Origin of the sequence: Pseudomonas gingeri (assembly GCF_013386165.1) — a bacterium.
Classification (GTDB): Bacteria; Pseudomonadota; Gammaproteobacteria; order Pseudomonadales; family Pseudomonadaceae; genus Aquipseudomonas; species Aquipseudomonas gingeri_C.
This window is the reverse complement of record NZ_JACAOS010000018.1, coordinates 229,038-285,659: the sequence shown is the minus strand read 5'-3', so window position 1 is coordinate 285,659 and position 56,622 is coordinate 229,038. Positions and strand designations below refer to the sequence as shown.

General features: G+C 62.4%; 54 protein-coding genes and 1 tRNA gene (2 of these 55 running past the window's edge). 24 read left to right on the top strand and 31 right to left on the bottom strand.

Annotated features, from left to right (window positions below; genetic code table 11):
* The 3 genes from HX866_RS22960 to HX866_RS22950 all read right to left on the bottom strand — a co-directional run.
* Positions 1-15, bottom strand: partial view of a hypothetical protein gene (locus tag HX866_RS22960; protein WP_177094817.1) — the 5' end (the start) only. It extends 354 nt beyond the left edge of the window; only the first 15 of its 369 coding nucleotides appear in the window; it begins with the start codon at positions 13-15; its stop codon lies off the left edge, out of view.
* Positions 16-25: 10 nt separating this feature from the next.
* A complete protein-coding gene (locus HX866_RS22955; RefSeq protein WP_177094815.1) occupies positions 26-655 on the bottom strand; it encodes a DNA/RNA non-specific endonuclease in 630 nt (209 codons plus the stop codon).
* A 323-nt stretch (positions 656-978) separates the two neighbouring features.
* Positions 979-1,068, bottom strand: a tRNA-Ser gene (locus tag HX866_RS22950).
* Between the two features lie 320 nt (positions 1,069-1,388).
* Between HX866_RS22950 and HX866_RS22945 the strand changes: the two genes are divergently transcribed.
* The 3 genes from HX866_RS22945 (at position 1,389) to HX866_RS22935 (ending at position 4,162) form a co-directional block, all read left to right on the top strand.
* Positions 1,389-2,078, top strand: a complete 690-nt coding sequence (locus HX866_RS22945) for a crotonase/enoyl-CoA hydratase family protein (RefSeq protein WP_177094813.1) — start codon at positions 1,389-1,391, stop codon at positions 2,076-2,078.
* A gap of 305 nt (positions 2,079-2,383) precedes the next feature.
* Positions 2,384-3,121, top strand: a complete 738-nt coding sequence (locus HX866_RS22940) for a lysophospholipid acyltransferase family protein (RefSeq protein WP_177126333.1) — start codon at positions 2,384-2,386, stop codon at positions 3,119-3,121.
* Positions 3,122-3,190: 69 nt separating this feature from the next.
* The gene (locus tag HX866_RS22935; RefSeq protein ID WP_177126331.1) at positions 3,191-4,162 is read left to right on the top strand and encodes a magnesium and cobalt transport protein CorA; all 972 of its coding nucleotides are present in this window, start codon (positions 3,191-3,193) and stop codon (positions 4,160-4,162) included.
* Between the two features lie 183 nt (positions 4,163-4,345).
* On the opposite strand, the gene HX866_RS22930 is transcribed toward HX866_RS22935, so the two are convergent.
* Entirely contained in the window at positions 4,346-5,074 is a 729-nt protein-coding gene (locus HX866_RS22930; protein WP_177094807.1) for an amidotransferase, read from the bottom strand.
* 375 nt (positions 5,075-5,449) lie between these two features.
* The gene (locus HX866_RS22925) at positions 5,450-5,596 is read right to left on the bottom strand and encodes a hypothetical protein (protein WP_177094384.1); all 147 of its coding nucleotides are present in this window, start codon (positions 5,594-5,596) and stop codon (positions 5,450-5,452) included.
* Between the two features lie 100 nt (positions 5,597-5,696).
* Between HX866_RS22925 and HX866_RS22920 the strand changes: the two genes are divergently transcribed.
* Positions 5,697-6,161: a rhodanese-like domain-containing protein gene (locus HX866_RS22920; RefSeq protein ID WP_177094805.1), complete on the top strand. Its 465-nt coding sequence runs from the start codon at positions 5,697-5,699 to the stop codon at positions 6,159-6,161.
* Positions 6,158-6,958: a cytochrome c gene (locus HX866_RS22915; RefSeq protein ID WP_177094803.1), complete on the top strand. Its 801-nt coding sequence runs from the start codon at positions 6,158-6,160 to the stop codon at positions 6,956-6,958. The genes HX866_RS22920 and HX866_RS22915 overlap by 4 nt, the downstream gene beginning before the upstream one ends.
* 10 nt (positions 6,959-6,968) lie before the next feature.
* On the opposite strand, the gene HX866_RS22910 is transcribed toward HX866_RS22915, so the two are convergent.
* From HX866_RS22910 to HX866_RS22845, 14 genes are all read right to left on the bottom strand, one after another.
* On the bottom strand, positions 6,969-7,781 hold the full coding sequence (locus HX866_RS22910) for a transglutaminase family protein (RefSeq protein WP_177094801.1): 813 nt from the start codon (positions 7,779-7,781) through the stop codon (positions 6,969-6,971).
* Positions 7,778-8,728 carry an alpha-E domain-containing protein gene (locus HX866_RS22905; RefSeq protein WP_177094799.1) on the bottom strand — a complete coding sequence of 317 codons (951 nt, stop codon included), beginning with the start codon at positions 8,726-8,728 and terminating at the stop codon, positions 7,778-7,780. Before HX866_RS22905 ends, HX866_RS22910 begins: the two co-directional genes overlap by 4 nt.
* Before the next feature lie 11 nt (positions 8,729-8,739).
* On the bottom strand, positions 8,740-10,149 hold the full coding sequence (locus HX866_RS22900; protein ID WP_177094797.1) for a circularly permuted type 2 ATP-grasp protein: 1,410 nt from the start codon (positions 10,147-10,149) through the stop codon (positions 8,740-8,742).
* Positions 10,150-10,428: 279 nt separating this feature from the next.
* Positions 10,429-10,767: a ribonuclease E inhibitor RraB gene (locus tag HX866_RS22895; protein ID WP_100940701.1), complete on the bottom strand. Its 339-nt coding sequence runs from the start codon at positions 10,765-10,767 to the stop codon at positions 10,429-10,431.
* 200 nt (positions 10,768-10,967) lie between these two features.
* Positions 10,968-11,204, bottom strand: coding sequence for a hypothetical protein (locus HX866_RS22890; protein ID WP_256261577.1), 237 nt, complete (start codon positions 11,202-11,204; stop codon positions 10,968-10,970).
* Between the two features lie 112 nt (positions 11,205-11,316).
* Complete coding sequence (locus HX866_RS22885; protein ID WP_177094793.1) at positions 11,317-11,922, bottom strand: START domain-containing protein; 606 nt, start codon at positions 11,920-11,922, stop codon at positions 11,317-11,319.
* 43 nt (positions 11,923-11,965) lie between these two features.
* Positions 11,966-12,220, bottom strand: a complete 255-nt coding sequence (locus HX866_RS22880) for a YkgJ family cysteine cluster protein (protein WP_177094791.1) — start codon at positions 12,218-12,220, stop codon at positions 11,966-11,968.
* A gap of 149 nt (positions 12,221-12,369) precedes the next feature.
* The gene (locus HX866_RS22875; protein ID WP_177094789.1) at positions 12,370-12,888 is read right to left on the bottom strand and encodes a hypothetical protein; all 519 of its coding nucleotides are present in this window, start codon (positions 12,886-12,888) and stop codon (positions 12,370-12,372) included.
* Between the two features lie 105 nt (positions 12,889-12,993).
* Entirely contained in the window at positions 12,994-14,436 is a 1,443-nt protein-coding gene (locus HX866_RS22870) for an aminotransferase-like domain-containing protein (protein ID WP_177094787.1), read from the bottom strand.
* A 208-nt stretch (positions 14,437-14,644) separates the two neighbouring features.
* Positions 14,645-15,460: an OmpA family protein gene (locus HX866_RS22865; protein ID WP_177140459.1), complete on the bottom strand. Its 816-nt coding sequence runs from the start codon at positions 15,458-15,460 to the stop codon at positions 14,645-14,647.
* The gene (locus tag HX866_RS22860) at positions 15,457-15,813 is read right to left on the bottom strand and encodes a DUF4398 domain-containing protein (protein WP_177094783.1); all 357 of its coding nucleotides are present in this window, start codon (positions 15,811-15,813) and stop codon (positions 15,457-15,459) included. Before HX866_RS22860 ends, HX866_RS22865 begins: the two co-directional genes overlap by 4 nt.
* An 11-nt stretch (positions 15,814-15,824) precedes the next feature.
* Entirely contained in the window at positions 15,825-16,646 is an 822-nt protein-coding gene (locus tag HX866_RS22855; RefSeq protein WP_177140458.1) for a substrate-binding periplasmic protein, read from the bottom strand.
* 98 nt (positions 16,647-16,744) lie between these two features.
* Positions 16,745-17,674, bottom strand: a complete 930-nt coding sequence (locus HX866_RS22850) for an electron transfer flavoprotein subunit alpha/FixB family protein (RefSeq protein WP_177094779.1) — start codon at positions 17,672-17,674, stop codon at positions 16,745-16,747.
* Positions 17,675-17,676: 2 nt separating this feature from the next.
* Positions 17,677-18,426: an electron transfer flavoprotein subunit beta/FixA family protein gene (locus HX866_RS22845; protein ID WP_177094777.1), complete on the bottom strand. Its 750-nt coding sequence runs from the start codon at positions 18,424-18,426 to the stop codon at positions 17,677-17,679.
* 541 nt (positions 18,427-18,967) lie between these two features.
* On the opposite strand from HX866_RS22845, the gene HX866_RS22840 reads away from it, so the two are divergent.
* A complete protein-coding gene (locus HX866_RS22840) occupies positions 18,968-20,632 on the top strand; it encodes an electron transfer flavoprotein-ubiquinone oxidoreductase (protein ID WP_177094775.1) in 1,665 nt (554 codons plus the stop codon).
* Positions 20,633-20,695: 63 nt separating this feature from the next.
* Here the strand turns inward: HX866_RS22840 and nirD are convergent, their stop codons facing one another.
* Together nirD and nirB are read right to left on the bottom strand one after the other, a co-directional pair.
* Complete coding sequence (nirD, locus tag HX866_RS22835; RefSeq protein WP_177140457.1) at positions 20,696-21,067, bottom strand: nitrite reductase small subunit NirD; 372 nt, start codon at positions 21,065-21,067, stop codon at positions 20,696-20,698.
* Positions 21,067-23,628 (bottom strand): nitrite reductase large subunit NirB, encoded by a 2,562-nt coding sequence (gene nirB, locus HX866_RS22830; RefSeq protein ID WP_177140456.1) that lies wholly within the window; start codon positions 23,626-23,628, stop codon positions 21,067-21,069. Before nirB ends, nirD begins: the two co-directional genes overlap by 1 nt.
* Before the next feature lie 855 nt (positions 23,629-24,483).
* Between nirB and HX866_RS22825 the strand changes: the two genes are divergently transcribed.
* The 5 genes from HX866_RS22825 to HX866_RS22805 all read left to right on the top strand — a co-directional run bounded on the left by HX866_RS22825 (position 24,484) and on the right by HX866_RS22805 (position 33,733).
* A complete protein-coding gene (locus HX866_RS22825; RefSeq protein WP_177140542.1) occupies positions 24,484-28,629 on the top strand; it encodes a sulfite reductase subunit alpha in 4,146 nt (1,381 codons plus the stop codon).
* Between the two features lie 87 nt (positions 28,630-28,716).
* Positions 28,717-29,910 carry a CmpA/NrtA family ABC transporter substrate-binding protein gene (locus tag HX866_RS22820; protein ID WP_177140455.1) on the top strand — a complete coding sequence of 398 codons (1,194 nt, stop codon included), beginning with the start codon at positions 28,717-28,719 and terminating at the stop codon, positions 29,908-29,910.
* Positions 29,911-29,925: 15 nt separating this feature from the next.
* Positions 29,926-30,501 carry an ANTAR domain-containing response regulator gene (locus tag HX866_RS22815; protein ID WP_177094768.1) on the top strand — a complete coding sequence of 192 codons (576 nt, stop codon included), beginning with the start codon at positions 29,926-29,928 and terminating at the stop codon, positions 30,499-30,501.
* Positions 30,502-30,844: 343 nt separating this feature from the next.
* On the top strand, positions 30,845-32,056 hold the full coding sequence (locus tag HX866_RS22810; RefSeq protein WP_177140454.1) for a nitrate/nitrite transporter: 1,212 nt from the start codon (positions 30,845-30,847) through the stop codon (positions 32,054-32,056).
* A gap of 9 nt (positions 32,057-32,065) precedes the next feature.
* Positions 32,066-33,733, top strand: coding sequence for a bifunctional protein-serine/threonine kinase/phosphatase (locus HX866_RS22805; RefSeq protein ID WP_177140453.1), 1,668 nt, complete (start codon positions 32,066-32,068; stop codon positions 33,731-33,733).
* Between the two features lie 182 nt (positions 33,734-33,915).
* Here HX866_RS22805 and HX866_RS22800 read toward each other — a convergent pair whose 3' ends face one another.
* Positions 33,916-34,863, bottom strand: a complete 948-nt coding sequence (locus HX866_RS22800) for an AraC family transcriptional regulator (protein WP_177094763.1) — start codon at positions 34,861-34,863, stop codon at positions 33,916-33,918.
* 179 nt (positions 34,864-35,042) lie between these two features.
* Between HX866_RS22800 and HX866_RS22795 the strand changes: the two genes are divergently transcribed.
* Positions 35,043-36,095, top strand: coding sequence for an NAD(P)-dependent alcohol dehydrogenase (locus HX866_RS22795; protein WP_177094761.1), 1,053 nt, complete (start codon positions 35,043-35,045; stop codon positions 36,093-36,095).
* A gap of 239 nt (positions 36,096-36,334) precedes the next feature.
* On the top strand, positions 36,335-36,976 hold the full coding sequence (locus tag HX866_RS22790) for a TetR family transcriptional regulator (RefSeq protein WP_177140452.1): 642 nt from the start codon (positions 36,335-36,337) through the stop codon (positions 36,974-36,976).
* A 218-nt stretch (positions 36,977-37,194) separates the two neighbouring features.
* On the opposite strand, the gene HX866_RS22785 is transcribed toward HX866_RS22790, so the two are convergent.
* The 4 genes from HX866_RS22785 to HX866_RS22770 form a co-directional block, all read right to left on the bottom strand.
* Positions 37,195-40,779 carry a molybdopterin cofactor-binding domain-containing protein gene (locus tag HX866_RS22785; protein ID WP_177140451.1) on the bottom strand — a complete coding sequence of 1,195 codons (3,585 nt, stop codon included), beginning with the start codon at positions 40,777-40,779 and terminating at the stop codon, positions 37,195-37,197.
* A gap of 16 nt (positions 40,780-40,795) precedes the next feature.
* Entirely contained in the window at positions 40,796-41,272 is a 477-nt protein-coding gene (locus tag HX866_RS22780; protein WP_177094755.1) for a (2Fe-2S)-binding protein, read from the bottom strand.
* Between the two features lie 393 nt (positions 41,273-41,665).
* The gene (locus HX866_RS22775) at positions 41,666-42,106 is read right to left on the bottom strand and encodes a MarR family winged helix-turn-helix transcriptional regulator (protein ID WP_177105751.1); all 441 of its coding nucleotides are present in this window, start codon (positions 42,104-42,106) and stop codon (positions 41,666-41,668) included.
* A gap of 307 nt (positions 42,107-42,413) precedes the next feature.
* Entirely contained in the window at positions 42,414-43,466 is a 1,053-nt protein-coding gene (locus tag HX866_RS22770) for a 2,5-dihydroxypyridine 5,6-dioxygenase (protein ID WP_177140450.1), read from the bottom strand.
* A gap of 311 nt (positions 43,467-43,777) precedes the next feature.
* Between HX866_RS22770 and HX866_RS22765 the strand changes: the two genes are divergently transcribed.
* The 5 genes from HX866_RS22765 (at position 43,778) to HX866_RS22745 (ending at position 49,249) form a co-directional block, all read left to right on the top strand.
* Complete coding sequence (locus tag HX866_RS22765; RefSeq protein ID WP_177094751.1) at positions 43,778-44,926, top strand: FAD-dependent monooxygenase; 1,149 nt, start codon at positions 43,778-43,780, stop codon at positions 44,924-44,926.
* On the top strand, positions 44,923-45,729 hold the full coding sequence (locus HX866_RS22760) for an alpha/beta fold hydrolase (RefSeq protein ID WP_177140449.1): 807 nt from the start codon (positions 44,923-44,925) through the stop codon (positions 45,727-45,729). The genes HX866_RS22765 and HX866_RS22760 overlap by 4 nt, the downstream gene beginning before the upstream one ends.
* A gap of 43 nt (positions 45,730-45,772) precedes the next feature.
* The gene (locus HX866_RS22755) at positions 45,773-46,405 is read left to right on the top strand and encodes an N-carbamoylsarcosine amidohydrolase (RefSeq protein ID WP_177105640.1); all 633 of its coding nucleotides are present in this window, start codon (positions 45,773-45,775) and stop codon (positions 46,403-46,405) included.
* 303 nt (positions 46,406-46,708) lie between these two features.
* Positions 46,709-48,019, top strand: coding sequence for an MFS transporter (locus tag HX866_RS22750; RefSeq protein ID WP_177140448.1), 1,311 nt, complete (start codon positions 46,709-46,711; stop codon positions 48,017-48,019).
* A gap of 150 nt (positions 48,020-48,169) precedes the next feature.
* Positions 48,170-49,249, top strand: coding sequence for a nucleoside hydrolase (locus HX866_RS22745; protein ID WP_177105642.1), 1,080 nt, complete (start codon positions 48,170-48,172; stop codon positions 49,247-49,249).
* Positions 49,250-49,386: 137 nt separating this feature from the next.
* Here the strand turns inward: HX866_RS22745 and HX866_RS22740 are convergent, their stop codons facing one another.
* Complete coding sequence (locus HX866_RS22740; protein ID WP_177140447.1) at positions 49,387-49,929, bottom strand: cysteine hydrolase family protein; 543 nt, start codon at positions 49,927-49,929, stop codon at positions 49,387-49,389.
* 237 nt (positions 49,930-50,166) lie between these two features.
* Entirely contained in the window at positions 50,167-50,712 is a 546-nt protein-coding gene (locus HX866_RS22735) for a histidine phosphatase family protein (protein ID WP_177105644.1), read from the bottom strand.
* Positions 50,713-50,876: 164 nt separating this feature from the next.
* Between HX866_RS22735 and copC the strand changes: the two genes are divergently transcribed.
* The 3 genes from copC (at position 50,877) to HX866_RS22720 (ending at position 53,630) form a co-directional block, all read left to right on the top strand.
* A complete protein-coding gene (copC, locus tag HX866_RS22730; protein ID WP_177094737.1) occupies positions 50,877-51,251 on the top strand; it encodes a copper homeostasis periplasmic binding protein CopC in 375 nt (124 codons plus the stop codon).
* Between the two features lie 4 nt (positions 51,252-51,255).
* Complete coding sequence (copD, locus tag HX866_RS22725; RefSeq protein WP_177140446.1) at positions 51,256-52,107, top strand: copper homeostasis membrane protein CopD; 852 nt, start codon at positions 51,256-51,258, stop codon at positions 52,105-52,107.
* A gap of 152 nt (positions 52,108-52,259) precedes the next feature.
* Positions 52,260-53,630 (top strand): GntT/GntP/DsdX family permease, encoded by a 1,371-nt coding sequence (locus tag HX866_RS22720; RefSeq protein WP_177140445.1) that lies wholly within the window; start codon positions 52,260-52,262, stop codon positions 53,628-53,630.
* Between the two features lie 174 nt (positions 53,631-53,804).
* On the opposite strand, the gene HX866_RS22715 is transcribed toward HX866_RS22720, so the two are convergent.
* From HX866_RS22715 to HX866_RS22710, 3 genes are all read right to left on the bottom strand, one after another.
* Positions 53,805-54,290 (bottom strand): GNAT family N-acetyltransferase, encoded by a 486-nt coding sequence (locus HX866_RS22715; RefSeq protein ID WP_177094731.1) that lies wholly within the window; start codon positions 54,288-54,290, stop codon positions 53,805-53,807.
* A 63-nt stretch (positions 54,291-54,353) separates the two neighbouring features.
* The gene (locus HX866_RS34430; RefSeq protein ID WP_256344979.1) at positions 54,354-54,485 is read right to left on the bottom strand and encodes a hypothetical protein; all 132 of its coding nucleotides are present in this window, start codon (positions 54,483-54,485) and stop codon (positions 54,354-54,356) included.
* Positions 54,475-55,050, bottom strand: coding sequence for a DUF4865 family protein (locus tag HX866_RS22710; RefSeq protein WP_177140444.1), 576 nt, complete (start codon positions 55,048-55,050; stop codon positions 54,475-54,477). The genes HX866_RS34430 and HX866_RS22710 overlap by 11 nt, the downstream gene beginning before the upstream one ends.
* Before the next feature lie 106 nt (positions 55,051-55,156).
* Between HX866_RS22710 and HX866_RS22705 the strand changes: the two genes are divergently transcribed.
* The 3 genes from HX866_RS22705 to HX866_RS22695 form a co-directional block, all read left to right on the top strand.
* Positions 55,157-56,023 (top strand): LysR family transcriptional regulator, encoded by an 867-nt coding sequence (locus HX866_RS22705; protein ID WP_177140443.1) that lies wholly within the window; start codon positions 55,157-55,159, stop codon positions 56,021-56,023.
* Between the two features lie 114 nt (positions 56,024-56,137).
* The gene (locus HX866_RS22700; RefSeq protein WP_177094726.1) at positions 56,138-56,452 is read left to right on the top strand and encodes a type II toxin-antitoxin system RelE/ParE family toxin; all 315 of its coding nucleotides are present in this window, start codon (positions 56,138-56,140) and stop codon (positions 56,450-56,452) included.
* Between the two features lie 2 nt (positions 56,453-56,454).
* On the top strand, positions 56,455-56,622 hold the 5' portion of the coding sequence (locus HX866_RS22695) for a helix-turn-helix domain-containing protein (protein WP_177094723.1). 120 nt of this gene lie beyond the right edge of the window; only the first 168 of its 288 coding nucleotides appear in the window; its start codon is at positions 56,455-56,457; its stop codon lies beyond the right edge, outside the window.

Sequence of the window (56,622 nt, the reverse complement as noted above, 5' to 3'; positions counted from 1 at the left end):
CACAGCTAATTTCATGGAACCTCGCTCAAGTGGCCCAGCAATTGTTCTTGATGTGGGTGAGGCTACCTTCATGAAACTTGTAGCCACCGTTCTGGACAGTCACCGGTCCGCAGTAGGCCGAGTTGAACCCTGTCGGGGTCATGGCGTTCACCGGTATCGGGTAGGTCTTCGCGCCGTTGCCGTCGGTGGAGAAGAACTCGATGGTCAGCGATTCGGGGCAGGGCAGCGGACAATAAGGGTTGGACATTGCCCCTGAGGCTGCGCCGCCGGGCGCGGCAGGTGCCACATAGTACTTGGTCGTGTCGTAGTTGGCCGTCACCAGGTAGGTAAACTTGCTGCCGGAATGACCCTTCACGTAGTCGTAGACCAGCTTTTCATACTCGTACATAAACGGATGGTTCGAGCCTTCGGTGAGGGTCACCAGGTTATTCGGATCGGTACCGCTGCCCCCTAACTGATTACCGATCAGATGACCGCGCTGATGATGGTTCGGGCACCCGCCGGTCACAAAACCTGGCGGTCTGATGCTGGCGCTGGGACCTGAACCGCCGCTCATGTTGGTGGAGTCCAATATGGCCTGTGCGGTGGATGGGACGGTCGTGGAGACACCGCCGATGAGAACCGTGGTCGAGGTATAAGTTGGCGTGATTGGCATGTTATCGATTGTTCCGCTATGAGCCTGCTTATTGCATCAGCACCTGTATTACCGGCTTGCTGCTGGCAGAATGCCCCAACACGCTAGTTCAAGGGCTCGAACAACGCAAACAACACGCCAATGCTGGCCGCCACCCTCTGTATCATGGCGGGTTGCATTCAGATCCGAGTCAGAGTGAAGCCTGTCCAGGCCGACAAAACAGACCTCAACGCACCAGTCCCATGACGGTCCCATGACGGTCCCATGGGGACATTTTGGGGACGCCAAAAACCAAAAACCCCCGACTTTCTCTAGGAAAATCAGGGGTTTTTGTTTGCAGAATGTGGCGGTGAAGGAGAGATTCGAACTCTCGATACAGTTTCCTGTATACACACTTTCCAGGCGTGCTCCTTAAGCCACTCGGACACTTCACCGTATCTCTTCAAACTCATTCAGTCTGTCGAGGCGCGCTAATGTAGTCGAAAGCTTTTCCGATGGCAAAGGTTTTTTTCAGAATTTTCATGTGGTTAAGTCAATCGACTGCACTCCCCCACCTCCCCGGCCCGTGGATCAGGGCAAAACCGCCAATCTCCGACCCGGCGCGCAGCGCTCTATTCTCTCCACAGCAGCCCCGCAACACGCCGTCAGCCCGGCGGTTAGGCGGAAAAGGCTGACTCACCAGTCAGTCACGGCGCTTTACCTGACCCCGGCGGCTGGGTAACGTCTGCCTCACTTCTATATAAGGAATTGCGTCATGAGTGAATTGATCTCTTACCACCTCGACGACGGTATCGCGACCCTGACCTTGAGCAATGGCAAGGTCAATGCCATTTCCCCGGACGTGATTACCGCGTTCAACGCCGCGCTGGACCAGGCCACCGCCGACCGCGCCATCGTGATCATCACCGGCCAGCCAGGCATTCTCTCCGGCGGCTACGACTTGAAGGTCATGACCGCCGGTCCCAAGGAAGCCGTGAGCCTGGTAACCGCCGGCTCCACCCTCGCCCGTCGCCTTTTGGCACATCCCTTCCCGGTTATCGTCGCCTGCCCGGGGCATGCGGTGGCCAAAGGCGCCTTCCTGCTGCTCTCGGCCGATTACCGTATCGGCGTCGAGGGACCGTTCAGCATCGGCCTGAATGAAGTGCAGATCGGTATGACCATGCACCACGCCGGGATCGAGCTGGCCCGGGATCGCCTCGGCAACTCGGCGTTCCAGCGCTCGGTGATCAATGGCGAGATGTTCAACCCGCAGGACGCCGTGGGCGCGGGGTTCCTCGACAAGGTGGTGGCTGCCGATGCCTTGCAAGACACCGCACTGGCCGCCGCCCATGCGCTGAAGAAGATCAATATGAACGCCCACAAGAACACCAAGTTGAAAGTGCGCAAGGCACTGCTGGAAACCCTGGATAACGCGATCATTCTTGATCAGGCACATATGGGTTAAAGCCCTGCCGGTCAGTTAAGCGAATACGAACCCTTGTAGGAGCAGTCGGTCAATGCCCGATTGCTTGCGATGGATTTGAGAGCGCCGCATTTACCCTGCAAACGCGCGTTATCGTTAACGTCCATCGCGAGCAAGCTCGCTCCTACAAGGGTCTTGTCGGACGCGCAACCGCTCTAATCCGCACCTGCCGCCATCAAGCGGAAACATACGCTAAAACATCACCATCTCCCGGCTACAGACGGCAATTGCCGAAAACAGTGCACATCCGTACACTGCGCCACTTTTTGTCCGGGCGGGTTCTGTAGATGCTGTTTCTGCTACGTATGTTATTGATGGCGCTGCATTTTGTGCTGGCCGGTGTGCTCGGCGTATTGCTCGGGCTGTGTCGTCCGTTCAATCCGGACAACAGCCGCCTCTGTGCCCGCCTTTATGCGCTGCCGGCGATGTGCATCCTGCGCCTGCGGGTCAAGGCCGAGGTCGGCGCGTTGATGAACAAGCCGCAAAGCTGCGTGATCGTCGCCAATCATCAGTCCAACTACGACCTGTTCGTCTTCGGCAATGTGGTCCCCCGCCGTACTGTGTGCATCGGCAAGAAAAGCCTGAAGTGGGTGCCGCTGTTCGGCCAGTTGTTCTGGCTGGCCGGCAATGTGCTGATCGATCGCGGCAACACCCACAAGGCCCGGCGCTCCATGCTGACCACCACCGAAACCTTGCAGCACAAGGACACCTCGATCTGGGTCTTCCCGGAAGGCACGCGCAATCTGGGCGAAGACCTGCTGCCGTTCAAGAAAGGCGCCTTTCAGATGGCCATCGCCGCCGGTGTACCGATCGTGCCGGTGTGTGTCAGCAGCTACATCAAGCACATGCGCCTGAACCGCTGGCGCAGCGGCAAGATCCTGATCCGCTCGCTGCCGGCGATTCCTACCGCCGGACTGACCCTGGACGACATGCCCCTGCTGATCGCCGAATGCCGCGAGCAGATGCGCGCCTGCATCGAGGCCATGGATCAACAACTTTTCCCCGAACTCCCACGGGTTTGCTGACTCTGATCAGGCAGGGCAGGATAAGCTGCACCGCGCCCCTCCCTCCAAAAAGAAGAAGTGATCAGCACTATGGGTAGAGTTGTTGCCTCGGCGGTTTACAGCGCCGGCAGGAAAGTCCGGGATATCACCCTCGATGAAGGCAGTGCCTGGGCGGCCAAACCGGACCATTTTGTCTGGATCGGTCTGGAAGAGCCCAACGCTGCGGAACTGGCCAGCCTGCAAAAGCAGTTCAATCTCCACGAACTGGCCATTGAAGACGCCCTGGAAAAACACAGCCGACCCAAGCTGGAAAGCTTCGGCGATGCGTTGTTTATCGTCACCTATTCGCCGATCCGCAACGAAGGCAAGCTGGAGTTCATCGAAACCCACATCTTTGCCGGCAATGGCTACATCATCACCTGCCGTAACGGCCACTCGAAATCCTACGCCCACGTCAGGCAGCGCTGCGAAGCGCGACCACTGCTGCTGGAGCACGGTGAGGACTTTGTGCTGTATGCCCTGCTGGACTTCGTCACCGAGAGCTATCAGCCCGTCACCGAAGCCATCCATGCCGAAATCGACGAGCTGGAAAAGAATGTGCTCACCAGCTCGCTGAACGAGGGCGATATCCAGCGCATCCACTACCTGCGTCGCGATGTGCTGCGCCTGCGCCGCTACGTGGCGCCGATGGTGGAGATCAGTGAGGAAGTGTCGCGCCTGGACTTCCCGTTCATCGACAAGAACATGCGCCCGTATTTCCGCGATGTGCAGATCCATGTCACCCGGCAGATGGAAGACCTGGCGACGCTGCGCGATATCGCCAGCCAGACCATCGAGATCGGTGTGCTGCTGGAGGCCGCGCGCCAGAGCGTGGTGCAGCGCAAGTTCGCCGCCTGGGCGGCGATCCTGGCGTTTCCGACGGCGGTGGCCGGGATCTACGGGATGAACTTCCAGAACATGCCGGAGCTGAGCTGGCACTACGGTTATTTCACCGTATTGGGCTTTATTGCCGTGGGCTGCACAGGGTTGTGGGCCAGTTTCAAGCGATCCGGCTGGCTGTAAAGAGCACCGCCAGGCTCAAGGGCCTCATCGCGAGCAAGCTCGCTCCTACAGGGGGCTCGGCAACACGATATTTTTGTGGTGAGACACGGTCCTGTGGGAGCCGGCTTGCCGGCGACTCAGACGGCGCGGTATCTCTGCTATACCGCGTTATCGTTCATCGCCAGCAAGCCGGCTCCTACAAGGTCACGCCGATGCAGTCTCTGGCTTATGCGCGACGAAACGCATCATCCATTCAGCCACCGTGGTGCCGTGGTGCTCGTGCACCAGGCTGGCCACGCCACTGGAATAGATCTGCTCGCCGAGAAATTCCTGGCGAATATCCAGCAGCGCCCGGGAGTAATCGTGGATGAATTCCGGATGCCCCTGGAAGCACAGCACCTGATCGTTGATGTGGTAGGCCGCAAAAGGGCAGAAATCGCTGGAGGCGATCACTGTGGCGTTTGCCGGCAATGCGGTGACCTGGTCCTGGTGGCTGATCAGCAAGGTCAGCTCTTCGCGCACCGGGCTCATCCATGGCGCCTTGGCGGCCATCTTGTATTGATGGATGCCCACGCCCCAGCCCTGGGTCGCCCGCTCGGTCTTGCCACCCAGCAGCAGCGCCAGCAACTGATGGCCAAAGCAGATGCCCAGCAGCTTGTCGCCGCGTTCGTAGCGGTTGAGCAGGTAAGCCTTGAGGGTCTGGATCCACGGATCGCTGCCGAAGGAGTCCGCCTTGCTGCCGGTCACCAGGTACGCGTCAAAGCTCAGCTCGTCACTCGGGTAGGTACCCTGCATCACATTAAAGACGCTGAACTGCGCCGCGATCGGTTGACGGGAAAAGAGGCGCTCGAACATCTGCCCATAGCCCTGATATTGATCGACCAGTTCTGGGCGCAGGACATCGGTTTCCAAAATGCAGATGCGTAACGACATAAAAGTACCTGACACAAAAGACAAGAAGTGAAACCCGAGCCTGCCTTGAAACCCTCGCTCAAGGCAAGTACAGAACGCGCTGCCGAAAGCTCCGGTTCAGCTTGGCGGCACACTGGCAAACCAACGGCTGAACGGCCCTGATCAGCACACTCGGACGAACGGTAGTCTGCTAAGGGATGGCCGTGTTTCACCTTTGCAGGTGTCTAGCAAAAGGCCCGCTAGGCGGTTGGCAATATGCCTCATGCCTTTTTGAAAATATTTCCTGGTTAGTTGATACGAAATGGTTCTAAGTCAAGTGAGACGCGGGCTCTAAGGTTAAGCCTGTAGCGATGGCCGTCGGGTTTTGCCGAGGCACCGTCTGCATCAGCATTGTTGTCAGTAGTCGTCGTCAGGAATAACAACAAAAGGCAGTCCGCCATGTTCAAACATTCGAAAATCCGTCAAGCCGGTCTCATCGTCATCGCCACCACGCTGCTGTTGATCTTGCCGAACCTCACCAAAGTGATCGGCTAGGCGCTCCATGGCGTGTTTCCAGGCAACTGTGCCGCAACCTTCATGGGTTCACTACCGAAGTGCGGTTTTGTGTGCCAATCTTGAGCTATGACTCGAGGGAGGGAGACTCATGCGCCACTGGATCGTCATTACCGGGTTACTCATCAGCTCTTGCGCCCAGGCGGGCATCATCGATGTGAATCGCGCGGTGGACGAAATCCGTGACGGTGCGCTGATCCTCGATTTGCGTAATAACGCCGATTTTGCCGCCGGCAATGTGCACAACTCGCTGCAAGTGGACCTGACACTGGAGGACGGCACCGGCAGTAACGCCGAGGGCCTGGCCTACCAGTTGCGCCAGGTGGTGCTCGACCCCAGCGCCGTAGTCGTGATCTACAGCGACACCAACCAACACGCCCTCGACGCCGAAGACACGCTGATCAAGCATGGCTACCTCGGCATCGTCAACGGCGGTAACTACGATGAATTGCGCGACGCGATCTTCGACCATGTCGAGGACACCCCTGGCTGGGTCTTCGAAGACGACAACGCAACCGCCGACGAAGCCGCCCCATCAGGTCCTCCCGCCGAATGAAACCACTGATACTGTTCACCGCCCTGCTGTTCTGCCCGACCCTTTACGCTGCGCAGCTGGAACTGCCCCAGGGCACCGGCAGCCGGACCTGGCAAACCGAGGAGCTGCTGGGCCAGGCCCAGACCATCACGATCAAGGATGATGTCTCCTACAAGCGCGACATGAGCTATCGCGCCGTGCCGATGGCGACATTACTCCAAGGCATCAAGGCCGACGATCACCTGCAAGCGGTGGCACTGGATGGATTTGCCGCCGAGATGAGTGCCGGCCCACTGTTGAGTCGCCAAGGCGCGCAGGCCTGGCTGGCGGTGGAGGACCCGAGCAAGCCCTGGCCGCCACTGGCTGACGGCAAACCCAGTGCCGGACCGTTTTACCTGGTCTGGACCGACCCGCAGGCAGGCCATATCAGCCCTGAGCAATGGCCTTATCAGATGGCGAGCATCAAGCGCCTGGCAACGGTGGCCGAACGTTTCCCCGCCCTGCGCCCGGACCCGAAATTGGCGGCGAATGATCCGGTGAACAAAGGCTTCGCGCTGTTTCAGAAAAACTGCATGGCCTGCCACCGACTCAACGGTGCCGGGGATGCCCAGGTCGGACCGGACCTGAACGTGCCCTACAACCCCACCGAATATTTCGCCGCAGGTTATCTCAAGCGCTATATCCGTGATCCGCAGAGCCTGCGGCACTGGCCGCAGGCGAAGATGCCAGCGTTCGCCCCGGCGGTACTGCCGGATAGCGAACTGGATCAACTGCTGGCGTACTTGAAGCACATGGCCAAACGCAAGCAGCCGATCTAGGGCGTCAGCGTTATTGCTGCTGCACCGACAGGATCGGCAAGACCGGCGCCGGCGACACCAGCACCTTGGCGTGCATCTGCTCACAACCGCCGCCCCGGCGCATGCCCCGTACCGGACAGGCGTCGAGGTAGTCCAGGCCCACCGCCAGCTTCAGATGGCGCTCCGGACGGGACAGCTGATTGGTCACATCGAAGCTGTACCAGGCGTCATCCAGCCAGGCTTCGGCCCAGGCATGGCTGGCCAGGTGCTCGCTGTTCTCGCTGTACAGATACCCTGACACATAACGCGCTGGAATCCCCAGGCTGCGGGCGCAGGCCAGGAACGCATGGGTATGGTCCTGGCACACCCCGGCGCGCCGGGCAAAGGCCTGGGCGGCGCTGGTGTCGACTTCGGTGGCACCCGGCGTGTAGGCCATATGCTGGTTAAGCGCCTGCATCAGGTCGATCAACGCACTGCGATCGCGCCGCTTGCGGCATTGCTTGTCGGCAAAACCGCGCAGGGCATCGTCCGGCTCGGTCAGGCGGGTCATGCGCAGGAACGGCAAGGCCGACTGGCTCTCGTGCTCGGCCTCGCGCTGTTCGTCGATGTCGACCTGGCCCCGGGCGCCGATGATGATGGCCTCATGGGGCTCGTCCAGGGTCAACACGTGCAGGATATTGCCAAACGGATCGAGCTGCGCCCGCACCGGACGCGGCAGGGTCAGTTGCCAGCTGAGCACGTGCTGGCGCTCGCTGTCGTGGGGAGTCAGACGCAAATACTGGATGCTCGCCCGCACCTGATCCTCATAGTGATAGGTGGTCTCGTGGCTAATGGAAAGTCTCATGCAGCCTCCAGGTAGGAACTGTGTATGGCGTTGCCCAGTTCGGCAACCAGCGGAATGAACTCGGTCAGCCAGGTGTGCAGGCCTTCGTCGAGGATTTCATCGATACCGGTGTAGCGCAGTCGCGCGTCCATCTCGGCGGCCAATCGCTGGGCCGGCCGGCCATTGATACCGGGCAGGCTGGCAAGGATCTGGTCGATTTCTTCGGTGCAGGCACGCAACGAGCGTGGCACGTCGGCACGTAACAACAGCAGTTCGGCAACCTGCCGCGCGCCCGGGGCATCACGGTAGATCTCGGTGTAGGCCTCGAACGACGACAGCGCCCGCAACAATGCACTCCACTGGTAGTAGGCGTGGGCCGTACCGTCGCTGACCGCGTCGGCCTGGTCGCCAGCCATGTCGTAGCGGGCATCCAGCAGGCGCAAGGTGTTGTCGGCCCTTTCGATAAAGGTCCCCAGGCGAATAAAACGAAACGCATCGTTACGCATGATGGTGCCGTAGGACGCGCCACGAAACAGGTGGGAACGCTCCTTGATCCACTCGCAGAAACGACTCATGCCATAACGCCCCAGGCCCTGGTCGGCAATGCCGCGAATCTCCAACCAGGTGGCGTTGATGTTTTCCCACATGTCCGCGGTAATCCGCCCACGCACCGCATGGGCACTGGCCCGTGCCGCCCGCAGGCAACTGAAGATGCTCGCCGGGTTGGCCGCGTCCAGGGCGAAGAAATGCAGCAGCCGGTCGGCATGCAGCTCGCCATGGCGCTCCAGGTAATCGTCCAGGGTGCCGGTGATCAACAGCGGCATGGCCATTTCATGCAGACCGTCGCCGCGACCGTCCTGGGGCATCAACGACAGCGAATAACTGACGTCGAGCATCCGCGCGAGATTTTCCACGCGCTCCAGATAACGCGACATCCAATACAAATCCGAGGCAGTTCTACTTAGCATGTCAGTCTTCCTTAATCCTCGACCACCCAGGTGTCCTTGGTGCCGCCGCCCTGGGACGAGTTCACCACCAGGGAGCCTTCGCGCAGTGCGACGCGGGTCAGCCCGCCCGGCACGACACGGGTCTCACGACCGGAGAGGACAAATGGGCGCAGATCGATATGGCGCGGAGCGATGCCGCTCTCGACAAAGGTCGGGCAGGTCGACAAGGACAACGTCGGCTGGGCGATATAGGCATGGGGCTTGGCCTTGAGCCGGGCGCGGAAATTCTCGATTTCCGCGGCGCTCGCCGCCGGCCCCACCAGCATGCCGTAGCCGCCCGAGCCCTGGGTTTCCTTGACCACCAATTCAGGTAGATGCGCCAGCACGTGGGAGAGTTCCTCGGGCTTGCGACACTGCCAGGTCGGCACGTTCTTCAGAATCGGCTCTTCGTCCAGGTAAAAACGGATCATGTCGGTGACGAATGGGTACACCGACTTGTCGTCCGCCACCCCAGTGCCGATGGCGTTTGCCAGGACCACATTGCCGGACCGGTAGGACGACAAGAGGCCAGGCACGCCGAGCATCGAGTCGGGGTTGAACGCCAAAGGATCGAGGAAAGCGTCGTCGAGGCGGCGATAGATCACATCCACCTGTTTCGGGCCGTCGGTGGTGCGCATGAAGACCTTGTCGTCACGCACGAACAGGTCGGCGCCTTCCACCAGTTCCACACCCATTTCCCGAGCCAGGAACGCATGCTCGAAGAAGGCACTGTTGAAGCGCCCGGGCGTCAGTACCACCACGCTCGGGTTGTCCAGCGGGCTGGAGCTTTTCAGCGTGTCGAGCAACAGGTTGGGGTAATGGTCGATCGGGGCGATGCGCTGGGCGGCGAACAGTTCAGGAAACAGTCGCATCATCATCTTGCGGTCTTCGAGCATGTAGCTCACGCCGCTGGGAGTGCGCAGGTTGTCTTCCAGGACGTAGTAGCTGCCGTCGCCATCACGGACCAGATCGACCCCGGAAATATGCGAGTAGATATCGCGGTGCAGGTTCAGGCCCTGCATGGCCAACTGGTACTGCTCGTTGGCCAGGACCTGTTCGGCGGGAATGATCCCGGCCTTGATGATTCGTTGTTCATGGTAGAGGTCGGCGAGAAACATGTTCAGCGCCTTGACCCGCTGGATGCAGCCGCGTTCCACGACGCGCCATTCACTGGCGGGAATACTGCGGGGAATGGTGTCGAACGGAATCAGGCGTTCGGTGCCCTGATCGTCGCCATAGAGGGTGAAGGTAATCCCGGCGCGATGAAACAGCAGATCGGCCTCACGTCGCCGTTGCGCCAACAACTCCTCGGGAGTATCGGCCAGCCAACGAGCAAATTCCCGGTAATGCGGGCGAACCTGGCCGCCTGCATCGTACATCTCGTCAAAATAGGTGCGGATCATGCCGTGCTCCTTGTCACCCGGTCACAAGAGCCTTCGCAAGGCTCGTGCCATCGGCATAAACGCTTAAATATCAAAGAGTTGGATAATCATCCAACCTGCGCCGCACCATAGATGTGCAGTAAACGCCCCAATGCGATCAGCCGCGCCTCATTGCGAAGCAGGCCTGACCTATCTCCAGCATAGTCAGAGTTCTATCGGCTGCCCGAGTGGCCCTTTTTTGTGCGCGTATGCGAAAACGGCCGACCCTGGGGTCAGCCGCTGCTGCTGGAAAGAAGTCGCTCAATTAAGCGCCCGTACCGGGTGCTTGACGCCCCAGCCTTCGATGGTGCCGCCCAGGGGCTCGACCACCGCCCCGAAGTTCTGCTCGAAGTCACCGATGCCGCCATAGGTGGCGTACATCACCTTGCTCAGCTCCAGATACCAGGCACCGTCGTCGCGGACACTGACCTGGGCATTCAAGGATTCACCGCGAAATTTACCTGCCGCCCTGCGCGCCCGCTCCTCGTCCGGGAAAACGGCATAGAACTCGATGGGATGGATGCGTGCGAAATCAAAACCGCCTTCTTTCATGCGGCGCAGCACGTTGCTGCTGATGTCTTCTTGATAGGCTGTGCTCATGAAACGTCCTCCTCAGCAAGCGTTGGATAGACTTTCCGTACTCCCGAACCAGGCACCGAACAGCGCTGGCGTTACAACAATCGGGAAACAAGCATGTAGCTGACAAGACCAGACCTATAGCGAATCACTCGCTGATCTCCCTTGCAGAGTAGCGCGATGACATCGCCTCTGCCAGGGGGGGCGCAGAGGAAAAAATCCGTTCAGGGTGAGGGCGTGATACTGAGGATCTGGATGCTATTCTGATCCTTCAGGCTTTTGACCGTCGGCTCCGGCGTACGGCCGTCCAGGTCATTGAGATCCAGCGCGGCGGGCACCGGCAACAGCTTGGCGCGAATCAATCGCGCGGCCTGTTCCAGGTCCGGTTGGCTGGCACATTCGAAGTGCTCCGTGTCCCGCACGCCATGATCGTCGACGAAGGTAACTGCCCACTTGCTCATCGGTGCCTCCTCGATAAAGCCCATGAAGGGGCTTACAGCATCTGGACTGCGGGGAGCGGCGGATCGTTCAAACGACTTTGCACGACCCGCCCCTGACAGATTCACCTTCAGATCACTTCTCGGCGCGTTCCTTCAGGGCCTTGAGGGTATTGAACGGTGCCTCAACCACAAATTTGTTGGCCAGCCACGAAGGCACGCTGCCGCCCGGCTCGGTGTGCACCTGGTAGGTGACTTCGGTCATGCCGCCGTCCTTGGGCACCAGCTTCCAGAAGCCGTCCACCTGGGCAACACGGACATAGCCTTTCTCTTCCGGCAGGTAGGTCGGCACTTCCTTGAGCGTACGGGTCAGGCTGCCATCAGCGCCTGTCGTGGTGGTGATCTGCAGGATCGAGTCGCGATCGGTGACCGGGAACGGCGCCTTGAACTGGGTGTAGGTCCAGCTCAGGTCACCGTCCTTTTTCAGCAGCTTCTGGGTCTTGCACTCATGAATCCAGGCACAGGCGCCGGCCACGTCTTCCTGCAAGGCCTGGATCTTCGCCACCGGCGCCTTGATCAGGGTCACGCCCCGGTAGGCTTTGTAGTTGGAGTTGGCCACTTCACTCAGGGACACCTTGATGCCGTCCTGATCCTTGGCCGTTTCCCAGGTCTGCGCGTACGCGGTACCACTCAGCAGGACAGTCAAACCACACACAACAGCCATTCGATGCAGCGAACTCATTGTTTTATTCCTTATTGTTGAAGTTCCGGTCATTGAACACACCTCACGCCGCGGTCATTTGCTCCCACCAGCCGATCAGCCGAATCGCCTCTTCGCGGCTGTCACCACAGACCTCGGGATCAGCCTGGAACGCCCCGCACACAAGCGGCCGTTCAGGTTGGCCGAACAGACCGCACAGACCTTCGACCGAGAGTTGCACGCAACGTTCTCCCGCCGGCTTGCCGTTGGGCATACCCGGAATCGGCGTACTGATGGAAGGGGCGATGCAACAAGCGCCACAGCCCTCACGGCACTTCATGACGACACGCTCCTGATAAGGGAAAAGGTGTGTGGAAGACAGAGTAACCGCTAAAACGGCTGTTTAAAATTGGTCGCACAATTGTTTTTCACGGATAAGGTCCATGACCGGGCAGTCACCGACGAAGTGTCGTAAGGGTAGCCGCGATTTTACTGTTTGAATTCAAAATCCAGGGCCGCGCCGTCAACTTCCTTGCGGTTCTCGTTGCGCAACTGCAGATCCATTTCATTCTTGAGCAAACGCCCGTTGAGCTGGAAAGGCGTCTGGTCAGGCGTTTTCTCGAACAGCTGCGGTAACAACGGCCGGCTTTTCGACAACGGCACCGTGCCCACCGGCTCAAGGTGCTTGACCATGTCCTGGGGCAGGCTCAGATCCAGCTTGGCCGGTGGCAGCGTGGTTTTCAGCGCCTCGCTGGCCGGTACCGCCTTGGCGGCGATCGGCGCACGCCGTCTGGACTTGCCAGAGGCAGCCTTGTGGGTTGTTGCCCGCTTGGTCGGCAGCGGCTTTTTCTTCACCAGCTTGACAGTGGTGGCCGGGGCCCCGAGCGGTTTCTTCGCCGCCGTCGCCGGTACGCTTGTGTCCTGGGCCTGCGCCATCGCGGCAACACCCGCACCCATGCCTGTCAGTACGATCATCAACAGCAAACGAATGGAAAAAGTCGCTTTCATAGGCTCTACGACAAGGACGACAGAGGGCCCATATGCTCGCTTGTTGAGCGCCTCCTGACAAGCGGGTCGATCATCAAGACCGCCCCTGCCTGTCCCCCCGTGCCGTCACAGCAGTCCGGCCGCCGTCTCCTGGCACAGTTGGCTGGCCAGCATGCCGAGGGTCATCAACGCCCGCTCGGCCTCGCGATTCCAGGGAATCCCGCAGTTGAGCCGGATGCAGTGGTTGAACTGCTCGGTGTTACTGAAGATCAGCCCCGGGGCGATACTGATGCCTTGCTGCAGCGCCCGCACGTGCAACTCCTGGGTATTGACCCTGCCCGGCAGGCTCACCCACAGGATGAAACCGCCCGTGGGCCGGGTCATCTGCGTCCCCTCCGGGAAGAACTGCTGCACCGCCAGCTGGAAGGCACTGAGGTTCTTGCGATACTCCTGGCGGATATAACGCAGGTGCCGGTCGTAGCCGCCGTTCTCCAGGTAAGCCGCCACCGCCATCTGCGTCACGCTGCACGCCGAGTGGGTGCTGAAGGTCTGCAAGCGCTGGATTTCCTGCTGGAACTTTCCGGCGATCATCCAGCCGATCCGCACGCCGGGCGACAGGGTCTTGGAAAAGCTCGAGCAGTAGATCACCCGGTCCAGGCGGTCATAGGCCTTGAGGGCCTTGGTCCGACCGACTTCGAACATCAGCTCGCCATAGATATCGTCTTCGACGATCTGGATATCGAAGTCCGAGGCCAGGCGCAGCAACTGCTTCTGCCGCTCTTCCGGCATGGTACCGCCCAGGGGATTGCTCAGCCGGGTGGTCAACACCAGGGCCTTGATCGACCATTGGTTGGCCGCCAGTTGCAGGGCCTCCAGGCTCATGCCGATGGACGGGTCACTGGGAATCTCGATGACTTTCAGGCCCAGCAGGTCGGCCAGTTGCAGCAGCCCGTAATAGGTCGGCGACTCGGCGGCGATCAGGTCGCCCGGACGGGTCAGCACCCGCAGCGACATTTGCAGGGCATCCACGCAACCGTGGGTAATCACCACTTCCGAGGGATCGATCACCACCCCGGCATCGCGCATGCGAATCGCCACCTGGCGGCGCAACGGCTCGAAACCGGGACTGAACATGTAGCTGAACGCCCGCGGGCTGTGGAAGCGCGTGACCTTGGCCAATTGCTGGTGCAGGGCCCGCACCGGCAGATAATCCACCGACGGCACTGCCGCGCCGAAGGGAAACACACCTTCACGGCGGGACTCGACCAACACTTGCTGGATGATGCTGCTGCGGGTGACCAGCCCCGGCCGTTCGACCCGGGCGATGTCCGGCGTGGGTGCGGTCAGGGCCGGGGTCTGGTGAACGTAGTAGCCCGATTGCGGACGTGCGCGGATCAGCCCCTGGTCTTCCAGGTTGGCATAGGCCTGCAACACCGTGGCGTGGCTGACATTGAGCTGCGAGCTCATCTTGCGCACCGACGGCACGCGCTCACCCGGCTGATAGACGCCCCGCCGGATATCCTCGGCGAGCTGCTGCGCAATACGTTGGTAGAGCAATAGGTTGGTCATGAAGCAGCACTCGGTTTCAACGGCATTTTTATTCTTGGCGGCAACAATACCGGAACAGTTTCAAAGTGTACTGGCACAGTTTCTACAATAGTCGACAATACAGTGCCAAGAGAAGTAAAACTGTACGGGCACAGCAATCCGCCGATCTGCGGGCATAAAAAAACCCGGCGCCTCGCGGCTGCCGGGTTTTTCAACAGATGGTCCACCGTCAGCGCGCCGCGCCCAGCTGGCCCTTCTCGTCGGAAAAGACAATCTCGACCCGACGGTTCTGCGCGCGTCCGCGCTCGCTGGCATTGACGTCCACCGGGTACTGCTCACCATAACCCTCGACCTGGATGCGCTTCTCGTCGATCCCCAGGTCCACCAGCATATCGGCCACCGACTGCGCCCGTTCACGGGACAGCTTCAGGTTGCCGTCGGTTTCGCCGGTGTTGTCGGTATAACCCTCGATGCGCACGATGCGCCGCGGGTTGAGCTGGAGAAACTGCACCAGCTTGAGCACCGTGCGATTGGCCGAGTTCTTCAGCTCCGCCTCACCGGTGTCGAACAGCACATCACCGAGGGTCATCACCAGGCCGCGATCTTTCTGCAGACGGGTCAGGCTGGCGATCTGTTCCTCGACCCACTTGCCCTGCTGCTGCACGCTGAGCAACTTGCTTTCCCGCAAGGCCAGTTGCAGGCGCTGACGCTCCAGTTCCAGCTTGGCCGCGCGCTCCTGGTTCAGGGCGGTTTCGGTGTGCTCGCGGGCAATGTCGGCGTAGCGCTCGCTCAGGTAGGCGTAGTGCTCGACGTCTCCGGCGCTGCCCAGATAACCGGACAGGCGCTCGGCCCGGGCCAGGGACTCACCGGCGCGGATCACGTCCTTGGGCGCGTAACGCAGCACATTGGCGTCTTCCTTGACCTTCTGGAAACTCGCCGACGCCGCCTGCAAGGCCGCCTCGCTGTCGTTCTGGCCGGCGCAACCGTACAAGCCGACACAGGCCAGCAACAACACACCGCCTGCCCTTGCGCTCGAATAGATCATTGAGCCGTCTCCAGTTGCTTGTGCAGGCGCGTAATGCGGGTGTTGAGCAACGTGACCTGCTCCTGGCTCTTCTCGGTCAGCACCCGGGCTTCGGCCAGGCGCGCATCCAGCTCGGCCTGTTCAGATTTGCGCCGGGCACCGCGGTAAGCCTGTTCGGCCATATTGGCCTTGGCCCGACGGAACTTGTCCTCGGCCTCTTTCAGCTCCGGGACATCATTGGCGTTGGCCCCGACGGCATGGGCCTGCGCGATGGCGCGCTCGGTCAGGCGCATCTGCTCATTCGGCGCCGGGTCGTTGGCGCAGCCCGCCAGCGCCAGCACGGCCAAGGCCGCAAATAGAGGTCGAATACTCACAAAAAAAATCCCTACGGTTTTGAGGCGCTGACCGGCTGCAACTGCGCCTTCCAACGCTCCAGATTGCGCTGCAGCGCGGCTTCGGTCAGGCCGGAGGCGGGCAATTCTGTCATCTTTTTCGCCAACTGTCCGCGCAACCAGGGGTCATTGCAGGCCGAGTTGTGGGAAACGGCGAGAAACAGCCCCGGCTGGTCGACCGGTTGTGGATAAGCCTTGAGATCGTTGGCCATGCCCAGGGCTTCGCTCGTGACCATGCCGGCATAACGCCCGGCCAGCACGTAGTCGACCTCGCCCAGCAGCAGTTTGTGCAAGGCCGGGGTCAGGCTCGGCGTACGCTGGAGGGTCAGGCGCTCCTTGATGAAGGTGCTGAAAGGCTGGGTCATCCGGGCCTTTTCCGAGACGGCCCCGGGATGTCCGTGCAGGTCTTCGGCGCTGTTGTAGGCCAGCGGTGAATCCCTGCGGGTCCAGACCAGGAAATCGTTGTGCAGCAGCGCCGGATGGATGTAGTCCAGGGTGTCCAGTTCGTCGAGGGCGATGGGCGCATCCACCAGCAGGTCCATGCGCCCGCTGCGCACTTCGTCCTGGGCCTGGGCGCGTTTGCCGCCGTAGAGCACTTCGACCTTGAGGCCCAACTCCCCCGCCACCTGGCGCAGCAGGTCGGCGCTGGCGCCGATCAGGTGCGTCGGGTCCTGCGGATCGCGCCACAGGTACGGCGGCGCATCCGGGCTGCCGGTGACGATCAGACGCTCGCATTTGCCCAGTGCCAGGGCGTCGGGGGCCAATACGGGCAAGCCCAGCAGCAGCGACAGCGCAACGGCGCGAAGCCTGTCCATGAGGTAAATCTCCAATCCTGCAAAAGGCGTCCAGCTCATCATTTCGCAAAAAAAACCCGGCCAAAAGGCCGGGTTCTTTTATAAGCGAAGACGCTGGATCAGACCAGCTTCTCCAACTCAGGCACGGCTTCGAACAAGTCCGCCACCAGGCCGTAATCGGCCACCTGGAAGATCGGTGCTTCTTCGTCCTTGTTGATCGCAACGATCACCTTGGAGTCTTTCATACCGGCCAGGTGCTGGATCGCGCCGGAGATACCGACGGCGATGTACAGCTGTGGCGCAACGATCTTGCCGGTCTGGCCGACCTGCATGTCGTTGGGTACGAAACCTGCGTCGACGGCCGCGCGGGAAGCGCCGACTGCCGCGCCGAGCTTGTCGGCCAGGGCGTACAGGTGCTTGAAGTTGTCGCCGTTCTGCATGCCACGGCCGCCGGAAACGACGATCTTGGCAGCGGTCAGCTCAGGACGGTCGGACTTGGCCAGCTCTTCGCCGACGAACGACGATTTGCCTGCATCGTGAGCTGCGGCAACAGCTTCAACCGCAGCCGAACCACCATCAGCGGCAACCGGGTCGAAACCGGTGGAACGCACGGTGATGACCTTGACGGCCGCAGTCGATTGCACGGTGGCAATGGCGTTACCGGCATAGATCGGACGCTTGAAGGTGTCAGCGCTTTCCACCGAGATGATCTCGGAGATCTGGTCGACATCCAACTGCGCGGCAACCCGTGGCAGGATGTTTTTACCGTTGGAAGTAGCGGCAGCCAGGATGTGGCTGTAGCCCTTGCCCAGCTCGGCGACCAGCGGAGCAACGTTTTCCGGCAGTTGATGGGCGTAGGCGGCGTTGTCGGCCACCAGCACTTTCGACACACCAGCGATTTTCGCAGCGGCTTCAGCCACGGCACCAACGCCCTGGCCTGCAACCAGCACGTGCACGTCACCACCGATTTTCGCGGCGGCAGCCACGGTGTTCAGGGTGGCAGGTGCCACGGTTTTGTTATCGTGTTCGGCGATTACCAAGATAGTCATGATCAGATTACCTTCGCTTCGTTTTTCAGTTTCTCGACCAGTTCAGCCACCGACTTGACCTTGATGCCCGCGCTGCGAGCAGCCGGTGCTTCGACTTTCAGGGTCTTGTTGGTGGAGGCGGTGGAAACGCCCAAAGCATCCGGAGTCAGCGTTTCAAGCGGCTTCTTCTTGGCTTTCATGATGTTTGGCAGGGACGCATAACGCGGCTCGTTCAAACGCAGGTCAGTGGTGACGATGGCCGGCAGGCTCAACGATACGGTCTGCAGGCCGCCGTCGATTTCGCGGGTCACGGCAACCTTGTCGCCCGACACTTCGACTTTCGAAGCGAAGGTGCCTTGAGGGTAACCGCTCAGGGCCGCCAGCATCTGGCCGGTCTGGTTGTTGTCGCTGTCGATCGCCTGTTTGCCAAGGATCACCAGTTGTGGCTGTTCCTTGTCGACAACGGCTTTCAGCAGCTTGGCCACGGCCAGGGAGGTCAGCTCTTCAGCCGATTCAACCAGGATCGCGCGGTCGGCACCCAGGGCCAGCGCGGTGCGCAGTTGCTCCTGAGCGGTGGACGGGCCGACGGAGACGACGACGATTTCAGTCGCTACGCCTTTTTCCTTCAGGCGTACCGCTTCTTCCACGGCGATTTCACAGAACGGGTTCATCGACATCTTGACGTTGGCGAGGTCGACGCCGGAATTGTCCGCCTTGACGCGAACCTTGACGTTGTAATCGACAACGCGTTTGACAGCTACAAGAACCTTCATGGATTCCTCACTCTCCGGTGAAAAGAAAGTCGCCTAGGCGAACCTGGCGGTTGATGCTCATTGGCCCAGGAGGACCTCGAAAAACGCCGACACGCTGAAAAGCGTCTGCCTTTTCCCCCGATAACCACCGTTCGTCCGACGTGACTGTACAGTCACGGGTCGCCGGGACGTGTAAACTTCGCGCCGAATCGGCGTGTCGTATCACGTTCGGGTGCCTTAGCCCTGTCTTTAGACGTGCTCCTGAGACTCGCATTTAGCCTACGGCGAGCGCAAAACCGCCCGTATCTTGACCGGAACGCCCATTCCGGTCAATACGGCAAAATGGCCAGTCATAAGCCGCGCTTCTTTGATTTATCTAGCCTGCAGCGAATTCAAACAAACGTTTGTATTGGACGCTGGTAGTGGTGTAGATATAATGCGCCGCCTAGAGAGAAAGATGTCTCATCCGTGATCCTCCTCCCGACGTGGAGCAGGAATACTGGAGCGGGGCACCAAACCTCCAACAAATAGAAAAATGTGAGCCTTGAGTAGGAGAGAGTCTGTGGAACGCGAATACATGGAATTCGACGTGGTCATCGTCGGTGCCGGCCCCGCAGGCCTGTCCGCCGCTTGCCGGCTGAAACAGAAAGCGGCCGAAGCGGGTCAGGAAATCAGCGTCTGCGTCGTGGAGAAAGGTTCCGAGGTCGGTGCCCACATCCTTTCCGGCGCGGTGTTCGAACCACGTGCCCTGAACGAACTGTTCCCGGACTGGAAGGAGCTTGGCGCGCCGCTGAACACTCCAGTCAAGCGCGACGACATCTATGTCCTGCGCAGCAACGAGACCTCGACCAAGGTTCCCGACTTCTTTGTGCCCAAGACCATGCACAACGAAGGCAACTACATCATCTCCCTGGGCAACCTGTGCCGCTGGCTGGCCCAGCAGGCCGAGAACCTCGGTGTGGAAATCTACCCGGGCTTCGCCGCCCAGGAAGCCCTGTTCGACGAGAACGGCGTGGTTCGCGGGATCATCACCGGTGACCTCGGGGTCGACCGCGAAGGCCATCCGAAAGACGGCCTGTACACCCCGGGCATGGAACTGCGCGGCAAGTACACGCTGTTCGCCGAAGGCTGCCGTGGGCATATCGGCAAGCAACTGATTTCGCGTTTCAAGCTCGACAGCGATGCCGATGCCCAGCACTACGGCATCGGCCTGAAAGAAATCTGGGAAATCGATCCGGCCAAGCATGAGCCAGGCCTGGTGGTGCACACCGCCGGTTGGCCGCTGGACATCATGAGCGCCGAGAACACCGGTGGCTCCTTCCTCTATCACCTGGAAAACAACCAGGTGGTGGTGGGGCTGATCGTTGACCTGTCCTACAGCAACACCTTCCTGTCGCCGTTCGACGAGTTCCAGCGCCTCAAGCACCACCCAGTGCTCAAGCAGTACCTGGAAGGCGGCAAGCGCATCAGCTACGGCGCCCGGGCCATTTGCAAAGGCGGCCTGAACTCGCTGCCGAAGATGGTTTTCAACGGCGGCGCGCTGATCGGTTGCGACCTGGGCACCCTGAACTTCGCCAAGATCAAGGGCAGCCACACCGCAATGAAGTCCGGCATGCTCGCAGCCGAAGCCGTGGCCGAGAAGCTGCTGGCCGGTGCCGAAGGCGGCGACCAACTGAACAGCTATGTCGAGTCGTTCAAAGCGAGCTGGCTGTATGAAGAACTGTTCGCCAGCCGCAACTTCGGCCCGGCGATGCACAAGTTCGGTCCGATCGTCGGTGCCGGTTTCAACTGGCTCGACCAGAACATCTTCGGCGGCAAGCTGCCGTTCACCCTGCACGACACCAAGCCGGACTACGCCTGCCTGAAGCTGGCGGCCGACTGCCAGAAGATCAACTACCCGAAACCCGACGGCAAACTCAGCTTCGACAAGCTCAGCTCGGTATTCATCTCTGGTACCAACCACGAAGAAGAGCAGCCTTGCCACCTGAAGCTGAAAGACCCGAGCATCCCGATCGGCAAGAACCTGCCGCTCTATGATGAGCCGGCACAGCGTTACTGCCCGGCGGGCGTGTATGAAGTGGTGACCCAGGAAGACGGTGCGAAGCGTTTCCAGATCAACGCCCAGAACTGCGTGCACTGCAAGACCTGTGACATCAAGGACCCTGCGCAGAACATCACCTGGGTGACCCCGGAAGGCGCCGGCGGCCCGACTTACCCGAACATGTAAGTCTCACGTTGAACAAGAAAGGCCCCTTCGGGGGCCTTTTTTGTGGCTCGGAGAAAACCGCCCTCAATCCAGCCCCACCTCCACCTGATCGCCATTCAAACGCACCGGCCAGACCCGCAGGCGCTGTTCCGGGTACTCGATACAGACGCCATCCGCCAGACGGAAGTGCTGCTTATACAAGGGCGAGGCGATCACCAACTCGCCCTTCAGCGTCCCGACGATGCCACGTCCGATGACATTGGCCCCCGACTTCGGGTCGCAATTGTCGATGGCAAACACCTGCTCGCCGCCAGCGCCGAATGGCAGGTGGAACAGCGCCACCTGGGCACCCTCGTGCCAGGCGACCACGCCGGAATCGGCCACCAGGTCAGCACGGTTGCACAGGGTTCTCCATTCAATAGCGTTCTGCGGACGTTCCAGGGTCGTGCTGTTCATCAGTTCATCTCCTCGGCGAAAGGAATCAGGTGAAGTTCGTCGGCACGGGCCGGACGACGCTGGCCACGCTCCTCGACGAAACGGATGGCGGGGTCGCCGCCAGTGTCATTGACGAAGGTCCGGAAGCGCTTGAGCTTCTCCGGGTCCTGCAAGGCGTTGGCCCATTCGCACTGGTAACGCTCGACCAGCAGATTCATCTGCCCTTCCAACTCGTCGGCCAGTCCGAGGCTGTCGTCGATGATCACCGCCTTGAGATAGTCGAGGCCGCCTTCCAGGCTTTCACGCCAGACCGAGGTGCGCTGCAGGCGGTCGGCGGTGCGGATGTAGAACATCAGGAAACGGTCGATGTAGCGGATCAATGTCGCGTCATCGAGGTCGGTGGCGAAAAGCTCGGCATGCCGTGGACGCATGCCGCCGTTACCGGCGACATAGAGGTTCCAGCCCTTGTCGGTGGCGATCACACCGATGTCCTTGCTCTGCGCCTCGGCGCATTCGCGGGTGCAGCCGGAGACCGCAAGCTTGAACTTGTGCGGCGCACGCACGCCCTTGTAGCGGTTCTCCAGGAGCAGGGCCATGGCGACGCTATCCTGCACGCCATAACGGCACCAGGTGCTGCCGACGCAGGACTTCACCGTGCGCAACGATTTGCCGTAGCCGTGGCCGGTCTCGAAACCGGCGTCCACCAGCTCGCCCCAGATCTGCGGCAATTCGTGCAACTGGGCACCGAACAGGTCGATACGCTGGCCGCCGGTGATCTTGGTGTAGAGGTCGTATTTTTTCGCCACCGCACCGAGGGCGATCAGCTTGTCCGGGGTGATCTCACCGCCGGCAATGCGCGGGATGATCGAGTAGGTGCCGTTCTTCTGCATGTTGGCCATGAAGGTGTCATTGGTGTCCTGCAACGGCACCAGCGCCGGGTCCATGATCGGCTGGTTCCAGCATGAGGCGAGGATCGAGCCCACCGCCGGCTTGCAGATATCACAGCCGACATGGCCTTTGCCGTGGCGTGCCAGCAACGCGTCGAAGGACTCGATGCGCTCGACCCGGACAATGGCGTAAAGCTCCTGGCGGGTATGGGCGAAATGCTCGCACAGGCTCTTGTCCACCGCGACCCCACGAGCGCTCAACTCGTGCTCGAAAACCTGCTTGAGCAACGCGGCACACCCCCCGCACCCCGTCGCCGCGCGGGTACAGGCCTTGAGCTCGGAAAGTTCGCTGCAACCGCCGTCGATGGCCGAACAGATCGCGCCTTTGCTGACGTTATGGCAAGAACACACGGTGGCGGTCGCGGGCAAGGCATCGACCCCGAGGGCCGGCGCGCCCTCGCCCAAAGGCAGGATCAAACCGGCCGGGTCAGCCGGCAGGTCGATGCCGTTACTGACATATTGCAGCAAGGTGTCGTAATAACTGTTGTCCCCCACCAGCACCGCACCGAGGGCCCGCTTGCCGTCGGCGGACACCACCAGGCGTCGGTAACTGGCGTTGGCCTCGTCGATAAAACGGTAGCTGCGGGCTCCTGGCGTGGCGCCCTGGGCATCGCCAATGGAACCGACATCGACGCCGAGCAACTTGAGTTTGGTCGACATGTCCGCGCCCGTGAAGGGTTCGCTGTCTTCGCCACAGAGTTGCGTGGCAACCGCGCGAGCCATCTGATAGCCCGGCGCGACCAGGCCGAAGATCCCGCCGTTCCACGCCGCGCACTCGCCGATGGCGTAGATGTCCGGGTCACTGCTGGAGCACTGGCTGTCGATGGCCACCCCGCCACGGGGACCGAGCTCCAGGCCAGACTGCCTGGCCAGGGCATCCTGAGGACGGATACCGGCGGAAAACACGATCAGGTCGGCCTCAAGGAAATCCTCGCCGGCGAAATTCATCCGGTAGCGGTACTCGCTGCCGGCGCTGATCGACTGGGTGCCACGGGACAGATGCACACGGACACCCAGGGCCTCGATCTGGTCCTTGAGCGCCTGCCCGCCCTGCTCGTCCAACTGCACCGGCATCAGCCGCGGCGCGAACTCCACCACATGGGCTTCCAGCCCCAGGGACTTCAGCGCATTGGCCGCTTCCAGGCCCAGCAGGCCACCGCCGACCACCACGCCACGCCGGGCATTTCTGGACGCGGCGCGAATGCGGTCGAGATCCTCCAGGGTCCGATAGACCAGCCGTGAATCGCCCTCGGCGCCTTCGATCGGCGGGACAAAGGGAAAGGAGCCGGTCGCCAGCACCAGCTTGTCATAGGCCACACAGCCGCCAGCCGTGATCACCTCGCGGCGCACCCGGTCGATCTCCAGCACCGCGCGGCCCAGATGCAGGGTGACACCTGGAGTCTGGTACAGCGAGATATCGCCGAGGGCCAGGGCCTGGGCATCGCGGCCACTGAAGTATTCGGACAGATGCACGCGATCGTAGGCGCGTTGCGGCTCTTCGCTGAACACATGAATCTGATACTGCGCCAGGGCGCCGCGTTCGACCAATTGCTCGACACAGTGATGACCGACCATGCCGTTGCCGATCACCACCAGCGTTTGCAGGGTATTGGAGGTCGCTGAATAGCTGTTCATAGGAAGCATCCGTCAAAAGCCAATCCGGTTTTTCGAAGGCAAAAAAAAACGCCTGGAACCAAAAGGTTCCAGGCGCCTTTGCCTGTTCGTGCTGCCGGCCCGTGGGCCCGACGCAGTCATGTTTACCCGGGCCGGTTGAGGCCAAACGATCGCCGTTGATCGACGGGGCATCCCACTCGCGCCATCGCGGTGAGGTGCAAGGGGCTATGCACTGCTTGTGCCAGATTGACGTTATTGGGTTATCAGGAAGCTTGCCCCAATGCCTATTTGAAGCCATGCGAGGGCTTACCCTGTGGCGAGCGGGCTTGCCCGCGCTGGGGCGCGAAGCGGCCCTAAAACCAGCGATTAGGATGTATCAGGCAGAACGAGGCGCTTGGTTTTACGGCTGCTTCGCAGCCGAGCGCGGGCAAGCCCGCTCGCCACAAACCTTGGTCAGACTTGAGAGCGATATTGAGGCAAACCCGGTCAGGCAAGGCGGCAAACAGCTCACACAAAAGCACCAAAACAATGCAGTAACGCTCGACTTGCCCCATCGCGACGCCGGCTTTCATCTCCCGAAGCCCTGCCAGCTTCCCGGCCTTCCCCCCACGTCAAAGCCCCCGAGTCGGGCGCGCCGACCTTGTCTGTCCCGCTCCACCGACCACCCTTGAGGCTCCGCTCGCAACAGTTGGCGCGCGCATTGCTAGACCCTGCACAGGCCATCAACGTCGATGGCCGCGAATTTCACTCTTCAGGCAACAGTCACGACAAAGGCGCCGTGCCGCTCCCGTTGAAAAACGTGGAGCAGCAGGCGCTTTTTTCGTTTCCGCCGGACCCGGCTTTCAACCCCGAGGACGCTCCATGACCGATACCCAGGTGGCCAGCAACAACGTGCGCAGCGTCTGTCCGTATTGCGGCGTGGGTTGCGGTATCGTCATGCAGGTCGAGAACAACCTGATCGTCAAGGTCTCGGGCGACAAGCAACACCCGAGCAACTTCGGCCGCCTGTGCACCAAGGGCAGCACCTGCGGCCAGGCGGTGGCCGATTCCGGGCGCATGGAACACGCGTTCCTGCGCTCGCAACGCGACCGCGACCCGGCACGGGTGGGCATCGACCAGGCCATCAGCGCCACCGCCAGCCGTCTGCGGGCCATTATCGATACCCACGGCGCCGACGCGGTGGCGCTCTATGTCTCCGGGCAAATGTCCCTGGAAGCCCAATACCTGGCCAACAAACTGACCAAGGGTTTTATCCGCAGCCGTCATATCGAATCCAACTCGCGCCTGTGCATGGCCAGTGCCGGCAGCGGCTACAAACTGTCCCTGGGGGCCGACGGTCCACCGGGCTCCTATGAGGATTTCGAGCACAGCGATCTATTCCTGGTGATCGGCGCGAACATGGCCGACTGTCACCCGATCCTGTTTCTACGCCTGCTCGATCGGGTCAAGGCCGGGGCCAAGCTGATCGTCGTCGACCCCCGGCGCACCGGCACCGCCGACAAGGCCGATCTGTTCCTGCAGATCAAGCCAGGCACCGACCTCGCCCTGCTCAACGGCCTGCTGCACTTGCTGGTAAAAAACGGCCATAGCGACCGCGACTTCATCGCCACCTTCACCGAGGGCTGGGAAGTGATGCCCGACTTTCTTGAGGACTACCCCCCGGCGCGGGTCGCCGAACTGACCGGCCTGGCCGAGGCCGACCTGCACCAGGCCGCGCAGTGGATCGGCCAGGCCGCCAACTGGATGAGCTGCTGGACCATGGGTCTCAACCAGAGCGTCCAGGGCACCTGGCACACCAACGCCCTGTGCAACCTGCACCTGGCCACCGGCACCCTCTGCCGACCTGGCAGCGGACCGTTTTCCCTGACCGGCCAGCCCAACGCCATGGGCGGTCGCGAGATGGGTTACATGGGCCCCGGCTTGCCGGGCCAGCGCTCGGCGCTGGTGCCCGGCGACCGCGACTTCATCGAGCAGATGTGGCGACTGCCCCCCGGCAGCCTGCGGGCCGAAGCCGGCGAAGGCACGGTGGCCATGTTCGAAGCCATGCGCGCCGGCAGCATCAAGGCCTGCTGGATTATCTGCACCAACCCGGTGGCCAGCGTGCCCAACCGGCAGAACGTCATCGAGGCACTGCAAGCCGCCGAACTGGTGATCAGCCAGGACGCCTACCTGGACACCGAAACCAATCGCTACGCCGATATCCTCCTACCCGGCGCCCTGTGGGCCGAGGCGCAAGGCGTGATGATCAACTCCGAACGCAATCTCACCCTGATGCAGCAGGCCGTCCTGCCCCCGGGCGAAACCCTCCCCGACTGGCAGATCATCGCCCGGGTCGCCTGTGAAATGGGTTATGCCGAAGCCTTTACCTACGACAGCGCCGAGGCGGTGTTCGAGGAAATCAAGCAGGCCTGGAACCCCAAGACCGGCTATGACCTGCGCGGCGCCAGCTATGCCCGCCTACGCGAGCAACCGCTGCAATGGCCCTGCGCCGAGGTGCAAGGGGCCACGCGCAATCCGATCCGCTACCTCAACAACGGCCTCAGCCAGACACTGAAACGCGACCAGAACGGCCAGCAACCGACGATCGTCTTTCCGACCGAGAGCGGCAAGGCGCAGTTCTTGGCCCGGCCGCACCTGATGCCGGCGGAAATGCCCGACGAGGAATTCCCCCTGGTGCTCAATACCGGGCGGCTCCAGCACCAATGGCACACCCTGACGAAGACCGGCAAGGTGCCGACCCTGAACAAACTCAATCCCGGCCCCTTCGTGGAAATTCATCCCGACGACGCTGCGGGCCTAGGCATCAAGGAACGCGACCCGGTACAAATCCGCTCGCGGCGAGGTCGCGCGGTGCTGCCGGCGGTGATCAGCGACCGAGTCCGGCCGGGCAACTGTTTTGCGCCCTTTCACTGGAACGATGTGTTCGGCGATGACCTGGCGATCAACGCCGTCACCAGCGATGCCATCGACCCCCTGTCACTGCAGCCGGCCTTCAAGTTCTGCGCGGTAAACCTGCTGGCCCTGGCCCCAGAGCCCACCCGCCTGGTCCCCGAACTCGCGCGGGCCGGCGCCTCGACTGTCGCCCAGGAGGGCTTTTCCCCCATGCAGCTCAACACCTTCGCCCGCCTGCTCAACCTCGATGCCCCGGCGGAACTGAGCCTGGCCGCCGACGAGCGCCTGTACATGCAAGGCTACCTGCTGGGCTTGCGCAGCGCCGAGGCCAAGGCACCCGGTGTGCCTACCCTCCCCGCCAGCGCCCCCTTTGGCGCCGACAAGCGCTTGTTGCTGGATGGCCTGCTCGCCGGGTTGTTTTCCCGCACGGCGAGCACGGGGGATGCACCGCAAGCATCGCAGGCCGCCGCCACGGTCCAGGCGACAAACGCCGAATGGCTGGTGCTCTGGGCCTCGCAAACCGGTAACAGCGAAGAACTGGCCCAGGCCTGCGCCAAACGCCTGGACGCCGCCGGCCAACGCACGCGCCTGCGCGCCATGGACGAAGCCGGCCTTGACGACCTGCGCAGCGCCGGCAGCGTGTTGCTGGTCACCAGCACCTTTGGTGACGGCGACCCGCCGGACAATGCCGCGAGTTTCTGGCAAACCCTGCAAGGAGCCCAGGACCAGGCCCTGAGCCAAAGCCGCTACAGCGTGCTGGCCCTGGGCGACAGCAACTACGATCAGTTCTGCGGCTTCGGTCGCAAGCTCGACGAGCGCCTGAGTGAACTCGGTGCCGAACGCCTGCTGCCACGCCTGGAGTGCGAACAGGACACCCAGCAAGCCGTCGAATCCTGGCTCAATACGCTCTGTGTGGCACTCAGCGGCTCGTCCACGGCCCCCGCTGCGCTCGCGCCGGTGGCCGAGGTGGCACCCGCAATGCTGGCCGCCCCAGCCGCCGACACCGGCAGCCCCTACAGTCGCCATCACCCGTTACGCGCTCACCTGCTGCACAATCAGGTGCTCAACGCCCCCGGCGCGGAAAAGGAAACCCGCCACCTGGTGTTCGACCTCGACGACCAGGACTTCCCCTACCAGGCCGGCGATGCCCTCGGCGTCTGGCCGAGCAACTGCCCGGAGTCGGTCGAGCAACTGCTGGATATCCTGCAACTGGACGGCAGCAGCCTGGTCACGCTCAAGGACAAAGCGCCAATGACGCTGCGCGAGGCCCTGCTCGACCACCTGGACATCACCCGCATCACCCCGGAAATTTTGCGCCGGGTCTGCGGGCTCTGCGCCAGCCCCTGGCTCGATGAACTGCAGGAGGAAGCCAACCAGGCCCGGCTCAAGGACTGGCTCTGGGGCCGGCAACTGCTGGACCTGCTGCTGGAGTTCCCCATCAGCCTCGGCGCCCACCAACTGGTCAGCCTGCTCAAGCCTCTGCAGCCACGCCTGTACTCGATTTCTTCCAGTGCGAAAGTCACTCCGAGCCAGGTCCACCTGACGGTTTCCACGGTGCGCTACCGGCATGGCGAACAGCAGCGTGGCGGGGTCTGCTCGACCTTTCTCGCCGACCGCGCGGCCAGCATCGGCGCCCGTCTGTTTATCCAGCGCACCACGCACTTCCGGGTCCCGCAGGACCCGCGCACACCGTTGATCATGATCGGCCCCGGTACCGGCATCGCACCGTTTCGTGCCTTCCTGCAAGAGCGCCAGGCCCAGGGCGCCGAGGGCAAGAACTGGCTGTTCTTCGGCGAGCAGCGCGCCGCCAGCGATTTCTACTACCGCGAGGAACTCGACGCCTGGCTGCGCAGCGGGCATCTAAGTCGCCTGGACACCGCCTTCTCCCGTGACCAGACTGAAAAGATCTACGTGCAGCAGCGCATGCTCGAAGCCGGCGCGCAGTTCTGGAGCTGGCTGGAGCAAGGGGCCAGTGTCTATGTCTGTGGCGATGCCAGTCGCATGGCCAAGGACGTTGATGCCGCGCTGAAGAAAATCGTCCAGGTCCACGGCCGGATGAGCGGCGGCGCGGCGGGTCTGTATGTCAGCGCCATGAGCAAGGACCGGCGTTATCTGCGGGATGTCTACTAAGTGGCAGCGCCCTGACCGATGGCTATCGGCATAACTCTTGCTCCGCCTCGTGACAGGCGTCAGCCCTACAGCTTCAGGAATCACCCCATGAGCAACGACTTGGCAGTATCTCCATTAGCCTGGGTAGCAGGCAGCGATGCCCCGGAAAAACATGTGCTCAACCTCGGCTATATGCCCTTGAGCGACAGCGCCTCCCTGGTGGTCGCAGCCACCCAGGGCTTTGCCCAACCCTATGGCCTGACCCTCAATCTGCAACGGCAGAACTCCTGGGCCGGCCTGAGCGACAAACTGGTCAGCGGCGAACTGGATGCCGCCCATGGCCTGTACGGAATGATCTACGCCATCCAGCTGGGCATCAGCGGCGCACCGGCCACCGACATGGCGGTGCTGATGGGCCTGAACCAGAACGGCCAGAGCATCAACCTCTCGCAACCGCTCAAGAACGCCGGCGTCACCAGCGCCCAGGCCCTGCAACAACGGGCCTGGCCCGGCCGGGCCAAACTGACCTTCGCCCACACCTACCCCACCGGCACCCACGCCATGTGGTTGTATTACTGGCTCGCCAGCCAAGGCATCCACCCACTGCAAGACGTCAACAACGTGGTGGTACCGCCGCCACAGATGCTCGAACACCTGCAGGCCGGGCGTATCGACGGTTTCTGTGTCGGTGAGCCCTGGGCCGCCCATGCCATCGAACAAGGCCAGGGTTTTACCCTGGCCACCAGCCAGGCGATCTGGCCAGACCATCCGGAAAAGGTCCTGGCCTGCACCCGTGCCTTCGTCGAACAATACCCCAACACCGCCCAGGCCCTGGTGATGGCGATCCTGGAGGCCAGCCGCTTTATCGAAGAAAGCCAGGAGAACTGCCGCAGCACCGCGCAGTTGCTCAGCGGCAGCGACTACCTCGACGCACCGCTGGCGAGCATCGAGCCTCGCCTGCTCGGTCGCTACGACGACGGCCTCGGCCGCCACTGGCAAGATCCCCATGCCCTGACCTTCCATGACCGTGGCGCGGCCAACTATCCTTACCTCTCGGACGGCATGTGGTTCATGACCCAGTTCCGCCGCTGGGGCCTGTTGCGCGAAGCACCGGATTACCTGGGCGTGGCGCGCCAGGTCCAGCAGCTCGACCTCTACAGCCGCGCCGCGAGCGCGCTGGACATCCCCATGCCCAGCGCGGCGATGCGCAGCAGCCAACTGCTCGACGGCCAGGTCTGGGACGGTTCCGACCCCGAGACCTATGCCCGCGGCTTTGCCCTGCATGCCCTCAATGATCACTGACAGGAGCTGGCCGCCATGCTGAAAATCCTGCTGATCAATGACACCTCGAAAAAACTCGGGCGCCTGCGCACAGCCTTGAGCGAAGCGGGTTTCGAGGTGATCGACGAATCCGGCCTGACCATCGACCTGCCCGCGCGGGTCGAGGCGGTGCGCCCGGATGTGCTGCTGATCGACACCGACTCGCCCAGCCGTGACGTGCTCGAACAGGTGGTGCTGTTAAGCCGCAACCAACCCCGGCCCATCGTCATGTTTACCGACGAACACGATCCCGCGGTCATGCGCCAGGCGATCAAGGCCGGGGTCAGTGCCTACATCGTCGAAGGCATCCAGTCCCAGCGCCTGCAACCGATCATGGAAGTGGCCATGGCCCGTTTCGAAAGCGACCAGCACCTGCGGGCCCAATTGCAGGCCCGCGACCAGCAGATCGCCGAGCGCAAGCGCATTGAAATGGCCAAGGGCCTGTTGATGAAAATGAAGGGGTGCGACGAGGAAGCCGCCCATACCCTGATGCGCCGCCAGGCCATGAGCAAGCAGCAGAAACTGATCCAGGTCGCCGAGCAGGTGATCGCCATGAGCGAACTGCTCGACTGATACGCACCGCAACGCAGCACGGCCTTTGCGGTGAGCTGCGTTGTGGGGCACGGGCGTCTCAGCGCTGATTTCCAGCCTGCGGACCAGCCCCTCGAAAGGCCGTGCTTGAGCCTCCGGCAGGCCCGGCCGAAAAGCTGGCACACATAGTGCTCAGGCAATACCCGGTAGCCAACGGCGGCTGCCCCACCCCCGACAAAGACGTCGCATTTCCCTTCGTGAAAACGAGCAGGGATGCGGCGTTTTTGCGTTTTTGGCGCAGGCCACAGGGTGCGGACCGCCGGTGACGATCACCCGCCCGCAGACCCCGAGCCTTCGCCGAACCTTTTGGCAGATGAGGTGTTAGATGCACAACAGTTTCTGGAAAGCCGGCCATACACCAACCCTGTTCGCGGCGTTCTTGTATTTCGACCTGAGCTTCATGGTCTGGTACCTGCTCGGGCCCTTGGCGGTGCAGATCGCCACCGACCTGCAACTGACCACACAACAACGCGGCTTCATGGTCGCCACGCCGATCCTGGCGGGCGCCGTCCTACGGTTCATCATGGGCATGCTCGCCGACCAGCTGTCGCCGAAAACCGCCGGCATCATCGGCCAGGTAATTGTCATCGCCGGCCTGCTGGTGGCCTGGCAACTGGGCATCCATAGCTACGAACAAGCGCTGCTGCTGGGCGTCTGCCTCGGCATGGCCGGTGCTTCTTTCGCCGTGGCCTTGCCATTGGCCTCGCAATGGTACCCGCCGCAGCATCAAGGCAAGGCCATGGGCATCGCCGGTGCCGGTAACTCGGGCACCGTGATCGCCGCCCTGGCGGCACCACTACTGGCCGCGGCCTTCGGCTGGGTCAACGTGTTCGGCCTGGCCCTGATTCCCCTGGTGTTGACCCTGCTGCTGTTCAGCCTGATGGCCCGCAACGCGCCCAACCGCGCCAAGGCCAAATCCATGGCCGACTACCTGAACGCCCTCGGCGACCGTGACAGCTGGTGGTTCATGTTTTTCTACAGCGTCACCTTTGGTGGTTTTATCGGCCTGGCCAGCGCCCTGCCCGGTTACTTCCACGACCAGTACGGCCTCAATCCGCAAACGGCTGGCTACTACACCGCTGCCTGCGTGTTCGCCGGCAGCCTGATGCGTCCGTTGGGCGGCGCCCTGGCCGATCGTTTCGGCGGGATTCGCGCCCTGCTCGGCACTTACGCCATCGCCACCCTGTGCATCGGCGCGGTGGGCTTCCACCTGTCCAGCTCGATGGCGGCCCTGGCGCTGTTCGTGATTGCCATGCTCGGCCTCGGCGCCGGTAACGGCGCAGTGTTCCAACTGGTGCCACAGCGCTTTACCAAGGAAATCGGCGTGATGACCGGCCTGGTCGGCATGGCCGGCGGTATCGGCGGCTTCCTCCTCACGGCCGGTCTGGGGGCGATCAAGCAGAGCACCGGTGACTACCAACTCGCCCTGTGGTTGTTCGCCAGCCTGGGGCTGATCGCCTGGTTCGGCCTGTACGGGGTCAAGCGGCGCTGGAGAACCACCTGGGGTTCGGCGGCCTTCTCCGCAGCCCGGGTCTGAGCACCGATCATGGGCCTGCAACTCAGCTATGCCGAGGCCAGCGCCAGCGGTCCCCGGGAACAGAACCAGGACGCCACACGCCTGGTGATTCCGGTGCCCGCCCTGGCCGCCAGCAAGGGTTATCTGTTCGCTCTGGCCGACGGTGTCAGCCAGTGTGCCGACGGCGGCCTGGCCGCGCGCTCGACCTTGCAGGCCCTGGCGCTGGACTACTACGCCACGCCGCCGACCTGGGGCGTGTCCCAGGCGCTGGACCGCCTGCTGCTGGCACAAAATCGCTGGCTGCACGCCAATGGTGGGCAGTCGCCGTTGTTGACCACCCTCAGTGCGCTGGTACTGCGCGGGCGTTCATTCACCCTCGCGCATATCGGCGATTGCCGGGTGTATCGCTGGTTTGCCGGACAGTTGCAGCGCATCAGCGAAGATCATGTCTGGGGCCAGGCCGGCATGCAGCACGTGCTCAAACGCGCCCTCGGTCTGGAACAGCATCTGGTGGTCGACTACCTGGAAGGCGAGCTGCGCCAGGACGAACAGTTCCTGATGCTCAGCGACGGTGTCTGGGCCAGCCTCAGCGACGGGGCGATCATCGATATCCTGCAACGTGATCTGTCGCCGGAAGACGCCACTTGGGCCCTGGTCGAGGCCGCGCATCGGTCTGGCAGCCAGGACAATGCCAGTGCCGTGCTGGTGCGCATCGACGAACTGGCCGACACCGACCTCGACGATCTGCTTGGACAAGCTGAACAATGGCCATTGCCACCGGCACTGAAACCGGGACAGTCGTTCGAGGGCTGGCAGGTCGAAGGCCTGTTGAAACAGAGTCGCCAGTCGCTGCTGTACCGGGTTCACGACGCCCAGCACCAGCCCTGGCTGCTGAAAACCCTGCCGCCGCAGCGCCAGGACGACAGCGCCGCCGGCCAGAGCCTGCTGCTGGAGGAATGGTTCCTGCGACGCATGGCCGGTCGCCACTTCCCCGAAGTGCACCCCGCCGAGCAGCGCCAACACCTGTATTACCTGATGCGCGAATATCCCGGCAGCACCCTCGCCGAGCACTTCACGGCGCACGGCAACCTCGGGCTCAACCAGGGCTTGGAGCTGGCCTCACGACTGCTGCGTGCCATCGGCCTGCTGCACCGGCGCAATCTGCTGCACCGGGACATCAAGCCGGAAAACCTGCTGCTGGGTGCCGACGGCGAACTGCGGGTGCTGGACTTCGGCCTGGCCTACTGCCCCGGACTGAACCGTCAGCGCGATGGCGAATTACCCGGTACGCCCAGCTATATCGCCCCGGAAGCCTACGGCGGTGCGCCACCGAGTGCGGCGCAGGATCTGTATAGCGTCGGCGTCTGCCTGTATTACCTGCTGACCGGGCACTACCCCTATGGCGAAATCGAAGCGTTCCAACGCCCACGGTTCGGCTCGCCGGTACCGGCCAGTCGTTATCGTCCGGACCTGCCCGACTGGCTCGACCACAGCCTCGCCAAGGCCCTGGCCAGCGATCCGGCGCAGCGCTACGAAACCGCCGAGGAGTGGCTGCTGGCCCTGCAACAGGCCGAGCACCTGCCGCCACCGCGCCCCCGGCCCTTGCTGGAGCGCGAGCCGGTCAAAGTCTGGCGCGCCCTGGCGCTGGGCTCCCTGTTACTGAATCTGGTCCTGCTGGCCTGGCGACTGCACGGCTGACTCAAACACCTTTGTAGGAGCGAGCTTGCTCGCGATGGACGTTAACGATAACGCAGCGTTTTCTGGACGAATGCGGCGCTCTCAGGTCCATCGCGAGCAAGCTCGCTCCTACAAGAGCATTCAGGCAAGCAGGCTCACCACAGATCTCGGCCAGGCTTGAGATTGCATTTAACTCACAGGTATCAGCCGAAGGCCTGGTTGCTCAGCGCCGGAGCGTACTGTCCATCGGCGAGCGGCCAGGCTGCTCGTTCATCCCCCGGATTGCGCTCGAAGTAGCGCTTGTACTCGCGGCTGAACTGCGAAGAACTCTGGTAACCCACCCGGTGCGCCACCTGCGCCACGCCCAGGCCGTCGGCCAACAATAATTGCTGGGCCTTGAGCAGGCGCAGACGCTTGAGGTACTGCACCGGCGACAACAGGGTGACGCGCTTGAAGTGCTCGTGAAAGGTCGACAGGCTCATGTTCGCGCAGTTGGCCAGGGTCTCGACGTTCAACGGGTCGGTGTAATGGGCATGCAGGTGGTTCAACGAAGCCGATATCCGCGAGAAGTTGCCCTGCTGCTCCACCAGCGCCCGCAACACCTCCGACTGCGGCCCGCGCAAGGCGGTGAACAACAACTCACGCATCCGCGCTTCACCCATGACCCGGCATTCCAGCGGGTCTTGCAGGCAACGCAGCAAACGTTCGACACAACCGCGCATCGTGTCGTCCAGCACCACCGAGGTCATCGACTCCATGGTCTGGGCCGCCGCCGGGCTGGCGTGATTGATGCCCATGGCCAGCACCAGCTCGCCGAGCATCGCCCGGTCGAGGGCTACGGAAACCCCCAGCAGCGGCGCGCCATCGGCGCCGGCAAAGGTCTCGCACTCGAACGGCACCGAAAGTGCCTGGATCAGGTAATGCCCGGCGCCATATTCCAGGCTGCGCACGCCCAGGTAGGCCAGCTTGCTGCCCTGGACAATGATCATCAGGCTCGGCTCATAGATCTGCGGGCCACGGGCCACATCGCAGCCGACCCGCAGCACCTGGACCCCGGGCAACAGGGTCGGCTGGAAGCCATCGCGCGTGGCCAGGGGTTCGACCAGCGCGACCAGGGTCGCGTTGGCATCCAGATGACGGGTCAACAGCATGGCAAAAACTTCACGGAAAAAGGGATGTGAGCATCATCGCAGGTCTGGGCGCAGAGGCGAATGCCACACGGCCGATACCGGAGGAATAGGCACGACACGCGGAGGAATCGCCATGGCCGCGGCGGCCCTCGGCGCAGAGAATGGCTCGCCTCAACCGTCACAGCTTTGCGAGGCTCCTCATGTACACCGCCATTGGTTACGCCGCCCAGTCGTCCACCGCCCCCCTCGCCCCCATGACCTTCCAGCGTCGCTCGCCGCGACCTGACGATGTCGCCATCGAGATTCTCTACTGCGGCGTCTGCCACTCCGACATCCACCAGGCCCGCAACGAGTGGGGCATTGCCGTCTACCCGTTGATGCCCGGCCATGAAATCGTCGGCAAGGTCACCGCCGTCGGCGCCAACGTCACCCGGCACAAGATCGGCGACCTGGTGGGCGTCGGCTGCATGGTCGACTCCTGCCGCCACTGCGAAGCCTGCGCCGCAGACCTTGAGCAATATTGCCTCGAAGGTCCGACCATGACCTACGCCACCCCGGATCGGGTCGATGGTAGCAACACCATGGGCGGTTACTCCGACAGCATCGTGGTCAGCGAGCACTTTGTCGTACGCATCCCGGAGAAACTCGACCTGGCCAGCGCCGCGCCGATTCTCTGCGCCGGCATCACCACCTATTCGCCCCTCAAGCACTATGGCGTCAAGCCGGGTGACAAAGTCGGGGTTCTCGGCATGGGCGGCCTGGGCCATATGGGCATCAAGTTCGCCAAGGCCATGGGCGCCGAAGTCACCCTGTTCACCCGTTCGGCGAGCAAGGCCGAGGAAGGCCGTCGCCAGGGCGCCGACCATGTGATCGTCTCCACCGATGCCGAGCAGATGGCCGCCGCCGCGGGGCGTTTCAACTTCCTGCTGGATACCATCCCGGTGCAGCACGACCTCAACCCCTACCTCGACACCCTGGCCTTCGACGGCGTGCACATCCTGGTGGGCCTGATCGAACCGGTGGACCCGGCGCTGCATGCCGCCAAGCTGGTGCTCAAGCGCCGGGTGCTGGCCGGCTCGCTGATCGGCGGGATTGCCGAAACCCAGGAAGTCCTGGATTTCTGCGCCGAGCACGGCATCACCTGCGACATCGAGATGCTCGACATCCGCCAGATCAACGAGGCCTACAGCCGCATGATCGCCGGTGATGTGAAGTACCGTTTCGTGATCGACATGGCGACACTCAAGGCCTGATAAAGGCCAGCGATGATGTCGTCTTCGCCGACGCTATCGCGAGCAAGCTCGCTCCTACAATTTCCACAATACTGCGTCTGACGCAATTTCCGCCTACGACGCGAATACTGTAGGAGCGAGCTTGCTCGCGATGAGGCCCGCAAGATCGCCAACGACCTTGCGGGCCCCCACCCCGCCTAAGCACACAGCCCCCATGCTATATTCCCGTCCCTTCCCGCCCCACAGAAGGAATCTCGACGGTGAACAAGAAGACTGGCATCAGAGCCCAGCAAGCCGACCAGACCCGCGCCCGTATCCTCAAGGCGGCGGTCAAGGTGTTCACGCGCGATGGCTATTCCGGTGGCCGGGTCGAGAGCATTTCCCGCGAGGCCGAATCCAACGACCGCATGCTCTACTACTATTTCGGCAGCAAGGAACGTCTGTTCATCTGCGTGCTGGAACACACCTACGAGCAGTTCAACAAAGCGGAAAGCAAGCTCAAGCTGAACCTGGAGGAACCCCTGCAAGCCTTGCAGGACATGGTGGCCTTCGTCTGGAATTACTACGTCAAGCACCCCGAATTCGTCGCCATCCTGAGCATCGAGAACCTGCACAAGGGCCAGCATGCGCAGCAGTCGGGCGAGTTGCGCCGGCTTTCCGGCGAGGCGGTGGGCGTGCTGCGACCGATCATCGAAGCGGGCCAGGCCAAGGGGATCTTTCGAGAGGACCTGGACATCAAGCACGTGTACCTGATGATTGCCTCGCTCTGTTATTTCTATAACTCCAACCAGCACACCTTGAGTTCGTTTCTCGGCGAGCCGCTGGCGGAGAAACGCCAGCAGCAGGACTGGCTGGCGTTTATCAGTGACCTGGTGGTGCGCGGCGTAATGCGCCTGCCGTAGCCATTCTGCCCCACAGAAACATCGAGACGAACAGACTATTGTGGCGAGCGGGCTTGCCCGCGCTGGGCTGCGAAGCAGCCCTAAAACCTGTTGTTGCGGTGTGCCAGGTAGAACAGGATGATCGGTTTTGCGGCTGCTTCGCAGCCGAGCGCGGGCAAGCCCGCTCACCACAATGTCCCGGTATCTGCCAGAAATATCCCGGTAGCTGCCAGGTTTGATCAGTGGGTGCCGGGATTGGCGCGTACGTGGGCCACCGTTTTCTCCAATCCTTGCCAAGCCGGCGCCTCACCGGCAAACCGGCTGCGCAGATACGCCGCCAACTCCGCCACCTGGGTGTCGGAAAAACTGTCCTTGAACCCCGGCATATAACCCAGGTCCCGGGTCGCCGGATTCTGGATGCCCTGCAGGATCACCTTGAGCAGGTTGTCCGGCACATCGCTGTGCACATTGCTGTTGGTCGCCAGCGACGGACTGACCCCGAACAGCTTCGGCCCCAACCCATCGGCGTGGCAGCCCTGGCAGGAACCTTCGAACAGCCGCTGGCCATTACTCAGTGACAACTTCACCTGCGGCACCGCCCGCACCACTGTCGGCTTCTCGACGACCGGCCGGGTCGCCTGCTCCACCACCTGCGCCTCAGCCTGCGCGCCGTTGAGCGACGCCAGGTACACCGCCATCGCCCGCACATCCTCCTTCGGCAATTTCGCCAACTCGGTCACCACCGGCCCCATCGGTCCCGTCGCCACGCCGTGGGCATCGGAATAACCCGTGCTCAGGTAAGTGAACAACTGATCCTCGGTCCAAGGCGTCGGCGCCTTCGACAAGCCGTTCAACGCCGGCGCCTCCCAGCCATCGACCATAGCCCCGCCGAGGAACGCAGCGCCACCTTTCTCCGCCCCCATGAAGTTGCGCGGTGAATGGCAGGCCGCGCAATGCCCCAGGCCATTGACCAGGTAAGCCCCACGATTCCACTGCTCACTGCGCTGCGGCTGCACCTGGATTTCTCCCTTGCGCAGGAACAAGGCATTCCAACCGGCCATCAACGGCCGTTGGTTGAACGGAAAACGCATCCCATTGGCCTTGGCCGGCTGGCTGACCGGCGCCTGGGACATCAGGTAGGCATACAGCGCCTGCATATCCGCATCGTTGATATTGCGAAACGCCGTATAGGGAAACGCCGGATACAGATTGCGCCCGTCCCGACCAATGCCATCCCGCATCGCCCGCTCGAACGCCGGATACGACCAACTGCCGATGCCGGTCTTCACATCCGGGGTGATGTTGCTGCTGTACAAGGTACCGAACGGCGTCTCCATCGCCAGCCCGCCGGCATTGGTCACCCCGCCCGGCGCCGTATGACACACCGCGCAATCGCCGACCGCCGCCAGCAAGCGCCCACGCTCCAGCGTTGCCGTCGACCAGGTGCCAGCACTGGGCGGTGCGATGGGCGCGATTTCAGCGTGCCAGGGCCAGGCTGTGGCGGCCATGCCGAGCAGTGCACCGAAGGCCGCAAACAGCGAACCGAACAACCATTTCGAACGTTTCTCCGGCGACTTCGGCGGATCCCCGGCCGTCCCGGCATTGAGCGCCTGCAACACCCGCTCGGGGGTAATCGGCAACTCGCGAAAACGGATCCCGGTGGCATCGAAGATCGCATTGGCAATCGCCGCCGCACTCGGCACCGAGGCCGACTCGCCGGCGCCCATGGGCGGCTCGCTCTGGCGCGGCATCATCAACACATCGATCTGCGGCACCTCGGGAAAGGTCAGGATCGGATAACCGCCCCACTCCTTGCTCGATACCGTCGACTCCTCGAAGGTCACCCGCTCCTTGAGCACCCGGCTGGTGGACTGGATCACGTTGCCGTGAATCTGATGCCGTACCCCATCGGGATTGATCATCATCCCCGAGTCATGGCCGATCACCACGCGGGTCACCGAGACATCGCCGGTCTGCCGGTCCACCGCCACATCGGCGACCCAGGCCGCCCAGGCCGCGCCGAAACCGGGAAACTTGCTGTGGATATAACGCGCATAGGCAAAGCCACGACCGCGCAACAGATGGTCTTCATTCGGGGTTTGCATGGGCGCGGTACGCGGGGTCCAGGCAGCGCGCTCGGCGGTGGACTTCACCAGGTCGACGGCCCGCTGGTCCGGCAGATAACGCAGGCGATACTCCACCGGATCGACCCCGGCGGCGAAGGCCAGCTCGTCGATATAGGACTCATGGGCAAAGGTGTTGGGCAAGGCCGACACACCGCGCATCCACGAGGCGCGGACAATCGGCGACATGTCGTTGATGCTCACCCGCATATGTTCATAGGAATACGGCGGGATCGACGTCCGGTCGCCCATCTCGAACATCGCCGCCACCGGCTCGACCCGCCCGGTCAGCAGCAAGGCCAGGGTCGGCGCGCCGTTGGACGGGTAGCTGGTCTGGAAATCGTAGGCCGCCACGCTGCCGTCGGCATTCAGGCCGCCATCGATGTCCATCAGCTGCGCCGTGCCCTTGGGCTCCCAGGCATGCTCCTGGTCGCGGGTCAGTTGCACCCGCACCGGTTTGCCCACGGCCCGGGACAACAACAAGGCATCGGCGCAGACATCATCGGCGCAGTTGCGGCCGTAGCAGCCGGACGCCTCCATGCGAATGATCTCGATGCGCTCCTCCGGGTACTCCAGCAGCCAGGCCAGGTCGGCCCGCAGCAGGTGTGGATTCTGGCTGCCGGACCAGACCCGGATGCCCTCCTGGTGATAATCCGCCAGGCCACAGGACGGACCGATGGAGCCGTGCATCTGATAGGGCCACAGATACGTGCGCGGCATGCGCTGGCTGGCACCGGCGAGCGCCGCGTCGACATCGCCCTGGTCCAGCACCGTGCGCTTGATCCGTGGATTGTCGCGAATCGCCTGCTCGACATCGCTCAGGTCCGGCAGCTTCTGCGTCCAGTCCTTCCAGCGCACCCGCAGTTCCCGAGCCGCCTTCGCCGCCTGTTCTTCACGTAGCGCGACGACCCCGACAAAGTCGCGGATCACCACCACCGCGACAATCCCGGGGATATGGGCGATGGACGACTCATCGACCTCCAGCAGGCTGTTGCCGACAAAATCGCCGCTGTCGAAACCGGCATAAGGCGGGCGCACAACCCGGCCATGGAGCATGTCCGGCACACGCATGTCATGGACATAGATCAACTCGCCGGTGGCCTTGGCCGGAATATCCACCCGCGCCGTGCCCTTGCCCACCAACCGATAGTCGGCGGCCGGTTTGAGCGGCGCGCTGCCGCTGATACGCAACTGGTCGTGCTCGCCCGCCACCAGTTCGCTGTAGCTCAGGGCCCGGCCATCCGGCGCCTTGACGGTGCCGCTGGCGACTCGCAGCGTCTCGACACTCACCGACCAGCGCGCGGCGGCCCGTTCCAGCAGAAAGCGTCGGGCTTCGGCGGCGGCATTGCGCAGGGGAATCGCGGAAATCTGCAAGGTCGCGCTAGCAATGGTCGCGCCCTGGTTCGGCGCGCGCTCGGTATCGCCGAGCACCATGCACACCTGCTCCACCTCCAGGTCCAGCTCCTCGGCAACGATCTGCGCCAGGGAAGTGCGAATGCCGGTGCCCAGGTCCACATGGCCATTGAAGGCATAGACCAGGCCATCGTCGTTGACCGCGATAAACAGCCCCAACTCCTTGGGTTTGACCACCGGCGTGCCGCCCTTGGCCACCGGCCCCGAGGGCGGCAGGATGTCGTCGACGATCAGCAGCACGCCGGTCTTGGCCAGCCATTGGTCGCGGGTGGGGATGGCGTCGCTCATGGTCGTCGATCCTGGTTCAAGGCAATGGACGGGCGGCACGCAGCACCGCGCGAAGGATTTCGATATGGGTGCCGCAGCGACAGAGATTGGCCGAAAGTTCCTGGCGGATCTGCGCTTCGGTGGGGTGCGGATTACGGTCGAGCAAGGCCTTGGCGGTCATGATCATGCCGTTCAGGCAATAGCCGCATTGGGCTGCCTGCTCGTCGATAAAGGCCTGCTGCACCGGGTGCGGCGCCTCGCGGCTGCCGAGGCCTTCGAGGGTGACGATCTGCCGGTCCACGGCGCCGGCCAGGGGAAAGACACAGGAGCGAGCGGCCACGCCGTCGACGATCACCGTGCACGCGCCGCACTCCCCCAGGCCGCAGCCGTACTTGGGGCCGTTGAGCCGCAGGTCGTTGCGCAGCACCAGCAATAGCGGCGTGTCGGCCATGGCCGTCACCGAATGGCGTTGGCCATTGACCTCAAGGGCTACCGTGATTTCCTGCATCGTCATGGGTTGCGCTCGCTTCATTTAATGAAGTGACCACTACATGAAAAGGGCGTGAGTTCAGGACGATGTCTCCTGACGACACACTTTTTCCATGAAGTGGTTACTACATGAATGAAGAGCAAGAAGGATGCCAGCCTGCGATGGCGTCCGGGTAGACAGCACGTGGCTCAAGGGCCCCATCGCGAGCAAGCTCGCTCCTACAGGAGTCTCAAAGAACCCGGAGAGCAGAGGCGCAGAGGTGAATGTGTGGCGAGCGGGCTTGCCCGCGCTCGGCTGCGAAGCAGTCGCAAAACCGATCACAGTGTTCTACCTGACACACCGTGATCACTGGTTTCAGGGGCGCTTCGCAGCCCAACGCGGGCAAGCCCGCTCGCCACAACCCAAAGTCAGACGAGGTTATTCGTCGCGGTCGTCGATCATCTTGCGCAGCAGGAACAGCACGGCGACCTGCTCGGCGGGATTGAGGTTGCTCATGGTCAGTTCGCTGATCTGCGCGGCGCACGGCACGGTCTGCTGCACCAGGCGGCTGCCGGCCTCGGACAAACCGACGATGACCTTGCGCCGGTCTTCGGGGTCCGGCTCCAGGGTAATCAACTCGCGGGCCCTGAGCCGCTCGACGATACCGCGAATGGTCGCCTGGTCCACGGCGGTGGCCTTGACCAGTTCGGTCAGGGAGCTGGGGCCGTGATCACGCACGGCGCACAAGGTGACGAATTGCACCGCGGTGAGCTGCGAATCGCCGACATTCTGCTGGAAGATCGCCATATGCCGCTGGTAGGCCTTGCGCAGCAGGTGGCCGACTTGCTCGGAAAACACATAAGGATTGGAATCAGGAATATCCGACACGGCGGGCTCGAAAAGGCGGTAGGGATTGGGCTGGCATGATGGACAGGTTGTCGGGCGTACTCAAGCCTGCAGGCGCATTCATTGGAGCGAGCGAGCACGATTTTGTGGTGAGCGGGCTCGCCCGCGCTGGGCTGCGAAGCGGCCCTAAAACCAGTGATCACGGTGTGTCAGGTAGAACACTGTGATCGGTTTTGCGACTGCTTCGCAGTCGAGCGCGGGCAAGCCCGCTCGCCACAAGACCGCGCTCGGCTTGAGAGGGTTCTTGACTGGCACTGGGGTAAGCCCCCATACCGTCCCTTCAGCGAACCCGCGACGCCTCCGGCGCCACCACATCGCCGCCGATCACCACCGCCTGGTCATCCAGGTACACATCGCAATGGCGCAGCGGAATGTCCAGATGGCACGGCGTCTTGCGCGTCCCGCCGACCTCGGTATTCGGCCCGGTGGAGAACAGGAAGTTGCCATAGAACGCCCGGGCATCCATGCACATGCCGTCGTTCTTGTCGTGCAGCCCCATCGCCGTCCACTGCGCCCGCGGTTGCAAGCCCCAACCGATATGGGAGATGCCGTACACCTCGGGGTCGTTGAAATACTTCATGTAGTCGCGCAGGTACTCGGCCTCGAAACCACCGTGGATCGAGGTGATAAAACCCTTCTCGATCTCCAGGGTGATCTTCTCCCGGGTATAGGTCTTGAACGGCAGCAGGATATCGCCGACATCCAGCACCAGCACGCCCTCGGCGGTTTCCTCGTTCGGCCAGGAGAACAGAAAGCCGCTCGGCCAATGGTCCCAACGCCCCGGCTCATCGGCGAAACCATACTCGGTCACCGATGGATATTGCCCCAGCGCCGCGCGGAAATCGCTGCCGGCACGGGAGGTCACATGGATCGAACGGGCCTTCTTCAACAGCTCTTCCGCCGCCAGCACCCGCACCTTGTCCCCCTCGGTAGGGAGCATGCGCGCCAACACTTCCGGCGGCTCCACCGCCAGCAGGATGCGCGTGCCGGTCTTGAGGATCTGCTCCTGTTCCGGCGAGTGCAGCAACATCATGGTGTCGACGATCAGGTCCGCCGCTTCCAGCGCCCGCTGCGCGGCGAGATTGCCGGTCAGCGCGGTGTCGCCACAGTAGGCGGTCATGTCGTTGCCCATGGCCGTCGGATGATTGAACGACGGCAACTCCACCGCGTACACCTTGGCCCCCAAGCGCTGCGCCGCCTCCATCGCCGAGCGCACGGTACGCGGATCGGAGTAATGACTCTTGAGTATCGCAACACTCTGGGTCGGGTCGACTTTCGACAACTTCAACACGTGCTCGAACATTTGCGTCAGTTCGCAATCACTTACCGGCATTTTCCTCTCTCCTCTTCGCTCGCGCTGCACCAAGTCGAGGCGCGACGCTTCAGTCTAGTGCGCTTTTATAGCGTATACGCCAATTAACCTCGATAAGACCTGAATTCACAGCGCTCTGCAAGCAGCAGACCAAAACGTTACCAAGCCACACATACCTAACAAAACAAGGTTACTTAGCGTTACCCATGGCTAAAACCGCTAAAAATTTAATTTTTATAGAGGCGCTTCTCTTTTGAAAAAAAGAGTGTATACACTTTAAAAACCCGGTGGCCGAACCTGCCACCCCACACTCGGAACGAGGAGCAAGCCCCATGGCAAGCACGCAAAAAATCGCCATCGTCGGCGCAGGCCTGGGTGGCGCCGCCGCCGCCACGCTGTTGCAACAAGCCGGATTTGATGTGTCGATCTACGAGCAGGCACCGGAGTTTTCCCGCCTGGGCGCCGGGATCCACATGGGTCCGAATATCATGAAGATCTTCCGGCGCATGGGCATCGAACAACAACTCGACCAGATGGGCTCGCACCCCGATCACTGGTTCAGTCGCGACGGCATGAGCGGCGACTACCTGTCGCGCATTCCCCTCGGTGAATTCGCCCGCAAGGAATACGGCGCGTCCTACGTCACCGTGCACCGTGGCGATCTGCACGCGCTGCAGATGTCGACGATCCAGCCCGGCACCCTGCACTTCAACAAGCGCCTGGAAAAGATCGAGGACACCGGTGACCAGGTGCGCCTGAGCTTCACCGACGGCACCACCGCCAGCGCCGATATCGTCATCGGTGCCGACGGCATCAACTCGAAGATCCGCGAAGAACTGCTGGGCCATGAAGCGCCGTTGTACAGCGGCTGGGTCGCCCACCGTGCGCTGATCACCCGCGACAAGCTGGCCCGCTACGACCTCGACTTCGAGGACTGCATCAAGTGGTGGAGCGAGGACCGGCACATGATGGTCTACTACACCACCGGCAAGCGCGACGAGTACTACTACGTCACCGGCGTACCGCACCCGGAACTGGACTTCGAAGGCCCGTTCGTCGACAGCAGCCGCGAAGAGATGTTCGAAGCCTTCCAGGGTTACCACCCCACCGTGCAGGCGCTGATCGAATCCACCGACACCGTGACCAAATGGCCGCTGCGCAACCGTAACCCGCTGCCGCTGTGGAGCCGTGGGCGCCTGGTGCTGCTGGGCGATGCCTGCCACCCGATGAAACCGCATATGGCCCAGGGCGCCGGCATGGCCATCGAAGACGCCGCCATGCTCACGCGCTGCCTGCAGGAAACCGGCCTCAGTGATCACCGCACCGCCTTCGAACTCTATGAAGCCAACCGCAAGGAACGCGCCTCGCGAGTCCAGGCGGTGTCCAACGCCAACACCTGGCTGCGCACCCAGGAGGATCCGGCCTGGGTCTACGGTTACGACCTCTACGCCCAGGTGCTGAAATCGGGGGTGGCCGCGTGAGCACTTTCGTCCACGGCGGCAACGTCCAGGCCAACGGCATTCGCCAGCACTACCTGCGGTATGGCGGCCAAGGCCCGGCGCTGATCCTGATCCCTGGCATCACCAGCCCGGCGATCACCTGGGGCTTCGTCGCCGAACGCTTCGGTCGGCACTTCGACACCTATGTGCTGGATGTCCGCGGGCGCGGCCTTTCCTCAAGCGGCCCGGAGCTGGACTACAGCGCCGAGACCTGCGCCACCGACATCGCCGCCTTTGCCGCCGCCCTGGGCCTGGATAACTACCACCTGGTCGGCCACTCCATGGGCGCACGCTTCGCCGTGCGCAGTGCCGTGCTCAGCCCGGCCGGGGTCAAGAGCCTGGTGCTGATCGACCCGCCGGTGTCCGGTCCCGGTCGTCGCGAATATCCGAGCAAGCTGCCCTGGTACGTCGACTCGATCCGCCAGTCGCTGATCGGGATGGACGCCGAGGCGATGCGCGCCTTCTGCGCCACCTGGACGCCGGAGCAACTGCAACTGCGCGCCGAATGGCTGCACACCTGCTACGAGCCGGCCATTGTCAGGGCGTTCAACGACTTCCACGACGTCGACTTCCACCAGGACCTGCCTCGGCTCACGGCCCCCGCCCTGCTGCTGGTGGCCGGTCGCGGCGGCGTGATCCAGGAAGAAGACGAAAGCGAAATCCGCGACCTGCAACCGGGCATTCGAATCGCCCACGTCGCCAATGCCGGCCACATGATTCCCTGGGACGACCTGGACGGTTTCTTCGCCGCCTTCGGTGACTTCCTCGGCGTCAGCCTGACTTGAACGGCACGAGCGGACACACACCTGAACCTGTGGGAGACTCGCGATGAGCGAACAAAGCGCCAATGACAACTACCAGGGCGTCTGGGGCCAGCGTATCGGCTTCGGCCAGAAGCCGGCCCTGCTGATGATCGATTTCATGCAGGGCTACACCACCGAAGGCGCCCCGCTGTTCGCCCCGGGCGTGGTCAGCGCCGTGGCCGAAAGCGTCGAGCTGCTGGACTGCGCGCGGAGCCATGGGATTGCCGTGGTGCACACCAATATTCGCTACCATCCGGGTCATTTCGCCGATGGCGGCATGTGGGTGCGCAAGGCCCCGGTGATGAAGGACATGGTCGAGGGCAACCCGCTCGCGGCCTTCTGCGAAGCGGTGTTGCCACTGCCCTCGGAAGTGGTCATCAGCAAGCAATACGCCAGTGCGTTTTTCGGCACCAGCCTGGCCTCGCAGTTGCACGCCCAAGGCATCGACACCGTGGTGCTGGCCGGCTGTTCCACCAGCGGCTGCATCCGCGCGACGGCCGTGGATGCCGTGCAGCATGGTTTCAGGACCATCGTGGTCCGCGAATGCGTGGGCGACCGCCATTCGGCGCCCCATGAAGCGAATCTGTTCGACATCGACAGCAAGTACGGCGATGTCGTCAGCAAACAGGAAGCAATTTCGAAGTTCAAGGAGCAATAAGGTTTTACGAAGAACCACGCCATAGAGCGTGGTCTTGAAAAACTGAGAGCCCACTTTGGCATACGGCTTGTTGAACGCAGCCGGTCAACTGTGGGAGTTGGCTTGCCTGCGATAGCGGAGTGTCAGACGACAGCAATGTTTCTGAACGACCGCCATCGCTGGCAAGCCAGCTCCCACATTGAAAAACCGGTGCAGCTCCCAGTCTTCTGACACTGCCTTTGGAAGTCGCTTTCACAGCACTCCGAAGTGCTGGAACAAAAGCGGCTGTAATAAAAACCATAAGTCACCGCCAGGAGACAAATAATGCCCATTGCGAATGCGACAACCGCGACCTCGGTCGCCGACCCGACCCAAGCGCTTTACCACAAGATCACCTGGAAACTGATCCCGTTCCTGTGCCTCTGCTACCTGGCCGCGTACCTCGACCGGATCAATATCGGCTTCGCCAAACTGCAGATGCTCGACCAACTGCACTTCAGCGAAACCGCCTTCGGCCTGGGTGCCGGGCTGTTTTTCGTCGGTTATATCCTGTTCGAAGTACCGAGCAACCTGGTGCTGGAAAAGGTCGGGGCGAAAATCTGGATCGCGCGGATCATGATCACCTGGGGCCTGCTCTCGGCCTGCACCCTGCTGGTGACCTCCACCACCCAGTTCTACATCCTGCGTTTTCTGCTCGGCGCCGCCGAAGCCGGCTTCCTGCCGGGCGTGCTGTTCTACCTGACCACCTGGTTCCCGACCCATCGGCGCGGGCGAATCATCGCCCTGTTCATGATCGGCCTGCCGCTGTCCAGCGTCATCGGCGGCCCGCTGTCGGGCTGGGTCATGGGCCACTTCGACCAGGTCAACGGGCTGCGCGGCTGGCAATGGCTGTTCCTGATCGAAGCGGTGCCCAGCGTATTGCTCGGCATCCTGACCTTCTGGGCACTGCCGAACCACTTCCGCCAGGCCAAATGGCTCAACGAAGAGGAAAAGGCCGTACTGGAAAGCGAACTGCAAAGCGACGAGGCCAGCAGCCCCGAGAGCAAGCAGCATTTTCGCGATGGCTTCTTCAACCTCAAGGTCTGGATGCTCGGCGGCATCGACTTCTCGATCCTGCTCAGCGCCTACGCCATGGGCTTCTGGATGCCAACCTTCATCCGCAACGCGGGGATCACCGACACCTTCCATATCGGCATCCTCACCGCCCTGCCGAGTGTCGCCGCCCTGCTCGGCATGCTGCTGATCGGCGCCAGTTCCGACAAGCATCGCGAACGCCGCTGGCACATCATCGTGCCGTTTTTCGTCGGTGCCGCCGCCATGGCCGCCAGCACCTTCTTCACCCATAACGTGGTGGCGACGGTGGCACTGTTCGCCGTGGCCTCGGCGGCAATCATCGGCGCGGTGCCGGTGTTCTTCAGCCTGCCGGCGACCTTCCTCAAGGGCACCGCGGCAGCCACCGGTTTTGCCCTGGCCTGCTCCCTGGCGAACATCGCCGGGCTGGTCAGCAACTCGCTGATGGGCGTGGCCATCGACCTCACCGGCAGCAGCGCCGGAGCCCTCTGGTTCTTCGCCGGTTGCCTGATCCTGAGCAGCTTCCTGGTGATCGCCCTGCCGGCAAAACTGGTTAATAGGTGAAAAAGCAGCTGCAAGCGGTAAGCCTCAAGCTGCAAGCTTGGAGCAACAGCAGGTCGCTGTGTTCTTGCTTGCAGCTTGTGGCTTGCGGCTTGTGGCTTGCGGCTGCGTCTTAACAACAACTACCAACAACAATTCTTCAAGGACAATCGTATGCAACGCTTTCTCAAGGTCTGCGCGCTGGCGCTGTCTGTCGGCCTCGCGGCCGGGTCGCTGCAAGCGGCTGAAAAAGTCATCATCGACACCGATTTCAACGTCCTCAACGACGACGGCCAGGCCTTTATCATGCTGGCGCAGTTGCACGCGCAGAAGAAAATCGACCTGCTGGGCATGACCCTGGTCAGCGGCAATGCCTGGGTCGACCAGGAACAGGTCGACGCCCTCAAGGCCGTGGAACGCATGGGGGTGGAAAAGGAGATCGGCGTCTACTCCGGCGCGGCCTATCCGTTGCTGCATGACTTCGCCACTTATCCACAGGAGCAGGCGATGTTCGGCGCCGGATGGCCGGGGGCGTTCAAGAACCCGCGTCCGACCTCGGCCTCACAACTGGTGGCACCGCCCGATGGCCTGGCGACCCACACCAAGCTGCGCAGCGAAACCGCGCCGCAGTTCATTATCGACAGCGTGCGCAAATACCCCCATGAAGTGACCCTGCTGGCCATCGGTCCGTTGACCAACCTGGCCCTGGCGATCCGCCAGGCGCCGGATATCGTGCCGCTGATCAAGCGCATTGTGTACATGGGCGGCGCCATCGAGATTCCCGGCAACACCACGCCGGCGGCGGAGTTCAACTGGTGGTTCGACCCGGAGGCGGCGAAGATCGTCCTGCGCTCACCGATCGAACATGTGATCTTCCCCAACGATGTCTGTGAGAAAGTCACCTTCGATGCGTCGGTCTACAATCGGGTGATTGCGGCCAAGGGCGCGGTGCCGGAACTCTACAAGAGCGTGTTCGGCCCGCAGTTCGCCAAGGACCCGGGCTATCACAGCTTTACCTGGGACAGCCTGCCGGCGTTGTTCCTGGCGGAACCGGAAATCGTCACCGAGTCGCGTGATATGTGGATCGATGTCGACACCCATTTCGGCCCGGACTACGGTCGTGCGCTGGGCTACAAGAAGAACCCGCCGGTGGGGACGCAGAAAGCCAGGATCGTGTTCGCGGTCGACCAGAAGAAATTCTGGAACGACTACGTGTCGCTGGTGACCTTGCCGACGCCGGTGAAAAAGCCCTGAGATCAGCGGTGCCGGGTAGACCGCTATCGCCGGCAAGCCGGCTCCTACAAGGGATGATGGTGAACGCCCGAGCGGCGTTACACACCGCCCCCCTGTAGGAGCCAGCTTGCTGGCGATGACCGCGCAGCGGTCGCCATTCAGAACCGCACGTCAGCCGTACCCAGCACCTGCACAAACGCCCCGTTCAGGGTCGCGTTGTGATGCTCGACAATCGCCCGGGCCGACAACCCGGGCGTTTCCATGCAGGTATGGGCGTCGCCCACCAGGACCGCCTCGAACCCCAGGTCCCTGGCCAACCGGCAAGTGCTGTCGACGCAATACTGGGTCTTCATCCCGACGATCACCAAACGCCCGACCCCGGCATCATCCAGCTGTTCGGCGAACCCGGTATTGAAGAAACAGCTGGGGCGCGTCTTGTCGAGCAGACGGTCCACCGCAGGATCAACCTGCAACTCCGGCACCAGTTGCCAAAACGCACTCCCCGCCGCAATTGGCGAGCCGTCAGGCCCGGTATGCCTGACCGCGAAAATCGGCGCATTGGCCTGCCGCGCCACACCGATCAGGCGATTGATATTCTCCAGCACCCGCGGCCCCTCCCAGGGCTGATCGGGACCATGGAACAAACCGACCTGCATATCGATGATCAACAGGGCCGAACGCTGTGCATTGTCTGCTTGCATGGGTGTTGCTCCTTGCGTGTGATGCCAGCAAGGGCCCAGAAACCAAAAGGCCCCGTCCATTGCTGGCGGGGCCTGGGGTCACTGCGTTTACCGACTCACGCACCGACCTCACGCCCGCCATAGGCGGTCGTGGTGGTTTGGGTGAGGTTCAGCAGATTCCGGTTCATGGGGTCGATCATGCTACGGACTATTTGAAGATGGCAACCCCAATCTCGAAAAAGGCTGCAGCCCATGGCCTCAGAAGCGCAACCGCCAGCGCCCATTGCGACGCAGGTCGACCACGGACAAGGGCTCGATATCGATCGTATTGAAGGAGGTAGGACTGGCCTCCAGGGCATGCAGAAGCGCCGCCCGGATCACGAAGGGATGGGTGACCACGACAAAATGCCCCTCCTCATGAAAACCGTCGAGCCAGACCCCGACCCGGGCACACAACGCCGCCACCGATTCACCTGCCGGTGGTACCAGCGTCGGGTCCGAGGTCCAGGCCGCCAGCCATTCAGGCTCGCTCTCCAACAGGTCCGCCAACGCAACACCCTGCCATTCGCCCACATCCAGGTCGCCCAGTTCCGGGACGATTTCAATCTCGCCGCCCAGGGCCTCGGCGGTCTGCCAGGCACGGGTTTCCGGGGCGCTGAGGATTCGCACCGGCTTCTTCAGGCGCACCGCCAGTTCGGCCGCCTTGAGCAAGCCCTTGGGCTCGACCGGTTCGTCCAGCGGAAAACGCCCCAGGCGCTGGGCCTCGGTGCGGGCGTGGCAAACAAAGCTCAAACGAATCGACATAAGGGTGTGTTCCGAAAGGCAGTCCGTGTCGTGGCTCAACATACCGGGAAGTCACTCGGCCCGTATTGCAAGTATCGCTCAAGGAAACAAAGGCTCAAAGGCGACGTTCGGCTACAGAGCGAGCTAGTATAGTCAGCTCACTTGATCCCACGAGGAACTGCTCGATGCCTGTTGCCCTGTTCAAGAAAACCCTCGGTGCCCTGCTCCTGCTGAGCGGCCTGGCCGGTGCGAACGTCGCCTTCGCCCATGCCCACCTGAAAAGCGAAACCCCGGCCAAGGACGCCACCGTCAGCGCCCCGGCCGATTTGCGCCTGGTGTTCAGCGAAGGGGTCGAGGCCGCGCTGACCAAGGTTGAAGTCAGCAGCTCCGATAAGGCGGTCACGCTGAAAAGCATCGCCACCGATCCGGCCGACAAGAAAATCCTTATCGTCACCCCGGCGGCGCCACTCCCGGCCGGCGAGTACAAGGTCGTCTGGCACGCGGTGTCGGTCGATACCCACAAGAGCGAAGGCAACTACAGCTTCACGGTGGGCAACTGAGTCTATGCAAAACGCCATGGTCCTGTGCCGCTTCCTGCATTTCGCCGTGGTGTTGTCGTTGTTCGGGGCCTGCCTGTTCAGGCCCTGGCTGATCGGCAGCGCGGCCAGCCCGGCACTCGACCTGAGGCTGCTCAAGATCAAGCGCTGGATGGCCCTGCTGGGGTTGCTCAGCGCTGGCGGCTGGTTGCTGCTGACCACCGCCAATATGACCGGCGACTGGGCCGACGCCCTGAATCCCGCCACTCTCCAGCTGGTCCTGGGCAAGACCTTTTTCGGTCAGGTCTGGAGCTGGCACCTGGGGTTTTGCCTGCTGCTGTTGCTCAGTCTGCTGGCCAACGCCCGCCCTGCCTGCAACCTGATCCTCGGTTTCCTGCTGCTGGCGACCCTCGCCCCGGTCGGCCACGGCGCCATGCTCGAAGGCCTCGACGGGCGCCTGCTGATGCTCAACCAGTTCATCCACCTGAGTGGTGTCGGTGCCTGGGTCGGCGGCCTGATGTTGCTCGCGCTGATGTTGAGCCAACCGGCGGAACATGACATCAAGCGGATCCTGCGCCGATTCGGCGACCTCGGCTACCTGCTGGTCGCGGTGATTATCATCACCGGCCTGATCAATGTCCGCGTACTCACCGGCGCCCTCTGGCCGACGCCATTGTTCAGCGGCTTCGCCCTGATCCTGCTGATCAAGGTGCTGATGGTCGCGCTGATGCTGGGGCTGGCGCTGTTCAACCGGGTGATGAGCCCTCGCGGACCTTTCAGCCTCTTGCGCACCAGTGTGACAGTCGAATGGCTGCTCGGGCTGGGGGCGATTCTCGCGGTCTCGCTGCTGGGCACCTTACCGCCGATGCTGATGGACTGAGGCCGCTCAGGCCTTGCCAAGCAACCGCGTCAATCTGTCTGAACCTTCATACTGCCGTTCGGAAAAAAACTCGCTCATGTAATCATCTATATGAATCCATCAGGTATATTCCCTCCAGACACGTGACAAAATATTACAAGAAGGGGTTCCCGTTGGATCTTTCACATGCCGCGTGGCTTGCCCACGACACCCGCCTGATCGTCTGCTGCCTGCTGGCAATCGCCACCATCATCGTGCTGATCAGCCTGACCAAACTGCCACCTTTCCTGTCCATCCTGGTCGGCACCTTTGTCGCCGGGATCGGCGCCTCGCTGCCGCCTGAAGAAGTGGCCAAGGCGTTCAGCAAGGGCGCCGGCAGCCTGCTCGGCGAAGCCGGGATCATCATTTCCCTGGGCGCCATGCTCGGTGCGCTGATGGCCGAATCCGGGGCCGCCGACCGTATCGCCTCAACCCTCCTGCGCCATGCGCGGGGCAAGGCCCTGCCCTGGGTCATGGCGTTGGTGGCGATGGTCATCGGCCTGCCGTTGTTCTTCGAAGTCGGCCTGGTGCTGATGGTGCCGATCATCTTCGTGATCGCCCGTCAGTCCGGCCAGCCGCTGCTGAAGGTGGCGATCCCGGCATTGGCCGGCATGACCACCCTGCACGCCCTGATGCCACCCCATCCGGGCCCGTTGATCGCGGTCAGTGCCTTGCACGCCGACCTCGGCCTGACCATGTTGCTGGGCTTTTGCATCGCGGTCCCGGCGGTCATCCTCGCCGGCCCGCTCTACGGTATCTGGCTGTCCAAGCGCATGGACGTGAAGGAGCCGGCTGAGCTCGGCGCGCTGTTCACCGCCAAGGTCGAGACCCGGCGCAAACCGAGCTTCGGCATTTCCTTGCTGATTATCCTGCTGCCGGTGCTGCTGATGCTCGGCAGCACCCTGGCCAAGGTCGCCATGGCGCCGCAAAGCACCCTCGCCGTGACCTTGAAATTCCTCGGCGAACCCTTGATCGCGCTGGGCATTGCGGTGATTGCGGCAGTGATCTGCCTGGGCTGGTCGATCGGCATGGCCCGTGACCAGGTCGGCGGCGTGCTGCGCAAGAGCCTCGGGCCGATTGCCGTGCTGTTGCTGACCATTGGCGCCGGTGGCGGGCTGAAACAGACCCTGCTGGAAGCAGGGATCAGCGACACCATCAGCAAGGTCGCCACCGGCGCGAACATGTCCTACGTGCTGCTGGCCTGGCTGATTGCCGTGGCACTGCGCCAGGCCACCGGCTCGGCCACCGTGGCAACCACCACCACGGCGGGCATTCTCGCGCCGCTGATGGCTGGCCTGGCGACGACGCAAAGCTCCCTGGTGGCCCTGGCCATCGGCGCCGGCTCGGTGTTCTTCTGCCACGTCAACGACGCCGGCTTCTGGATGGTCCGCGAGTACTTCGGCTTGCAGCTCAAGCAGACGATCTGGGTCTGGTCGGTGTTGCAGACCATTGTTTCGGTGGTCGGGCTGATCGGTACCTTGCTGTTGTGGCAGTACTTCAAATAAACCAGCGCCCGTGATTGCCCGAGACGTCGTCTGCGGGCAATTCGTTCGATAAAGCCGGTAATGACACGCGGCCCCCTGTAGGAGCGAGCTTGCTCGCGATGAGGCCCTCAAGTCTTGTATCGCCCTTGCGGACGCCATCGCGAGCAAGCTCGCTCCTACAGATGAGCAGTGTTTTCAGTCCTGCGAATAGGCAAAGTTCTTCAACACCTCACCATCCATGCGGTAGCGCACCCATTCATTCTGGGGTTGCGCGCCGATGGATTCGTAGAAGCGAATCGCCGGTTCGTTCCAGTCCAGCACACTCCACTCCAGGCGCCCGCAATCATTGGCACAGGCGATCTGCGCCAGGTGCCGCAAGAGCTTCTTGCCCGCACCCGCACCACGTTGTTGCGGTGACACGTAAAGGTCTTCCAGGTACAGGCCGTTACGCCCGAGCCAGGTGGAATAACTGAAGAAAAACACCGCAAAGCCAACCGGCTCGCCATCACGCAGGCAGATCAGGCCGTGGGCCGTGGCGCCTTCGCCAAACAGGCTGCGCTCGATGTCGACGACGTTGGCGATCACTTCATGGCGGGCGCGTTCGTACTCCGCCAGTTCAGTGATAAAGGCCAGGATCTGCGGCGCATCGCTGGGCCGGGCTTCGCGTATTTCAAGGGACATGGGCGCTTCCAGAGTCGGTGAAGTCGCCCATGCTATGCGGATTGTGTTGCCGCTTGAATCACTTCAATGAAAATTCACCAGCAACAGGCAGGTCAACAACGTCAAACCGATGATCAGCCCTGCGCCGACACCCAGCCCGAGCAGATGAATGCCCAGGCTATCCCAATGCCCGGGCGCTTCCTCTTCAGGCGCCATGACGCAGGCGATCAAGGCCCGGCTGCGCCAGGTAGAGCACTTCATAGGCCTTGCCGGCGCGGCGGCGATCGGGTTCGGACGACGACAAGGTGATCCGGATCAACTGCCAGGCCGCCGTGTCCAGCGCCAGGAACACCGCAACGGTATCGTCCTGGCGAACGATGGCCTGGTTACGTTCCACCTCCGCCGCCAGCAAGCGCACGCGGTCAGCCTCCGGGTTCACCGGCAAGGTTTCGCGGTACAACGCCCGCGCCTGGGGCGCACGGCCCAGTTGCAAATCCAGGGGCAGCCAGGCCTCGATATCCGGGCGGCCAAAGGAATCGATCACGCGCTGGAAACGTTCGTCCATCAGAAAGCCCGCGGCGGCGCTTGGATCGGACCAGAGGTACACCGACGAATACAGATTGGCCTGGGCCCCGAAGACGCCGCGCTCCTCGGCGATAAAAGCCTTGAACAGCAGGCCCTGGGTCTCGTCCCAGAGCGGCCCCAGTTCGCTGGCGCGGCGACGGATCAAACCCATGTCGTAGAGAGCGGGCAAGCGGTGTGAATATTGTTTGGCAAACATGGCGGCACTCCTGTGGGAAAAGGCTATCAAGAACCTGGAGCCAGCTTGCGCAGGATCTATAATTACAACAAGATATCTATAAATATATGTGTGATAAGAGATAGATATGACTGAAGCCGTCAAGCCTCTCGATATCGACACCGTCCAGGCCTTTGTGCTGATCGCCGACTTCGCCAGTTTCACCCGTGCGGCCCAGGCGCTGGACACCTCACAGGCGGCCATCAGCCTGAAGCTCAAGCGCCTGGAGGAGCGTCTCGGTTACCGCTTGCTGGAGCGCACGCCACGCCATGTGCGGCTGTCGCCCCCGGGCGAGCAGTTCATCCATGCCGCCCGCGCCTTGCTCCAGGCCCACGAGCGGGCGCTGGGGGATATGAGCGCCACGCCCAATCGGCGCTTGATCATCGGCATCAGCGACCATGTGGCGGGGCCGGACCTGCCGACCCTGCTCAGCCGCCTGGCGCACTATGATCCCCTGCTGATCATCGAGGTGCGGATCGCTTCGTCCCGGGACCTCAGCGCCGCCTTCGATCGCGGCGAACTGGATGCGGCCATCGTCCGCAGCGAAGGCGACCGCCACGACGGCGAGGTGCTGGTGGTGGAGCGCTTCGGCTGGTTCGCCGCGCCCACCTGGCAACACATTCCTGGCAGCGTCCTGCGCCTGGCGACCATGGCCGCACCCTGTGGCGTACGGCACCTGGCGGTGCGGGTGCTGGACGACGCAGGCATCCCCTGGACCGAAGTGTTTATCGGCGGCGGCGTGATGGCGGTGGGCGCGGCGGTCAGCGCCGGGCTCGGCGTGGCGGCACTGGCCAAGCGGGTGGCGCCGGCCGGCGCAATCGAGGTCGGCGAACAACTCGGACTGCCGGCGCTGCCGATCACAGAAATCATCCTGCATAGCCGCCCCACGGATGCTCGTTCGCAGGAAACCCTGCGGGCGCTGAGCGCGACATTTCGTGGGGTGCTGGAGCGATAGTCGATCAGGCCGGATTCTCTACAATCCAGAACATACGGTTACAGATCTCAACGTGAGACCTGGTATGCGTCGGCGTAGACTTGCGAAAAAGTAAGTCACTGGCGTACATTAGCTATGATTTTTATAGAAACCCCTGTCTTTACCCGTCGGGTCAGAGAGCTTCTGGACGACGACACCTACGCGAGCTTTCAAAAGTCGCTGGTGCTGGCACCATCGAGCGGCGATGTCATCGAGGGTACAGGTGGAATCCGAAAAATCCGTGTCGCAGCCAAAGGACACGGCAAACGGGGCGGTGCCAGAGTGATTTACTACCACTTTGTCTCGGTGTCACAGATTGCACTACTGATGATCTACCCCAAGAACGAACAGCAAGAGCTTGCTGCCGACCAACGTAAAGCATTAAAGGCAATCATCGAGCACTGGAGATAACCTTGAGCAAATTTTTTGATGAGCTGATGGAAAGCGTGCAACAAATGGACGAGATCGTGCGCGGAGAGCGTCAGCCCTCCCGCGAGTTCAGCGTGGATGCATTGCAGATCAAGGAGATTCGCAAAGCTACGGGCCTGACACAGGCCAAGTTCGCTGCCATGATCGACGTT

What these genes read in the sequence shown, in the direction of transcription:
- HX866_RS22955 (WP_177094815.1), bottom strand. Translation starts at nt 655, where the DNA reads ATGCCAATCACGCCAACTTATACCTCGACCACGGTTCTCATCGGCGGT.
- HX866_RS22945 (WP_177094813.1), top strand. Translation starts at nt 1,389, where the DNA reads ATGAGTGAATTGATCTCTTACCACCTCGACGACGGTATCGCGACCCTG.
- HX866_RS22940 (WP_177126333.1), top strand. Translation starts at nt 2,384, where the DNA reads ATGCTGTTTCTGCTACGTATGTTATTGATGGCGCTGCATTTTGTGCTG.
- HX866_RS22935 (WP_177126331.1), top strand. Translation starts at nt 3,191, where the DNA reads ATGGGTAGAGTTGTTGCCTCGGCGGTTTACAGCGCCGGCAGGAAAGTC.
- HX866_RS22930 (WP_177094807.1), bottom strand. Translation starts at nt 5,074, where the DNA reads ATGTCGTTACGCATCTGCATTTTGGAAACCGATGTCCTGCGCCCAGAA.
- HX866_RS22925 (WP_177094384.1), bottom strand. Translation starts at nt 5,596, where the DNA reads ATGGAGCGCCTAGCCGATCACTTTGGTGAGGTTCGGCAAGATCAACAG.
- HX866_RS22920 (WP_177094805.1), top strand. Translation starts at nt 5,697, where the DNA reads ATGCGCCACTGGATCGTCATTACCGGGTTACTCATCAGCTCTTGCGCC.
- HX866_RS22915 (WP_177094803.1), top strand. Translation starts at nt 6,158, where the DNA reads ATGAAACCACTGATACTGTTCACCGCCCTGCTGTTCTGCCCGACCCTT.
- HX866_RS22910 (WP_177094801.1), bottom strand. Translation starts at nt 7,781, where the DNA reads ATGAGACTTTCCATTAGCCACGAGACCACCTATCACTATGAGGATCAG.
- HX866_RS22905 (WP_177094799.1), bottom strand. Translation starts at nt 8,728, where the DNA reads ATGCTAAGTAGAACTGCCTCGGATTTGTATTGGATGTCGCGTTATCTG.
- HX866_RS22900 (WP_177094797.1), bottom strand. Translation starts at nt 10,149, where the DNA reads ATGATCCGCACCTATTTTGACGAGATGTACGATGCAGGCGGCCAGGTT.
- HX866_RS22895 (WP_100940701.1), bottom strand. Translation starts at nt 10,767, where the DNA reads ATGAGCACAGCCTATCAAGAAGACATCAGCAGCAACGTGCTGCGCCGC.
- HX866_RS22890 (WP_256261577.1), bottom strand. Translation starts at nt 11,204, where the DNA reads ATGAGCAAGTGGGCAGTTACCTTCGTCGACGATCATGGCGTGCGGGAC.
- HX866_RS22885 (WP_177094793.1), bottom strand. Translation starts at nt 11,922, where the DNA reads ATGAGTTCGCTGCATCGAATGGCTGTTGTGTGTGGTTTGACTGTCCTG.
- HX866_RS22880 (WP_177094791.1), bottom strand. Translation starts at nt 12,220, where the DNA reads ATGAAGTGCCGTGAGGGCTGTGGCGCTTGTTGCATCGCCCCTTCCATC.
- HX866_RS22875 (WP_177094789.1), bottom strand. Translation starts at nt 12,888, where the DNA reads ATGAAAGCGACTTTTTCCATTCGTTTGCTGTTGATGATCGTACTGACA.
- HX866_RS22870 (WP_177094787.1), bottom strand. Translation starts at nt 14,436, where the DNA reads ATGACCAACCTATTGCTCTACCAACGTATTGCGCAGCAGCTCGCCGAG.
- HX866_RS22865 (WP_177140459.1), bottom strand. Translation starts at nt 15,460, where the DNA reads ATGATCTATTCGAGCGCAAGGGCAGGCGGTGTGTTGTTGCTGGCCTGT.
- HX866_RS22855 (WP_177140458.1), bottom strand. Translation starts at nt 16,646, where the DNA reads ATGGACAGGCTTCGCGCCGTTGCGCTGTCGCTGCTGCTGGGCTTGCCC.
- HX866_RS22850 (WP_177094779.1), bottom strand. Translation starts at nt 17,674, where the DNA reads ATGACTATCTTGGTAATCGCCGAACACGATAACAAAACCGTGGCACCT.
- HX866_RS22845 (WP_177094777.1), bottom strand. Translation starts at nt 18,426, where the DNA reads ATGAAGGTTCTTGTAGCTGTCAAACGCGTTGTCGATTACAACGTCAAG.
- nirD (WP_177140457.1), bottom strand. Translation starts at nt 21,067, where the DNA reads ATGAACAGCACGACCCTGGAACGTCCGCAGAACGCTATTGAATGGAGA.
- nirB (WP_177140456.1), bottom strand. Translation starts at nt 23,628, where the DNA reads ATGAACAGCTATTCAGCGACCTCCAATACCCTGCAAACGCTGGTGGTG.
- HX866_RS22820 (WP_177140455.1), top strand. Translation starts at nt 28,717, where the DNA reads ATGAGCAACGACTTGGCAGTATCTCCATTAGCCTGGGTAGCAGGCAGC.
- HX866_RS22815 (WP_177094768.1), top strand. Translation starts at nt 29,926, where the DNA reads ATGCTGAAAATCCTGCTGATCAATGACACCTCGAAAAAACTCGGGCGC.
- HX866_RS22810 (WP_177140454.1), top strand. Translation starts at nt 30,845, where the DNA reads ATGCACAACAGTTTCTGGAAAGCCGGCCATACACCAACCCTGTTCGCG.
- HX866_RS22805 (WP_177140453.1), top strand. Translation starts at nt 32,066, where the DNA reads ATGGGCCTGCAACTCAGCTATGCCGAGGCCAGCGCCAGCGGTCCCCGG.
- HX866_RS22800 (WP_177094763.1), bottom strand. Translation starts at nt 34,863, where the DNA reads ATGCTGTTGACCCGTCATCTGGATGCCAACGCGACCCTGGTCGCGCTG.
- HX866_RS22795 (WP_177094761.1), top strand. Translation starts at nt 35,043, where the DNA reads ATGTACACCGCCATTGGTTACGCCGCCCAGTCGTCCACCGCCCCCCTC.
- HX866_RS22785 (WP_177140451.1), bottom strand. Translation starts at nt 40,779, where the DNA reads ATGAGCGACGCCATCCCCACCCGCGACCAATGGCTGGCCAAGACCGGC.
- HX866_RS22780 (WP_177094755.1), bottom strand. Translation starts at nt 41,272, where the DNA reads ATGACGATGCAGGAAATCACGGTAGCCCTTGAGGTCAATGGCCAACGC.
- HX866_RS22770 (WP_177140450.1), bottom strand. Translation starts at nt 43,466, where the DNA reads ATGCCGGTAAGTGATTGCGAACTGACGCAAATGTTCGAGCACGTGTTG.
- HX866_RS22765 (WP_177094751.1), top strand. Translation starts at nt 43,778, where the DNA reads ATGGCAAGCACGCAAAAAATCGCCATCGTCGGCGCAGGCCTGGGTGGC.
- HX866_RS22755 (WP_177105640.1), top strand. Translation starts at nt 45,773, where the DNA reads ATGAGCGAACAAAGCGCCAATGACAACTACCAGGGCGTCTGGGGCCAG.
- HX866_RS22750 (WP_177140448.1), top strand. Translation starts at nt 46,709, where the DNA reads ATGCCCATTGCGAATGCGACAACCGCGACCTCGGTCGCCGACCCGACC.
- HX866_RS22745 (WP_177105642.1), top strand. Translation starts at nt 48,170, where the DNA reads ATGCAACGCTTTCTCAAGGTCTGCGCGCTGGCGCTGTCTGTCGGCCTC.
- HX866_RS22740 (WP_177140447.1), bottom strand. Translation starts at nt 49,929, where the DNA reads ATGCAAGCAGACAATGCACAGCGTTCGGCCCTGTTGATCATCGATATG.
- HX866_RS22735 (WP_177105644.1), bottom strand. Translation starts at nt 50,712, where the DNA reads ATGTCGATTCGTTTGAGCTTTGTTTGCCACGCCCGCACCGAGGCCCAG.
- copC (WP_177094737.1), top strand. Translation starts at nt 50,877, where the DNA reads ATGCCTGTTGCCCTGTTCAAGAAAACCCTCGGTGCCCTGCTCCTGCTG.
- copD (WP_177140446.1), top strand. Translation starts at nt 51,256, where the DNA reads ATGCAAAACGCCATGGTCCTGTGCCGCTTCCTGCATTTCGCCGTGGTG.
- HX866_RS22715 (WP_177094731.1), bottom strand. Translation starts at nt 54,290, where the DNA reads ATGTCCCTTGAAATACGCGAAGCCCGGCCCAGCGATGCGCCGCAGATC.
- HX866_RS34430 (WP_256344979.1), bottom strand. Translation starts at nt 54,485, where the DNA reads ATGGCGCCTGAAGAGGAAGCGCCCGGGCATTGGGATAGCCTGGGCATT.
- HX866_RS22710 (WP_177140444.1), bottom strand. Translation starts at nt 55,050, where the DNA reads ATGTTTGCCAAACAATATTCACACCGCTTGCCCGCTCTCTACGACATG.
- HX866_RS22705 (WP_177140443.1), top strand. Translation starts at nt 55,157, where the DNA reads ATGACTGAAGCCGTCAAGCCTCTCGATATCGACACCGTCCAGGCCTTT.
- HX866_RS22700 (WP_177094726.1), top strand. Translation starts at nt 56,138, where the DNA reads ATGATTTTTATAGAAACCCCTGTCTTTACCCGTCGGGTCAGAGAGCTT.